Annotated in this window: 59 protein-coding genes, 6 tRNA genes, 1 other RNA gene and 1 riboswitch (2 of these 67 running past the window's edge); of the genes, 31 read left to right on the top strand and 35 right to left on the bottom strand. The window is 41.2% G+C overall.

Annotated features, from left to right (window positions below):
* The 5 genes from B9T26_RS05810 to sdsA form a co-directional block, all read right to left on the bottom strand.
* Positions 1–1,481, bottom strand: partial view of an efflux RND transporter permease subunit gene (locus B9T26_RS05810; protein ID WP_086198784.1) — the beginning only. It extends 1,702 nt beyond the left edge of the window; only the first 1,481 of its 3,183 coding nucleotides appear in the window; it begins with the start codon at positions 1,479–1,481; its stop codon lies off the left edge, out of view.
* Between the two features lie 12 nt (positions 1,482–1,493).
* A complete protein-coding gene (locus B9T26_RS05805) occupies positions 1,494–2,762 on the bottom strand; it encodes an efflux RND transporter periplasmic adaptor subunit (protein WP_086198783.1) in 1,269 nt (422 codons plus the stop codon).
* Between the two features lie 32 nt (positions 2,763–2,794).
* On the bottom strand, positions 2,795–3,400 hold the full coding sequence (locus tag B9T26_RS05800) for a phosphatase PAP2 family protein (RefSeq protein ID WP_086198782.1): 606 nt from the start codon (positions 3,398–3,400) through the stop codon (positions 2,795–2,797).
* 149 nt (positions 3,401–3,549) lie between these two features.
* Positions 3,550–5,604, bottom strand: coding sequence for a site-specific recombinase (locus B9T26_RS05795; protein WP_086198781.1), 2,055 nt, complete (start codon positions 5,602–5,604; stop codon positions 3,550–3,552).
* 33 nt (positions 5,605–5,637) lie between these two features.
* Positions 5,638–6,615, bottom strand: a complete 978-nt coding sequence (sdsA, locus tag B9T26_RS05790; RefSeq protein ID WP_086198780.1) for an All-trans-nonaprenyl-diphosphate synthase — start codon at positions 6,613–6,615, stop codon at positions 5,638–5,640.
* A gap of 427 nt (positions 6,616–7,042) precedes the next feature.
* Here sdsA and rplU point away from each other — a divergent pair, with 427 nt between their 5' ends.
* The 9 genes from rplU (at position 7,043) to B9T26_RS05745 (ending at position 15,564) form a co-directional block, all read left to right on the top strand.
* A complete protein-coding gene (rplU, locus tag B9T26_RS05785) occupies positions 7,043–7,354 on the top strand; it encodes a 50S ribosomal protein L21 (RefSeq protein WP_086198779.1) in 312 nt (103 codons plus the stop codon).
* Positions 7,355–7,373: 19 nt separating this feature from the next.
* Entirely contained in the window at positions 7,374–7,631 is a 258-nt protein-coding gene (gene rpmA, locus B9T26_RS05780; protein WP_086198778.1) for a 50S ribosomal protein L27, read from the top strand.
* Positions 7,632–7,852: 221 nt separating this feature from the next.
* A complete protein-coding gene (gene lolA / locus B9T26_RS05775) occupies positions 7,853–8,548 on the top strand; it encodes an outer membrane lipoprotein chaperone LolA (RefSeq protein WP_086176295.1) in 696 nt (231 codons plus the stop codon).
* Between the two features lie 620 nt (positions 8,549–9,168).
* Positions 9,169–10,665, top strand: coding sequence for a carotenoid oxygenase family protein (locus tag B9T26_RS05770; RefSeq protein ID WP_227518778.1), 1,497 nt, complete (start codon positions 9,169–9,171; stop codon positions 10,663–10,665).
* A 133-nt stretch (positions 10,666–10,798) separates the two neighbouring features.
* The gene (locus B9T26_RS05765; RefSeq protein WP_086198777.1) at positions 10,799–11,587 is read left to right on the top strand and encodes an RsiV family protein; all 789 of its coding nucleotides are present in this window, start codon (positions 10,799–10,801) and stop codon (positions 11,585–11,587) included.
* 119 nt (positions 11,588–11,706) lie between these two features.
* Positions 11,707–12,978, top strand: coding sequence for a serine--tRNA ligase (serS, locus tag B9T26_RS05760; RefSeq protein ID WP_086198776.1), 1,272 nt, complete (start codon positions 11,707–11,709; stop codon positions 12,976–12,978).
* Between the two features lie 90 nt (positions 12,979–13,068).
* Positions 13,069–14,445 (top strand): siroheme synthase CysG, encoded by a 1,377-nt coding sequence (gene cysG, locus B9T26_RS05755; RefSeq protein ID WP_086198775.1) that lies wholly within the window; start codon positions 13,069–13,071, stop codon positions 14,443–14,445.
* A gap of 37 nt (positions 14,446–14,482) precedes the next feature.
* The gene (locus tag B9T26_RS05750) at positions 14,483–14,962 is read left to right on the top strand and encodes a tRNA (cytidine(34)-2'-O)-methyltransferase (protein WP_086198774.1); all 480 of its coding nucleotides are present in this window, start codon (positions 14,483–14,485) and stop codon (positions 14,960–14,962) included.
* A 149-nt stretch (positions 14,963–15,111) separates the two neighbouring features.
* Complete coding sequence (locus B9T26_RS05745) at positions 15,112–15,564, top strand: hypothetical protein (protein WP_227518777.1); 453 nt, start codon at positions 15,112–15,114, stop codon at positions 15,562–15,564.
* Between the two features lie 218 nt (positions 15,565–15,782).
* Here the strand turns inward: B9T26_RS05745 and B9T26_RS05740 are convergent, their stop codons facing one another.
* Positions 15,783–17,201, bottom strand: coding sequence for an outer membrane protein transport protein (locus B9T26_RS05740; protein ID WP_086198773.1), 1,419 nt, complete (start codon positions 17,199–17,201; stop codon positions 15,783–15,785).
* Between the two features lie 534 nt (positions 17,202–17,735).
* Between B9T26_RS05740 and B9T26_RS05735 the strand changes: the two genes are divergently transcribed.
* Together B9T26_RS05735 and B9T26_RS05730 are read left to right on the top strand one after the other, a co-directional pair.
* Positions 17,736–18,536 (top strand): DUF6502 family protein, encoded by an 801-nt coding sequence (locus B9T26_RS05735; RefSeq protein WP_086198801.1) that lies wholly within the window; start codon positions 17,736–17,738, stop codon positions 18,534–18,536.
* Entirely contained in the window at positions 18,526–19,137 is a 612-nt protein-coding gene (locus B9T26_RS05730) for a hypothetical protein (RefSeq protein ID WP_086198772.1), read from the top strand. The genes B9T26_RS05735 and B9T26_RS05730 overlap by 11 nt, the downstream gene beginning before the upstream one ends.
* 66 nt (positions 19,138–19,203) lie before the next feature.
* Here B9T26_RS05730 and B9T26_RS05725 read toward each other — a convergent pair whose 3' ends face one another.
* The 6 genes from B9T26_RS05725 to rpoD form a co-directional block, all read right to left on the bottom strand.
* A complete protein-coding gene (locus tag B9T26_RS05725) occupies positions 19,204–20,598 on the bottom strand; it encodes an APC family permease (RefSeq protein WP_086198771.1) in 1,395 nt (464 codons plus the stop codon).
* 265 nt (positions 20,599–20,863) lie between these two features.
* Positions 20,864–22,048 carry an iron-containing alcohol dehydrogenase gene (locus B9T26_RS05720; RefSeq protein ID WP_086198770.1) on the bottom strand — a complete coding sequence of 395 codons (1,185 nt, stop codon included), beginning with the start codon at positions 22,046–22,048 and terminating at the stop codon, positions 20,864–20,866.
* Position 22,049: 1 nt separating this feature from the next.
* Positions 22,050–22,583 (bottom strand): hypothetical protein, encoded by a 534-nt coding sequence (locus tag B9T26_RS05715; RefSeq protein ID WP_086198769.1) that lies wholly within the window; start codon positions 22,581–22,583, stop codon positions 22,050–22,052.
* A 77-nt stretch (positions 22,584–22,660) separates the two neighbouring features.
* Positions 22,661–23,320 (bottom strand): lipoyl(octanoyl) transferase LipB, encoded by a 660-nt coding sequence (gene lipB / locus B9T26_RS05710; protein ID WP_086198768.1) that lies wholly within the window; start codon positions 23,318–23,320, stop codon positions 22,661–22,663.
* 166 nt (positions 23,321–23,486) lie between these two features.
* On the bottom strand, positions 23,487–23,774 hold the full coding sequence (locus B9T26_RS05705; RefSeq protein WP_086198800.1) for a YbeD family protein: 288 nt from the start codon (positions 23,772–23,774) through the stop codon (positions 23,487–23,489).
* A gap of 116 nt (positions 23,775–23,890) precedes the next feature.
* Positions 23,891–25,777, bottom strand: a complete 1,887-nt coding sequence (rpoD, locus tag B9T26_RS05700) for an RNA polymerase sigma factor RpoD (RefSeq protein WP_086198767.1) — start codon at positions 25,775–25,777, stop codon at positions 23,891–23,893.
* A gap of 373 nt (positions 25,778–26,150) precedes the next feature.
* Between rpoD and B9T26_RS05695 the strand changes: the two genes are divergently transcribed.
* Both B9T26_RS05695 and B9T26_RS05690 read left to right on the top strand, forming a co-directional pair.
* A complete protein-coding gene (locus tag B9T26_RS05695; protein ID WP_086176283.1) occupies positions 26,151–26,360 on the top strand; it encodes a PA3496 family putative envelope integrity protein in 210 nt (69 codons plus the stop codon).
* 69 nt (positions 26,361–26,429) lie between these two features.
* The gene (locus B9T26_RS05690) at positions 26,430–26,954 is read left to right on the top strand and encodes a YecA family protein (RefSeq protein ID WP_086198766.1); all 525 of its coding nucleotides are present in this window, start codon (positions 26,430–26,432) and stop codon (positions 26,952–26,954) included.
* Between the two features lie 146 nt (positions 26,955–27,100).
* Here B9T26_RS05690 and B9T26_RS05685 read toward each other — a convergent pair whose 3' ends face one another.
* From B9T26_RS05685 to B9T26_RS05670, 4 genes are all read right to left on the bottom strand, one after another.
* Complete coding sequence (locus B9T26_RS05685) at positions 27,101–27,514, bottom strand: ABZJ_00895 family protein (protein WP_086198765.1); 414 nt, start codon at positions 27,512–27,514, stop codon at positions 27,101–27,103.
* A gap of 53 nt (positions 27,515–27,567) precedes the next feature.
* On the bottom strand, positions 27,568–28,161 hold the full coding sequence (locus B9T26_RS05680; RefSeq protein ID WP_086198764.1) for a DedA family protein: 594 nt from the start codon (positions 28,159–28,161) through the stop codon (positions 27,568–27,570).
* A gap of 83 nt (positions 28,162–28,244) precedes the next feature.
* A complete protein-coding gene (locus B9T26_RS05675) occupies positions 28,245–28,529 on the bottom strand; it encodes an FUSC family protein (protein ID WP_086198763.1) in 285 nt (94 codons plus the stop codon).
* A gap of 194 nt (positions 28,530–28,723) precedes the next feature.
* Positions 28,724–29,656, bottom strand: coding sequence for a rhodanese-related sulfurtransferase (locus tag B9T26_RS05670; RefSeq protein WP_086176278.1), 933 nt, complete (start codon positions 29,654–29,656; stop codon positions 28,724–28,726).
* 205 nt (positions 29,657–29,861) lie between these two features.
* On the opposite strand from B9T26_RS05670, the gene B9T26_RS05665 reads away from it, so the two are divergent.
* Entirely contained in the window at positions 29,862–30,350 is a 489-nt protein-coding gene (locus tag B9T26_RS05665; RefSeq protein WP_086198762.1) for a DUF1289 domain-containing protein, read from the top strand.
* 58 nt (positions 30,351–30,408) lie between these two features.
* On the top strand, positions 30,409–31,020 hold the full coding sequence (locus B9T26_RS05660) for a LysE family translocator (protein WP_086198761.1): 612 nt from the start codon (positions 30,409–30,411) through the stop codon (positions 31,018–31,020).
* A gap of 78 nt (positions 31,021–31,098) precedes the next feature.
* On the opposite strand, the gene ribB is transcribed toward B9T26_RS05660, so the two are convergent.
* The 12 genes from ribB to B9T26_RS05600 all read right to left on the bottom strand — a co-directional run bounded on the left by ribB (position 31,099) and on the right by B9T26_RS05600 (position 38,291).
* Positions 31,099–31,758, bottom strand: coding sequence for a 3,4-dihydroxy-2-butanone-4-phosphate synthase (gene ribB, locus B9T26_RS05655; RefSeq protein WP_086198760.1), 660 nt, complete (start codon positions 31,756–31,758; stop codon positions 31,099–31,101).
* A 94-nt stretch (positions 31,759–31,852) separates the two neighbouring features.
* A riboswitch (FMN riboswitch) is annotated at positions 31,853–32,013 on the bottom strand.
* 150 nt (positions 32,014–32,163) lie between these two features.
* Positions 32,164–32,544, bottom strand: coding sequence for an aspartate 1-decarboxylase (panD, locus tag B9T26_RS05650; protein WP_086198759.1), 381 nt, complete (start codon positions 32,542–32,544; stop codon positions 32,164–32,166).
* Positions 32,545–32,687: 143 nt separating this feature from the next.
* Positions 32,688–33,269, bottom strand: a complete 582-nt coding sequence (pth, locus tag B9T26_RS05645; RefSeq protein WP_086198758.1) for an aminoacyl-tRNA hydrolase — start codon at positions 33,267–33,269, stop codon at positions 32,688–32,690.
* A 19-nt stretch (positions 33,270–33,288) separates the two neighbouring features.
* On the bottom strand, positions 33,289–33,582 hold the full coding sequence (gene rplY / locus B9T26_RS05640) for a 50S ribosomal protein L25 (protein ID WP_086198757.1): 294 nt from the start codon (positions 33,580–33,582) through the stop codon (positions 33,289–33,291).
* A 100-nt stretch (positions 33,583–33,682) separates the two neighbouring features.
* Entirely contained in the window at positions 33,683–34,636 is a 954-nt protein-coding gene (locus tag B9T26_RS05635; protein ID WP_086176272.1) for a ribose-phosphate pyrophosphokinase, read from the bottom strand.
* A 36-nt stretch (positions 34,637–34,672) separates the two neighbouring features.
* Positions 34,673–34,747 (bottom strand) — tRNA-Gln (locus B9T26_RS05630).
* A 91-nt stretch (positions 34,748–34,838) separates the two neighbouring features.
* Positions 34,839–34,913: transfer RNA gene (locus B9T26_RS05625), tRNA-Gln, on the bottom strand.
* A 42-nt stretch (positions 34,914–34,955) separates the two neighbouring features.
* Positions 34,956–35,030: transfer RNA gene (locus tag B9T26_RS05620), tRNA-Gln, on the bottom strand.
* Between the two features lie 27 nt (positions 35,031–35,057).
* Positions 35,058–35,132, bottom strand: a tRNA-Gln gene (locus B9T26_RS05615).
* A gap of 1 nt (position 35,133) precedes the next feature.
* Positions 35,134–35,964, bottom strand: a complete 831-nt coding sequence (gene ispE / locus B9T26_RS05610) for a 4-(cytidine 5'-diphospho)-2-C-methyl-D-erythritol kinase (protein WP_086198756.1) — start codon at positions 35,962–35,964, stop codon at positions 35,134–35,136.
* A gap of 24 nt (positions 35,965–35,988) precedes the next feature.
* The gene (lolB, locus tag B9T26_RS05605; RefSeq protein WP_086198755.1) at positions 35,989–36,570 is read right to left on the bottom strand and encodes a lipoprotein insertase outer membrane protein LolB; all 582 of its coding nucleotides are present in this window, start codon (positions 36,568–36,570) and stop codon (positions 35,989–35,991) included.
* A gap of 8 nt (positions 36,571–36,578) precedes the next feature.
* On the bottom strand, positions 36,579–38,291 hold the full coding sequence (locus B9T26_RS05600) for a tetratricopeptide repeat protein (protein WP_086198799.1): 1,713 nt from the start codon (positions 38,289–38,291) through the stop codon (positions 36,579–36,581).
* 78 nt (positions 38,292–38,369) lie between these two features.
* On the opposite strand from B9T26_RS05600, the gene hemA reads away from it, so the two are divergent.
* On the top strand, positions 38,370–39,659 hold the full coding sequence (gene hemA, locus B9T26_RS05595) for a glutamyl-tRNA reductase (RefSeq protein WP_086198754.1): 1,290 nt from the start codon (positions 38,370–38,372) through the stop codon (positions 39,657–39,659).
* Between the two features lie 22 nt (positions 39,660–39,681).
* On the opposite strand, the gene B9T26_RS05590 is transcribed toward hemA, so the two are convergent.
* Together B9T26_RS05590 and B9T26_RS05585 are read right to left on the bottom strand one after the other, a co-directional pair.
* Positions 39,682–41,589: a DNA primase gene (locus B9T26_RS05590; protein ID WP_086198753.1), complete on the bottom strand. Its 1,908-nt coding sequence runs from the start codon at positions 41,587–41,589 to the stop codon at positions 39,682–39,684.
* Between the two features lie 200 nt (positions 41,590–41,789).
* Positions 41,790–42,821: an outer membrane protein assembly factor BamD gene (locus B9T26_RS05585; protein ID WP_086198752.1), complete on the bottom strand. Its 1,032-nt coding sequence runs from the start codon at positions 42,819–42,821 to the stop codon at positions 41,790–41,792.
* Between the two features lie 71 nt (positions 42,822–42,892).
* Here B9T26_RS05585 and rluD point away from each other — a divergent pair, with 71 nt between their 5' ends.
* The 8 genes from rluD (at position 42,893) to B9T26_RS05545 (ending at position 48,855) form a co-directional block, all read left to right on the top strand.
* Positions 42,893–43,945: a 23S rRNA pseudouridine(1911/1915/1917) synthase RluD gene (gene rluD, locus B9T26_RS05580; protein ID WP_086198751.1), complete on the top strand. Its 1,053-nt coding sequence runs from the start codon at positions 42,893–42,895 to the stop codon at positions 43,943–43,945.
* Positions 43,946–43,996: 51 nt separating this feature from the next.
* Positions 43,997–44,737: a peptidoglycan editing factor PgeF gene (gene pgeF / locus B9T26_RS05575; RefSeq protein ID WP_086198750.1), complete on the top strand. Its 741-nt coding sequence runs from the start codon at positions 43,997–43,999 to the stop codon at positions 44,735–44,737.
* 39 nt (positions 44,738–44,776) lie between these two features.
* Positions 44,777–45,328: a flavodoxin family protein gene (locus B9T26_RS05570; protein ID WP_086198749.1), complete on the top strand. Its 552-nt coding sequence runs from the start codon at positions 44,777–44,779 to the stop codon at positions 45,326–45,328.
* 198 nt (positions 45,329–45,526) lie between these two features.
* The gene (locus B9T26_RS05565) at positions 45,527–46,591 is read left to right on the top strand and encodes a helix-turn-helix transcriptional regulator (protein ID WP_171262943.1); all 1,065 of its coding nucleotides are present in this window, start codon (positions 45,527–45,529) and stop codon (positions 46,589–46,591) included.
* Between the two features lie 11 nt (positions 46,592–46,602).
* A complete protein-coding gene (locus tag B9T26_RS05560) occupies positions 46,603–47,328 on the top strand; it encodes a hypothetical protein (RefSeq protein WP_086198747.1) in 726 nt (241 codons plus the stop codon).
* A 33-nt stretch (positions 47,329–47,361) separates the two neighbouring features.
* Positions 47,362–47,547 (top strand): hypothetical protein, encoded by a 186-nt coding sequence (locus tag B9T26_RS05555; RefSeq protein WP_086198746.1) that lies wholly within the window; start codon positions 47,362–47,364, stop codon positions 47,545–47,547.
* Positions 47,548–47,606: 59 nt separating this feature from the next.
* Positions 47,607–48,164: a PD-(D/E)XK nuclease family protein gene (locus tag B9T26_RS05550; protein WP_086198745.1), complete on the top strand. Its 558-nt coding sequence runs from the start codon at positions 47,607–47,609 to the stop codon at positions 48,162–48,164.
* 19 nt (positions 48,165–48,183) lie between these two features.
* On the top strand, positions 48,184–48,855 hold the full coding sequence (locus tag B9T26_RS05545; protein ID WP_086198744.1) for a hypothetical protein: 672 nt from the start codon (positions 48,184–48,186) through the stop codon (positions 48,853–48,855).
* 47 nt (positions 48,856–48,902) lie between these two features.
* Here the strand turns inward: B9T26_RS05545 and smpB are convergent, their stop codons facing one another.
* On the bottom strand, positions 48,903–49,382 hold the full coding sequence (gene smpB / locus B9T26_RS05540) for an SsrA-binding protein SmpB (protein WP_086198743.1): 480 nt from the start codon (positions 49,380–49,382) through the stop codon (positions 48,903–48,905).
* 140 nt (positions 49,383–49,522) lie between these two features.
* Here smpB and coaD point away from each other — a divergent pair, with 140 nt between their 5' ends.
* The 4 genes from coaD to B9T26_RS05520 all read left to right on the top strand — a co-directional run bounded on the left by coaD (position 49,523) and on the right by B9T26_RS05520 (position 50,839).
* Positions 49,523–50,014 carry a pantetheine-phosphate adenylyltransferase gene (gene coaD, locus B9T26_RS05535; protein ID WP_086198742.1) on the top strand — a complete coding sequence of 164 codons (492 nt, stop codon included), beginning with the start codon at positions 49,523–49,525 and terminating at the stop codon, positions 50,012–50,014.
* Position 50,015: 1 nt separating this feature from the next.
* Positions 50,016–50,279, top strand: a complete 264-nt coding sequence (locus B9T26_RS05530) for a YfhL family 4Fe-4S dicluster ferredoxin (protein ID WP_086176261.1) — start codon at positions 50,016–50,018, stop codon at positions 50,277–50,279.
* 26 nt (positions 50,280–50,305) lie between these two features.
* Positions 50,306–50,689: RNase P RNA component class A (rnpB, locus tag B9T26_RS05525), an RNA gene on the top strand.
* A 73-nt stretch (positions 50,690–50,762) separates the two neighbouring features.
* A tRNA-Met gene (locus B9T26_RS05520) sits at positions 50,763–50,839 on the top strand.
* Positions 50,840–50,903: 64 nt separating this feature from the next.
* Here B9T26_RS05520 and B9T26_RS05515 read toward each other — a convergent pair.
* Complete coding sequence (locus B9T26_RS05515) at positions 50,904–51,311, bottom strand: hypothetical protein (RefSeq protein WP_086198741.1); 408 nt, start codon at positions 51,309–51,311, stop codon at positions 50,904–50,906.
* A 177-nt stretch (positions 51,312–51,488) separates the two neighbouring features.
* Between B9T26_RS05515 and B9T26_RS05510 the strand changes: the two genes are divergently transcribed.
* Positions 51,489–51,565: transfer RNA gene (locus tag B9T26_RS05510), tRNA-Met, on the top strand.
* Positions 51,566–51,691: 126 nt separating this feature from the next.
* On the opposite strand, the gene B9T26_RS05505 is transcribed toward B9T26_RS05510, so the two are convergent.
* Together B9T26_RS05505 and B9T26_RS05500 are read right to left on the bottom strand one after the other, a co-directional pair.
* On the bottom strand, positions 51,692–52,717 hold the full coding sequence (locus B9T26_RS05505) for a hypothetical protein (RefSeq protein WP_227518776.1): 1,026 nt from the start codon (positions 52,715–52,717) through the stop codon (positions 51,692–51,694).
* Entirely contained in the window at positions 52,710–54,335 is a 1,626-nt protein-coding gene (locus B9T26_RS05500; protein WP_086198739.1) for an NAD+ synthase, read from the bottom strand. The genes B9T26_RS05505 and B9T26_RS05500 overlap by 8 nt, the downstream gene beginning before the upstream one ends.
* A gap of 263 nt (positions 54,336–54,598) precedes the next feature.
* Between B9T26_RS05500 and B9T26_RS05495 the strand changes: the two genes are divergently transcribed.
* The gene (locus tag B9T26_RS05495) at positions 54,599–55,072 is read left to right on the top strand and encodes a type IV secretion protein Rhs (protein ID WP_086198738.1); all 474 of its coding nucleotides are present in this window, start codon (positions 54,599–54,601) and stop codon (positions 55,070–55,072) included.
* A gap of 97 nt (positions 55,073–55,169) precedes the next feature.
* Here the strand turns inward: B9T26_RS05495 and gltA are convergent, their stop codons facing one another.
* Entirely contained in the window at positions 55,170–56,447 is a 1,278-nt protein-coding gene (gltA, locus tag B9T26_RS05490) for a citrate synthase (RefSeq protein WP_086198737.1), read from the bottom strand.
* A 1,016-nt stretch (positions 56,448–57,463) separates the two neighbouring features.
* On the opposite strand from gltA, the gene sdhC reads away from it, so the two are divergent.
* Positions 57,464–57,671, top strand: partial view of a succinate dehydrogenase, cytochrome b556 subunit gene (sdhC, locus tag B9T26_RS05480; RefSeq protein WP_143002188.1) — the 5' portion only. Its footprint extends 191 nt past the window's final position; only the first 208 of its 399 coding nucleotides appear in the window; the start codon lies at positions 57,464–57,466; the stop codon falls past the right edge of the window.

Here is a 57,671-nt window from a genome sequence, read left to right as displayed (position 1 = left end):
GCACAAAGGGCAGGGGTAAAAGTCAGGGCAATTGCCAATGACAAAATCATCGCGGTTACAAGCGTGATCGAGAACTGGCGATAAATTACACCGGTCGTCCCGCTAAAGAAGGCCATCGGTACGAATACCGCAGTCAATACTGTGGTAATCCCGACCAAGGCACCCGAAATCTGGCTCATCGACTTTTCAGTCGCACTCACCGGATCGAGATGTTCTTCGGCCATGACCCGTTCAACGTTTTCGACCACCACAATCGCATCATCCACCAGCAGACCAATGGCCAGTACCATGGCAAACATGGTGAGCGTGTTAATCGAGAAGCCAAACAGGTTGATGATGGCAAAAGTACCCAATACCACCACAGGAACTGCCATGGTTGGAATCAGGGTTGCACGCCAGTTCTGCAAGAACAGGAACATCACCAGGAATACCAGGATGATCGCTTCAACTAAAGTGTGAACCACACTTTCAATAGAGAGTTTGATAAATGGAGTAGTATCAAATGCCAGTTGGTCTTTCAGATCACTTGGATAGTTTTTGCGCAGTTGTTGCAAGCGTTCTTCGACAGCTGTTGCTGTGTCGAGTGCATTTGCACCGGTAGCCAACTTAATTGCTACACCACCTGCAGGTTTGCCGTTAAATTTAGAAGTGAACTGATAGTTGTCAGAACCCAATTCAACTTTAGCGACATCACCAACCGTCACTTTTGCACCGGAACCGACATTTTTCAAGAAAATAGAACGGAACTGTTCAGGTGTTTGTAACAGGCTTTGCGCGTTTACAGTCGCATTCAGTACTTGACCTTCAACAGCAGGTGCACCACCCAATTGACCTACGGCAACCTGTGCGTTTTGAGTACGCAGGGCAGCTACTACATCACTTGGAGTCAGTTGATAACTGCTGAGTTTTGCAGGATCCAACCAGATACGCATGGCATAAGAGCCACCAAACACCTGTACTTCACCCACACCTGCCACACGGCTCAGCGGTTCAGAAATATTGGAGTTTACATAGTCTTTAATGTCGGCGTCAGTCATTGAGCCATTCGGTGAATAGAATGCTAAAACTTGCAGGAAGCTGGCACCCGATTTAGTCACCTTGAGGCCCTGACGCTGTACATCTTCAGGCAGTAGCGCAGTTGCAGACTGCAATTTGTTTTGTACCTGAACTTGGGCAATATCGGGATCGATCCCTTGTTCAAAGTTCAAGGCAATCGATGCCTGACCGTTACCCGCACTATTTGAAGAAATATAGCGTAAACCGTCAAGACCGTTCATTTGCTGTTCAATAATTTGGGTCACTGTATTTTCTACAGTTTCAGCAGATGCACCTGGATAAGTCGCCGAAATGCTCACCGTTGGTGGCGCAATAGTCGGATATTGTGCAATGGGCATTTTGCTGAGGGTTAAAACACCCGCCAGCATAATCACCAAGGCAATCACCCATGCAAAGATCGGGCGATGAATAAAAAAGTGAGCCATTTAGTCTACCCCTTACGCATTTGAAGTAGCTTTTTGTTCAGTTTTAGGTTGTGCTTGACCGGCTGGCTGGCCTGCTTTATTTGCTTCTGCTGCAGGTTGACCTGCACCTTGAGGCGCAGCGGCTTGAGGCTGATAAGGCTTCGCAACCACAGTCGCACCTTCTTTCACCTTGGCAATACCATCAACAATCACTTTTTCACCAATTTGTAAGCCCTTGGTCACAATCCAGTCTTTAGCTTGAACGCCGGCAGTTTCTACAGGACGTGTTTCAACCACACCTTTGGCATTCACAACCATGGCAATGGCTTGACCTGTTGGTGTACGGGTAATCGCTGCCTGAGGAATCAGCATGGCATTCGGAATAACACCTTGCACGATTTGCGCAGTCGCATACATACCTGGAAGCAATAAATGATTCGGGTTCTGGAACACCGCGCGTAAAGTTACCGTACCGGTTTCCGGGTTTACACTGGCATCCGAGAATGCAAGACGGCCTTCAACCGGGTAATAGCTGCCATCTTCCAGTTTAAGCTTTACTTTAGTGTTGTTGCTGCTACCCAAGCTGCCTTGATTCAACTGCTGGCGCAAACGCAGTAATTCAGCACTCGACTGGTTAATGTCGACATAAATCGGGTCTAAACGCTGAATAGTCACCAATGGGTTTTCTTGGTTCATTGTTACCAAAGCGCCTGAAGTAACTGTTGAGCGGTTAGTCTGACCAGAAATCGGTGCACGTACAGTTGAGTAGCCCAAGTTGATTTCGGCATTTTTCAAGGTTGCACGGCTCGCATTCAAGGTTGCTTCAGCCAGTTTTACTTGCGCAGCGATATCGTCATATTCTTGTTTTGAAATGGCATTTGTACCGACCAATTGACGGTAACGGCCTTCTTTGACACGTAGAACATTCAGATTTGCTTCAGCGCTGGCAATAGAAGCACGGGCATTATCGACGTTCGCACGGTTTGTGCTGGAATCAATTTGATAAAGTGCCTGACCTTCACGTACATAGCTGCCTTCAGTGAATAGACGCTTAAGAATCACACCACTGGTTTGTGGACGGACTTCAGAAATTTCAAATGCCGTGGTGCGGCCTGAAAGTTCTACAGATTGCTCTACGCTTTGGGGTTGGGCAACAATGACACCAACTTCAGTAGGTGGCATTTTTTGGGCTGCTGCAGCTTGCTGCGCATCCTTAGGATCTTTGCTACAACCAACAAGTGCAATACTTGTTGCTAATGCGCAAGCGGTAAGGGCGGGCGCCCATAGCTTTGCAGACATCATTCTTCCACCTCGATTAGATTATTATCTAAAAACTAATTTGTTTTCGCCCTACTCAATTTGGCATACAGCAGATAAAGTAGTGTGATCCAAATAAAACTTATGCTCCAACCGGCTAAGACATCAGAGAAAAAATGCACGCCAAGGTAAACCCTGGAAATTCCCATAATCAACAACCACATAAAAGCAACAATAACAATGATGTGCTGTTTGGAATGTCGAAGGCTTAGATAAATTGCAAGACAACCCAAGCTAGCGGCATAAACACTATGAGCGCTGGGAAATGCAGCACCATAGCTGTTGACCAGATGATACATTTCGGGTGGGCGAGGTCTTGAAATTACATATTTGAGCAGCCAAACCGTGGCTATACTTCCTATCAGTCCTAAACTAATGAAAATAACATTTGCATATTTTTTATACCAGGCTTGGTGGAAACACCAGACTGTGGTTAAAAATAATACAAATGGCATACCGCCTATAGTCGAAAGTGTGATGAATATCCTATTTAAAGGCAGGCTACGATGCTGGCTCAGCCATTCCGTGATCACCCAGTCGAACTGGTTCAAGGATGGATTTACTAGCATTAAGATGCTGAAAATAAATAAGAAAAATCCTACACCAAGCAACAAGTAAGGCATGTAAGGAACCCGGGTTATGTTAGCCGATTGAAGTATGACTAATTCATGGTTAAAGTGTACTCATCAGTACACTTTATTTCAAGTGTGTGTAAATTATACTAATTTCTTTTTACCCATTTTTAACCAGGAAGTAAAACAAAAATAATAGATTACTTCTGTGAATATTTTTGTACCGGGCTAAGTTCATCGACTTCCAGTGGGGTCTTCGGTGGCCAGAAAAAGTCACTCGGACGGGTCAGGAAGTGCGTGAGTACCAGTTTGGCTAAGGGCTTCCATTGTTCAAAGCGAACACGCCGGGCACGTAATGCCACAATAATGGTCAGGCTAAAACTGACAAACAGGTTGGTGAGACCAATCAGCAGCACGCCTAAAAATGAAACAAAAATTAAACCAATTTCTGGGCTGCCATTCACACAGAGTGTGCCTTGGATAAAGTTGGCCGAAGCAAAGGCAATATGGCGAATATCTAAAGGCAGTCCTAAAATAAAACCAATGGTTCCCATGCTGCCGAGCATAATCCCAAACAAGAAATTCCCTGCCAAGGCACCTAAATTTCGTTCGATATAGGCAGAAAATCTGTTTAGGCGTTCTTGTCCCAACAGTTGCTTTAACTTGGCATGTGCTTTTAAACGTGGCCCAACTTTACGGTACACCGCCATATTGTCAAAGTAACCGGCGATCAGTCCAGAAAAGAACAAACATACACCGGCAATGGCAGCATGTGGAATGGCCAAGGATGTAAACGGATTCAGTGAATGTAAGGTCTTGGTGGCTTTGGCATAGCTTAAAAGAGGTTCATCCATGCCGTATTGCCAGAGCAGGGTAATCACTGCAGCAGTCGGAATGGCAATCGAGATATTGCCGAGAATGGCAATGAACTGGGTGCGGATAATATTAATAATCAGCGCTGCCAGTTCAGCAATCTGTGCATTTTTAGAACCTTTTTGATGCTGTACCGTGGCTGCCAGTGCCGCTGCCGTCATGGCAGGCTGTTTGGTGGCGACAGTGAAATGCAGGACATGAATTAACATGAAACCCAGCGAATAGTTCATGCTAAAGATAAATGCCTGCATCATCGGTGCCATGACCAGACGTGTAGCCAGAATTTTCAGGGTCGCCATGGTGGCAATAATCACACCCGCACCAGCGGCGGATTTGTACATCGACCAAAAGCCTTGCTTGTCGGTACTTACATAATGCTCACCGGTTTTACTGGCATTTTCGGTCACTTGCAAGGCAATTAATTCACTGTTATTTGCCAGTAAAGACCGCACACTCCGTTCACTATAAATGGCAGAGGTAATATCGACCAGCAAGGCACTGAGTGATTGATAACGAATTTGATCTTTTTCAACAATCAGGTTAATGAGCAGTTCGATCCGATCTAAACACTGTTCCAGCAATGACAATAAATAAGTCAGACTGATACTCACGCCAATCCGTTTGATGGCACGACGAATTTTTAACACTACATCACGACATTGCTCAATCATCACCAGCGCTTGTGAGGCATCGGGTAGGGCAATGATTGCCAGAGGATCGGTATTTTGATGCAGTAATTTATAATGCTGAATGAATTCATTAATTTCCCGGTTCTGAACCAGAAAAGGCGATTCATATTCGGTCAGATCAGGCTGTGCGTTAATAAATTCGGGATACAGCCCAATACCGCTAATCCGGTAAGATAAAACCGTAATGGCTTTAATCAGTTCACTTTTAATCTGCAACTTTTCTTGCTGATTGCTATGCCCCTGATTAATCAATGCAAAGAGTTTCTGCCAGTCTTCATCGGCAATACTGTCCAGCCAGTATTTGTCACTGCGTTGATAAAAAACCCGACGGACCAAATCTTGCAGCTGGTTTTCATCATTAATCAGGGGAAGAAAATGAGCACCCAGGCGCTGAGCGAGCTGATTCCAGAAACCATCCAGCGACAAAATACCGGTATCGGCATATAGACTGGTCTGTTTGTAGTGGCTGATTAATTTTAAGATGAAATTTTGCAGTGTGTTGACTGCATGGGGAGTAATTAATAAGGCTTGAATGAAAGCCTGAAATTTGCGGTTAATTTCTTCAACATCAGCCGGGTCATGAGGCCGAATACGGTTCACTAACTCAATCAGCAGTGAACCATCAAGCACAGCCTGATTGGACTCAAGCTGCTGCTGCATTTTTGAAAATAAATCATTAAAATTGATATGCATAGGCAAGGGGTAAATATCTTCTTTCTAATCCCGTCATTGAATTCGGTTTAAGGCCAGCTGGGTCAGGTTAATCAATGCCTGACGATATTCGCTATCAGGAAGTGCATCTAGTGCATTCAGCGCAAACTGGGTTTCTTCGGTTGCACGTTGGCGACAATAATCCAGAGCACCACAGGTTTGCACAATCTCGATCACGCGATCCAGCTGGTTAAGACCGCCGGTGGCAATACTTAAACGAACAATTTCATGTTCTTCATCAGTCGTTTTTTGCAAGGCAGAGATTAATGGCAAAGTCGGTTTGCCTTCCATTAAATCATCGCCAATATTTTTACCTAATGTTTCAGCATCGGAAGTATAGTCTAAAATATCATCAATAATTTGAAAGGCATTACCAAAGTGACCGGCAAAGACGCGCAAAGGTTCACGGTACTCTGGTGTACCCGATAAAATCGCAGCGCCTTCAGTGGCCAGTTCGAATAAACGTGAGGTTTTCCCGTGAATAATATCGAGATAAGTCTTTTCCGAGGTTTCTGGCTGATGCTGGGCTTGCAGCTGTAACACTTCACCTTCGGCAATTTCACAGGTGCCGGTAGAAAAGTCTTTCAGTAAGGTCATGTCGTTCAAGTCGACCAGCAAATCGAAAGCACGGGAAATCAGGAAATCACCCACCAGAACTGCGGTCTGGTTATTCCAGGTCGCATTGGCAGTAGGACGACCACGTCGCAAGCCTGATTCATCGACCACATCATCATGCACCAGTGTTGCGGTATGCAGCATTTCAATAATGGCAGCCAGTTTACGCTGACGCTCGATATTGTCTGCACCGCAGGCTTTTGCCGCCAATAAGCACATGATGGGGCGCATACGTTTGCCGCCAGCTTCAACCACGTGTTTACTCACGGCCATCACTAAGGCAACTTTTGAAGTGATCCCTTCATTAATGAAAGTGTCCATCGCAGCAAAGTCTGAAGCAACAGGAGCGAGAATGTCTTGCTTAAAGTCGATGGCCATATGAAGAGAAACCTCTAAAAATTGAATTGCTTATTATAGTGTAACAACTATAGTGGATATAAAGCTAAGATCTTAATATAGTTGTTTAAATCCTGACTAGGCAAATGGTTTTAAATTTGACTGGATTCTACTATTACACCAGATATGTGATCAAACTGGCATTGGGTGTTTTATAGTAGCGAATTGATTTTAAAAATCTATTACATTTTATAAAATGTCAGCTTCAAATCTTCATGGTTATTTTTAATCAGTCTTAATCGTTTATAAAATCAGCAACAGCTAGGTGCAAAAAAACGCTGAAATGGCTTGTTGTTTGATTTATTATCACTTAATATGTTTGCCCTTAGATATCCCCCCAGTGGCGTTCGTATTAAGATCGGTATATTCCTTTATCGGCACGACGACACGGGCATGTTTGGAGTACATTATGTACGCAGTAATCCAAAGCGGTGGTAAACAACACCGTGTTGTTGAGGGTGAAACCCTTAAAGTAGAATTGTTGAAAGCTGAAACTGGCTCAACCGTTACTTTTGATGACGTGTTGATGCTTGTAAACGGCGAAAGCATTCAAATTGGTGCTCCAGTTGTTGCTGGTGCTACAGTAACTGCTGAAGTAGTTAGCCACGGTCGTCACGACAAAATCCGTATTATTAAAATGCGTCGTCGTAAACATTACCGTAAACAACAAGGTCACCGTCAATGGTTTACCGAGTTGAAAATTACTGCTATTTCAGGCTAATTACGAGGAGTAAATAGACATGGCAACTAAAAAAGCCGGTGGTTCGACACGTAACGGTCGTGACTCAAACCCTAAAATGTTAGGTGTTAAAATGTACGGTGGTCAAGCTGTGACTGCTGGTAACATTATTGTTCGTCAACGTGGTACAGAATTCCACGCTGGTGTAAACGTAGGTATGGGCCGTGACCATACTTTATTTGCTACCGCTGATGGCGTGATCAAATTTGAAGTGAAAGGTCAATTTGGCCGTCGCTATGTATCTGTTGAAACTGCATAAGTTTTAATAATACGAAAAAGACCCACAGTTTCTGTGGGTTTTTTTATGGCTATAAATTAAACCGGAAAAGATTTAAGTTCTTCATCATGATGTAGAAATGGCTACATTGACTATTAATAACAATACAAATCTTCTTATTTTCTCTAATTTTAGCCACATTATTTGGTTTAAGATGGGAACATTGAAAAAATTGCGATACTGCAAATAAAAAAGGTGATGATATGAAAATGCTTCGTAAAACCCTGTGTGCGATGACCTTGGGTGCTGCAACGCTTGCACCGGTAATGAGTACAACTGTTTTTGCTGCACCTGTAGCAGCATCGGAGCAGCAAGCAACGAACAATCTGGTTAAGCAGTTAAGTAATATTCGGACGTTGTCAGCAAATTTTGAACAAACCACAAAAGCAACTTCGGGTAAAGCCCCACAGAAAAAAGGCTTGACCGGACAACACATGAATCAAACCTTTAAAGGGGCAATGAAAGTCGCTCGTCCGGGAAAATTCTTCTGGGAAACCACTAGTCCTTCAAAACAGACCATTGTGACTTCAGGTAAAACCGTATGGATTTACGATCCTGATTTACAACAGGCAGTCCGTCAAAGTCTAGATGAGCAAGTGGCTAATACCCCTGCATTATTATTGTCGGGTAATACCAGCCAGATTATGAAGTCTTATCGGGTGACTCAGCCGGATAAAGGCAAGACCTATTACACCTTGTATCCAAAAGTTAAAGATAGTGCATTTCAAAGTCTGACTATTAGTTTTGGCGCGAACAAGGCACCAAGTTTGATGATTTTGCAGGATTCATTGGGTCAAACCACCTATGTGCGCTTTAACAATGTGAAATTGAATCCGTCTATTGCTTCATCAACCTTTAATTTCGCACCGCCGAAAGGCACCGATATTATTGATCAATAATAAATTGATTGATCACTATTGAATTAAGTACTTATGTCATTTAAAAAGCAGTCCTAGGTGGCTAATGCCAGTCAGTTAAGAAATTGACTGGTATTTTCTTTTTTAAATTCATGACTGTAGTTGATATGTGGAAAAGTCATCCGCAACTGTTTGAGGCAGGACTACATTAAAAAATGATTGTTTCTGCGATAAATTTGCTAGTTGATAGTGGCTGACGAGTTTTGCGGTGAGGAGTATTACTCCGCAAGATGCCTTTCTTGCGAAGCTGTGCTTCTCATTTGGGCGAAACCAAAGTAACAAATGAGCTGCAAGACTTTGATTTAAAACGGTAAGACTCCGTCGTAAACTGCTAAAAAGCTAAAGAGTCTATTTCGAAACTCCTTAACTGATCAGCATTACCTCATGGGGTGGTTTTTTAAATTTTATTGGCTAAAAAATACGAGGCATTTCGGGTAAAGCCTAATTATGCAAAAAGTTATGCAAAAATAAACACAAGATGCCTGGTTAATATAGCCATATAGCTTATATAAAGATCAGTAGATAGGAATAAGCAGCAAAGGGCAAAATACAAAAAATAATTGTGACCTAAAACAAAGACAGAAGCTCAGAAGGAATAAAAAGTGGAAAATAACAATACAGGTGCCTCAGTCTTGGATTACCCCCGTTTCACCAAATTAAAATCTAAGTTCAATAGCTATCGTCAAAAAGTCATGGGGTTGGGCGTGACCTGGCTGCAAAGAAGATCAAAAAAATCAGTTCAAAACTCATCTAAAGCTAGGGGAGAAAATCCTTATCTGCATGGCATATTTGGCCCGGTAGAGGAGATAGAAAAGCATAAATTTCAGGTGATTGGTGAAATTCCACAGTACTTAACCGGACTGTTATTAAGAATAGGCCCTAATCCGACTCATGTGGAAAATCAAGATGCCTATCACTGGTTTACTGGTGATGGCATGCTGCACGCTTTAAAAATTGAACAGGGTCAAGCCACGTGGTTTAAGAGCCGCTATATCGCCACGGATTCTATTCAAAAGCAAAAGCACCAGCCTGTTAAAGCCGGTTTTCGCCGTGGTCCGGGAGATGTCGTGAATACCAATGCCTTTTATCATGCCAATAAAATCTGGGCCAGTGTAGAAGCGGGTACTTTGCCGGCACGGTTGGACTTAAATTTAAATACGGAAGAACACCGTCTTTTTAATACCGATGCAGACCTGCCTTTTAGCGCCCATCCGCATAAAGACAATAACACCGGGCATTTGCACGCTATCTGCTATGATGCGATGGATATTAAGCATGCTTATTATGAAGTGATTGATGAGCAGGGGCATTTAGTGCATTGGACTAAAATTCCGGTGCAGCATGGCCCCATGATTCATGACTGTGCCATTACAGCTCAAGATATCTTAATTTTTGATTTGCCGGTCACCTTCTCTTTGAAGCAACTCATCAAAGGAAATCCATTGCCTTATGAATGGAATGAAAAGCATGCGGCACGAATTGGCATTTTGCCTAAATATGGCCGTGCCGATGAAGTACAGTGGATTGCTATAGAACCGTGTTTTATTTTTCATGCCGCAAATGCTTATCGCAATGAGCAACAGATCATTATTCTGGATGTAGTCGTTCATCGCTCCATGTTTAAAAAGTCCCATCAAGGTCCGTTTGAGCAGCAAAATACCCAATTGGAACGCTGGACCATTGATCCGAAGAAACACATCGTAGATCGACAGGTATCAGATACACAGGCGCAGGAATTTCCACGAATCGATGAACGCTATACGGGTGAGCAGCATCGTTATATTTATAGTGTCAGTTTTGATCCTTTAAACATGACCAAAGCCAATCATTTGATTTGCCATGATATGCATACACAGGAAAAAACCACGTATGCCTATGGAGAACAATGGGTGACGGGAGAGGTGGTATTTATTCCAGAATCAGTTGATACGGCAGAAGGTGAGGGCTACCTGTTATCTTATGTGCATCATGTCGATAAAGAATCATCCAAAGTGGTGATTCTAAAAGCGCAAGGTTTAATGCTTCAGCCTCAAGCTGAAATTATCCTGGGTGTACATGTGCCCTTGGGCTTTCATGGCAATTGGGTAGATTTGTCTTAGCTCAAGCGAATTTCATCTTTGTATGTCTATCTCAGTCTATCTTTTTTGAAGATACATATTTTAAATTTCATTTAGTTACTGAGCTTTGTATAGTGAAGCCGCATGATAAAAGGCACTAGGTTGTTAAAATAAGATGAAAATACGCACGAATCAACAATGGCTCTGGGTTGTTCCAGTTTCTTTGGCTGTACTGGGCATGGCGGGTTGTCAGGAGCGACCAGCTCCAAAAACAGAACAGGTAAGTACTACAAAACAGGAAAACGTTCAGACAATTCCATTAATTCAAGCCAAGGTTGTTCCTGTGAAACTGAGCAAACCGGAAGCATGTGATGCAGAAGGATGTACCCAGTATGAAATTCAGACGGTAAAGAGCAACCTGAAATGGGTAGATGACTATTTTATCGATCGGGTTAAAAAGGCCGATCCGATTGCGTTTTCTACAGCTCCCAATCAAAAGGTCAATACCGCCGAAGGGGCCACACCCAATCTAAGTCAAAGCTCGACTTATATCCGCTTTGTCAGTCAGCAGTATGACCGGGCAACTTTTGCCATTCAGACTTATACCTATTCATCCGGTGCAGCACATGGCATGTATCATCAGGAATTTGTGAATTTTGATTTGAAAGACAAAAAGCGTCTGGCACTGCAAGATATTATGCTGAAGGGCACAGAACAGCAGTTGCTGAATGCCTTATATGATTCAAACAGCATCTGGCTGGAGCAGCACAGTATAGAAAGAGCAAAACTGAAATTAAGTGATAATTTTTATTATGGTGCCAATGGCATTGTATTTGTTTATCCCTTGTATGAGCTGGCTTCCTATGCAGAAGGCATGACTGAGCTGACCTTGCCTTATGTGGCCCTCAGTAAACTGATTAAAGCTGAATATCTGCCAAGTTTGCCCAAGTATCCAACCTCATAATTTCAGCTTAATTCGGGTAAATTTGCTCTAATAAGCCACAGCTGTCCGCTCGATCACTGTCTTTTTTAGTGTTTAGCGCTTACACTATAGCCAGTTTTTTTCTTTGTAAAAGATTGGCTATGATCGACCCGAAATTAATCAGAAATAATATTGAGGCTGTAAATTTAGCCTTAGCAAAACGTGGTGTACAGCTGAATGTAGAAGAGTGGGCTTCACTTGAAGCTCGCCGTAAAGAGCTTCAGTCGAATACAGAAGCTTTACAAGCAGAGCGTAATTCGGGTGCTAAACAAGTTGGCCAAATTAAAAAATCTGGTGGCGATGCATCTGAAATCATGGCGCGTATGTCAGCGATTGGTGATGAAATTAAAGCGGCTGAAGTTGCACTTGCAGAATTGCAAACTGAAATTGAAACCAAGTCTTTAACTATTCCAAACATGCCGCATGAATCTGTACCTGAAGGTAAAGATGAAGATGACAACGTAGAAATTTTAAAATGGGGCACACCACGTCAATTTGATTTTGAAATTAAAGATCATACTGACCTGGGTGAATGGATGGGCGGTTTGGAGTTCGAAACTGCGACCAAATTAACTGGTACGCGTTTTAGTGTTCTTAAAGGTCCGTTGGCGCGTTTACAACGTGCATTAACCCAGTTCATGCTGGATACGCATACGCTTAAAAATGGTTATACAGAAGCCTATGTACCGTATTTGGTCAATGCAGACTCTTTACGCGGTACGGGTCAATTACCTAAATTTGAAGAAGATTTATTCAAATTACAGGGTGAAAAAGAATATTACCTGATTCCGACAGCAGAAGTGCCAGTGACCAATTTCGTGCGTGATGAAATTGTTGATCCAGACCGTTTACCACTGAAATATGCCGCGCATACACCATGTTTCCGTAGTGAAGCAGGTTCCTATGGCCGTGATACTCGTGGCTTAATCCGTCAACATCAATTCGACAAAGTTGAGATGGTGCAGATTGTTAAACCTGAAGATTCTATGCAGGCTTTAGAAGAATTGACTGGCCATGCTGAAGGTATTTTGCAGGCGCTCGGTTTGCCATATCGTAAAATCATTCTGTGTGGTGGCGATATGGGCTTTGGTGCCATCAAGACTTACGATTTGGAAGTTTGGGTGCCAAGCCAAAATACTTATCGTGAAATTTCAAGCTGCTCATGCATGGGTGATTTCCAGGCACGCCGTATGAAAGCGCGTTACCGTGTAGACCAGAAGAAAACTGAATTTGTGCATACTTTGAATGGTTCAGGTTTGGCAGTCGGTCGTACCTTGCTTGCCGTGATGGAAAATTACCAGCGTGCAGACGGATCTATTGAAGTACCTGAAGCACTTCGTTCATATATGGGTGGTGCAGAATTTATTGATTAATCTTCGGATTGATCAATAAATCGATAAATGGCACAGTTTTGTGCATGAAAATTGCTTAAGACAATCAGATCTAAAATACTGAGGTAGTTCGTGGATATCTTTCCAATCTCTTTAAAGTTGCAACAGCAACCTTGTCTGATTGTCGGTGGTGGACATATTGCCTACCGGAAGGCAGTCCTTTTGGCAAAAGCAGGCGCAGTTATTCACGTGATTGCACCTGAAATTGAAAGTAATTTACTTGAGATTGTTGAATCAAGCCAAGGGCAATATGTCCAAGCCCCTTTTAGCCCAGATATTCCATTAGGCAATTACCGTTTGGTGATTGCGGCAACCAATGACAAAGCGACCAATATCCAAGTTTTTGAAGCTTGCGAAGCTGAAAAAATTCTGGTGAACAGTGTCGATGATCCACCGCATTGTCGTTTTATGGTTCCTGCGATTATTGACCGTTCACCCTTGGTGGTTTCGATTGCCACCAATGGCACATCACCTGTTTTATCACGTCAAATCCGAACCCAGCTGGAAGCTGCTATTCCTCATGGCATGGGCAAGCTGGCGGATTTTTCTGGAAAATGGCGTGCTGCGGTGAAGGCAAAAATTGAAAATCCAGATGAGCGCCGTATTTTTTGGGAAGACTTATATGCCAGTCCACTCAAAGAACAGGTGTTTAATGACAACATTGCGGAAGCGGATCGTTTAATTGAACAAGCTTTAATGGAATGGAAAGCGCCTAAAGGTGAAGTCTATTTGGTGGGTGCAGGTCCGGGTGATCCTGAGTTATTGACCTTAAAAGCACTGCGTTTGATGCAACAGGCGGATGTGATTATTTATGATCGTTTAGTTTCTCCTGCGATTATGGACTTATGCCGCCGTGATGCAGAAAAAATCTATGTGGGTAAAGCTCGTTCCAACCATAGTGTTCCTCAAGAAGGGATTAATGCATTGCTAGTGGAATATGCTGCCCAAGGTAAACGTGTCTGCCGTTTAAAAGGCGGTGATCCATTTATCTTTGGTCGTGGCGGTGAAGAAATTCAAGAGCTTTTCGCTGCCGGTGTGGCTTTTCAGGTCGTACCAGGCATTACCGCTGCTTCAGGCTGTTCAGCCTATGCTGGAATTCCTTTAACGCATCGTGATTATGCTCAAAGTGTGCGTTTTCTTACCGGGCATTTGAAGGAAGGTTCGCCTGAATTGCCTTGGAATGAACTGGTTTATGAAAACCAGACTTTGGTGCTGTATATGGGTCTGGTTGGATTGGAAAAAATATGTGCCAAGCTGATTGCACATGGCCAGCGTCCAGATATGCCGGTAGCATTGATTTCTAAAGGTACTACACCAGAGCAAAAAGTGGTGGTGGGAACTTTAGCCGATATCGCATCGAAAGTGACAGAACATCACATTCAAGCGCCGACCCTCACCATTATTGGTGAAGTGGTGAAATTGCGCGAACAATTACAGTGGCAAGGCTAATTCAGGCCTTGTTGCGTTGAAAGAGTAGAGAAATCCTGTGATTCATGTTGTTTTGTATGAGCCTGAAATTCCTGCAAATACTGGGAATATCATCCGTTTATGTGCCAATACCGGTGCACAGTTGCATCTGGTAAAACCGCTTGGTTTTGAGCTTGATGACAAGAAGCTCAGACGTGCGGGTCTGGACTATCATGAATGGGCGCATATGAAAGTTTGGGAAAATTTTGCAGATTGTCTGGCTCATTTAAAAGAGCAGGGTATTGATAATGATGCAATTTACCCTTTAACCACCAAGGGTTTTGAAACACCGCATACTTCAAATTTAAACCGTCCGGTTGCCTTGTTAATGGGGCCGGAAACCCGAGGTTTGCCTGAAGATGTGCGCATGATGTTCCCGAAAGAACACTGGATTCGTTTACCGATGGCAGCAAATTCGCGCAGTTTGAACTTATCCAATGCTACAGCAGTTATTTTGTATGAAGCTTGGCGTCAACAAGGCTTTCAAGAATTAAAATAAAGATTGAACTGATCATTAAAAACCACCTGAGGGTGGTTTTTTTATGTAAGTGTGACTCATTTTATCTTCTCCATTTCATCAATTTTAGTTATAAAAAGAGAATAAATAAGAACTAAAGTGAGTACACATTGAACTTGATATTGAATTGGATGAAGAAATATACATTTTTTATTACTGGGTTGGCTGCTCTTGCATTCGTTACAGCTATTATGCCGGTACCTTCTTTTGCAGAATCTCCAGCTGCTCATCAGGCAGCAACGGAAACAGTCAAACCCATTACTCAAGCCGAAATTCAGCAAGGCTTAAAAGACATGCAGCAACGGATGAATCAGCAAATTGAAGCATGGGGCAAGACTTTAACGAGTGATGATTTTGAATGGAGTTGGACAGGGCGGCAGCTTAAAAAAGAAAAACGTCAGCAAGTGTGCGGTATCTATCAAAATATCATTAATGACATCTATAGGCTGGCTGTTGAAAATAAAGCACGTTTGAGCGAGCCAGACCAAAAACTGTTGCAGGACCGGAATGCCTTTATTCAGGCGCTGGGCTATCGGGACAATCTGGTAGATAGCAGGATGGGATTTAATTGCCGGATTAAATAGCCGTTCAAGAGCTTAAAATATAAAAAAACCCACTCAAGGAAATAAGTGGGAAAAAAGAAAGATCGCGCTTATACATTTATATATTTTTAGAAATAGATGAAATAGAGCAATCCTCTATTTCCATATAAATGTATAAGAGATTAAATGGAGTAAGAAACCATGTTCATGATTCTTAAATCGCGATACTTTCAAACTGTTTTAAGCAGCAGATTCATGAATTAAAATTTATAACCAATTTTCATGCTATAACCCATAGCTGTGTTTTTTGTAAAGTCGGCATCGTAGCGTTCTGTTCCAAACCAGCTTGCAGACTGTGCTTTTGCGTCACCGAACCAGAAGTGACGTGCTCCAGCTTGAATGAAGGTAGATGGTGTCGGGCTAAATTGTGCACCGATTCCCGCACTCCAATAACCATCAATAGGACCTAAAGTTGATGCAAGTTCACCAGTGCCTGAATCCCAACCACCAATTAGCGAAATCGCCCATTGATCATTAAATTTTCGTGCAACACCGAAAGTTGCCGAGATTTGATCTTTATCATAAGAGATTAAGTCAAAACCACGAGGTGTACCTGCAACCTTTTGAGTAAGGGCGGAAGATAATTCACCAAATTTTTGTGGGCGAATGCTGAATTTAGACCAATCTACCCACCGTACATTCACATAAGCAATGGTGTTTTCCATAATACCAGATTGAAAATCAAGGTTTAAAGATTGTGGGGTTGTAATCTTGGTTTTGCCCTCTTTATATACATAATCCTTACCGAGTATTGGTAATCCTCCTAATGGAACAATAGAGAGGAGTGCTAAATTAGCATACGACATGTTCTCTTCAACATCGACTTTATAATCGATCTCTGAGCGATAAGTTAGAGATGTTTTTAAGGCAATTTTGGGAATCTGAAAAGCTAAGCCGGCTAAATAGCCAAATTCAAATTTTTCAGGAATAGAGGCATTATAACCATTGCTAATATTGCCAGTATCTAAATCTTTCATTTCGCTACAAATCGGGCGACCCACTGCTATGGTACAGATACCACCACCTAGAGGGCCATAGACGCTACCACGGAGTTGTACATCACCTTTTACGCTTTGATAAACAGGGCCACCGTAGATATTCCAATTTTCATTAGGTTGATAACCGACAATAAATGAAAGACTTTGACTGTCTACGGATACTTCAGTTGACTCGCCATTTCTGTGAAATGTGCCAGAATTTTCAAATGTTGTATCTCCAAGGCCAACACTACCTACAGCTGTCGGATGAATTTTATCTTGGTTTGAGTATTTTGCTTTAGCACCAAAAGGTTGATCATAAATAAGGCCGAGAGAAATATGTTGGTTGGCTTGATATTTAAGTGCAAAGCTTGGAATTAGAAAACTTTCTGCCATATCACCAAGGCTGGTGTTCGACATATCAGCTCCAGATTTAAATTGATCTGTTGATGGAACATTCCAGTTATCTCTCATATTTCCAGAAATATTGGCATCAAGTACAGAAACTCCTGCTTCAAAATAATTATTTGGTTGCAAGAATGCAGATATAGATTGTCCCGAACGATCCATTGCAGCTGCAAAAGCTCCAGAGCTTGATAGACCCATTAATAAAATGGCAGTTGTAAGAGTGTTTAATTTCATTTCCAGTCCTTTACTTTTTATTTATTAACACGAATCAATGTGTATAAAATGCGTAAATTTCGCATTTATTTTGCGCACAATAGCATAACCAAATTAAAAAGGGGAAGAGTTTAAAATTTAAATATGAAAAATTTCATGTTTTATAAAGTAAGATAATTAAAAAATAACTATTAAAAACAGTTGATTATAGATTTTAAATTAATATTAATTTTTTCTAAAAATAATTATTAATTCAGAGAAAAGGAACGTATTTGGGGATCTTTCGAAATTATTTTTTCTCGTCTTTTGAAAAAGAAAAATTTAAAAAATATCTAAATTTTTTTGAGAGTGAGAAAAGTACAAAAGTAATTATTGCTCCAATATTAAGAAGTCTGGTGCATGTAAGTTCTACTTAAAGGGGTGTGGCTAAGAATAAATTTTATAGATTTAAAATCTTATTTTCTTGTTAGAGGTTGAAAAGATTGAATGTAAATGGAGAAAGTTGTAGATTAATGCGAAAATTTCACTTTTATGTGTTGGGAAAATATTAGAAATATGAGTAATTTGCCAACCAACGATGCAGAATTTAACTTACAACAAGTTCTATTATTGATGAACCATTTAACTCAATGGCTTGTGCGTTCAGGGGTGGGCTATATGGAGTTTTCTGCTGCGTTAAAACCAATATTTTACCAACAAGCATTAACTGAACTTGAACGATTAGATCAAAAAACTACAGTCTCAGCCATTAGCTTATTGGCAGGTCTGCATCGTAAAGATGTAAGTGCCTATAAGGAGACTTCTGCTGCAGGAAAACCATTGACTGAGGCAACTGTGGCTGAACCCATTAGTGTGCCTGCACGGGTCATTGGCTTATGGATTGCTGAAGATTGTCCACCACGACTGCCTTTTAGTGATTCTGAACAGCCTAGTTTTGAGTTTTTAGTGAAAAAAATTTCATCTGAGAGACATCCGAGATCCGTACTGAATGAGTTAATTCGTTTGGGAATTGTGGATGAAGATTTGGGTGAAGTGGTTTTAAAGAAGGGAAGCTTTATTCCGGATCAATTACATCAAGAATCGCGAAAATTATTAAGTCATAATTTACAAAGTCATCTTGAAGCCGGACTGCATAATTTATTTGAAACGGATCAAATTACTCACTTAGAAGAAGCTGTACGTGCAGATGAGTTGACTGCTGAATCAGTGCAGCTTTTAACACAATATTCGATTGAATTATGGGAAGATTATTCAAAACAGCTTATGGAATACGCTGTTAAATGCTGTGCCTTGGATGAAGGAAAAGCAGAAGCCATACATACGTTTTGTTTAGGGATATATCAAAATGACACATAAAAACAGATTTTTATTTTATTTTACCTGTATGGCATTCCTTTCAGGATGTGGCGAAGAATTAAGTACCGGGGTGACCAAAGGTGGAACCGGGAATGGTGGAGATGGTAAACCTATAAACGTGGTAAATGGTCAAAAGTTAAATGATCATTACCAAATATGGTTATCTAAACCTGTTAGTGATTATTGTCATGGGGTCAAGCGGACCTTAAGTTTTATTCATCCTCTCAATTCTGAAATCGTTGCAGAAGATCAATTGATAAAGATTGGACCAAAAGATGAGCTTGATCAGCAAATTATTTTACAAGTTCGTTGGGAAAATCAGTCTGATCAAGCAAAAACTGTGGTTCGGTCAGCTTGTTCAGATTTAGTGAATATTGATGAGTTCTGGCGAAATGCATCCACGCCTGATGCTCGCTGTGATGTTAAGACGGTGACTTTAAATAAAAATGATGTGTATATAGCAGAGGAATATCCGTTTAATTTTAAATACACTGCTACTGGCATATTAAGCCACAATAAAAAGGTGCAATTCTTACCAGAAGAAACCGATATACCTGGCTGTAATATGCTAGAAATTCAATATGTACTACAAAATGAATAAAATCAAAAAGTAGACAATAATAAAAAAGACGCATTCAGCGTCTTTTTTATGCATGGAATCAATCCATTAATGCGTATTATCAAACTCGTTGTGTTGCGGCGCCGGGTGTTTGAAGCCTTTGGTTTTATAGCCCAGGTACAAAATACCGAACATTGCCCACCATAGACCGAATTTTAATGCGGTATCTTCAATCTCTAGCCACATCGCAAAAATGCTTAAGAAGCCCAGTAAAGGAATCACCACAAAGCTGATAATGTCTTTAATGTTTTTGGTGCGACCATCTCGTAGTGCATAACGTGAAATTACGGATAGATTTACAAAAGTAAATGCAGTTAAGGCACCAAAGCTGATCATCGAAATCACGATGTCCAAATCCATGAAACCAGCAGTTAAAGCCACCGCACCTACAATCAGAATGTTGTAAACCGGAGTGTAGCTTTTTGGACTGATATGACCAAAGATCTTTTTATTGATCACGCCATCACGACCCATCACATACATTAGGCGTGATACACCTGCATGCGCAGAAATACCTGATGCCATCACTGTGACAATTGCAAAGTAAAGCACTACAGTTTTGAACGCTACCCCGCCTACCGCTAAAAGAATATCTGGCTGGGTTGCAGCGACATCTTCAAAGTAAGTCTTTGGATCATTCGGAAAGTAGATTTGCATGAAATAGGTGCTGATAATGAAGATAATACCTGCAAGCAGTGCCGTAAGGAAAATCGCTTTAGGTAAGGTTTTTTCAGTATCTTTAGTTTCTTCTGCCAGTGAGCTGAGTGAGTCAAAACCGGTAAAAGAGAAACACAGTAATGTTGCACCGGTAATTAACGGACCTAAAGCCGTCATTTCATTCCAGAAGGGTTCAAGGCTCCACAACTGGTACTTGGCATTTGCTAATGTACCATCGGCATTGACCCCGCCTGCAAGCAGCGTGTAAACCATCCAGGTGAAGTAAGCGATGACTGCCAGCTGAACCAATACAATCAGACCGTTGAAGTTGGCAACAAATCTGGCACCACGTAAGTTTACCCCAGTCATAAATGCAGTCAGTACAACCACCCAAACCCAATGGTTAACTTCAGGGAAAAGTGCTTCCAGATAAATGACTGCCAAAATGATGTTGACCATTGGAGACAACAGGTAATCTAGCCATGATGACCAGCCCACCATAAAACCGACATTGGGATGAATCGATTTTTGCGCATAAGTATAGGCCGACCCAGATGACGGGTAACGGCGGATCATATGTCCGTAACTGATAGACGTAAACAGAATTGCAATTAAGGCAATAATGTACGAAGTTGGTACGTGATAATGGCTTTCTTCAGAAACCAGACCGAACGTATCAAATAATGTCATTGGTTGAATATAGGCTAAACCAATAATAATAATGTGCCAGAGTCCAAGCGTTTTTTGCAGTTTAGCTGCCGGTTGAGTCCCAGAGATATTTGTCAACGGCGTTATCCTCTTAATCGTTGATCAAGGATCAGTCATGATTACAAGGATCGTTTGAGACGAACGACCCCCCCTAAATGAATAAAACAAAAGTGCGCCAATCTACTCCAGTTTGGACCCTTTTGCCAATATCTTTATGATTTTTTAATGCAGAAAATATGCCATTTGATATAAAAAATTAGCTTTAATTTTCCACAAAGCAAAAGCCTGATGCTTAAAAAAACATCAGGCTAATTTTTAGCTATATTCGCTTAATTTTCAATATTTACCAAGCTTTTTCCAAAATCGCTTTTAAATCGCTCAAGGTAGCTTCTTTAGGATTATAAATAATGGAACCATCATTTAATGCTTTGTCTGCCACTTCATCCAGTTGTGCTTCTGAAACCTTACCGGTTTCACGTAAAGTACGTGGCAACTTGGTTAAGGCATATAAGCGATCGCGCATGGTCAGAATGGTGGCAATCGCTTTGTCGGCCCGTAAATGTGCAGGAGTCTGCGCATAAATGTCTGGTCCAGCTAAAGGTAGTAACAATTCGGCAATTTTGTCACCATTCACTTCCTTGTTGTACTCAAGTACATAAGGCAGGAACAGGTTCATGCATAGACCATGGGGCAAATGAGCCACCGCACCTAAGGCATGTCCTAATGAATGCACTAAACCAACCATTGAATTGGAAAATGCAATCCCGGCCATAGTCGAAGCTTGTGCCAGTTCCAGGCGCCCAAACTCATCTGTTGGGTTATCCAGAACATTGAACAGGCTGTTGCTGACTTTTTTAATGGCAGCCGTTGCATAGGCATCACTGATTGGATTTGCTGCCATACAGGTATAGGCTTCAACCGCATGAGTAAGGGCATCCATGGCAGTCATGGCGGTCAAATGCGGTGGCAAGGTCTGCGTCATGCGAGGATCAAGAATTGCAGCATGCGGCATCAGGTAATACGATGCAAACGGCATTTTGACATTTTTTTCAAGATCAGAAACCACAGCAACCATAGTCACTTCTGAACCTGTACCTGATGTAGTCGGAATAACGAAGAATGGTTTTAATGGTTTTGGCAGGTTATGCGCGCCTGAATATTTATGCAGGTCATCACCACCTTCAGTCACCAAAATGTTGGTTGCCTTGGAGGTATCAATCACTGAACCGCCACCTACGGCAATAATCGCATCACAACCATTGTCGCGGTAGGCTTGTGCTGCCTTACGTACGGTTTCTACGCTTGAATCGGGTGGTACATCATCAAAAATAGCACCAATCACCGCCTCTGTAGATTCAAAAGCAGCTTCAATCGGTGCAAGCAGGTTATTGCTGCGTACACCTTTATCGGTAATGATGAGCGGGCGTTTGGCACCTAAAGTAGCAAGTTCAAACGGAATATGTTCTAATGCGGCATGACCTGCGATAACTTTTACTGGACAGAAAAATTCGTAATAAGGCTTAGCCATGTTATGCACTCCGTTTAAAATAGGATTGAGCTAGTTTCAAATAAATATTTGCAGCTCCAGTCAGTTTTTCTTTTAGGCTCAATTCAGTTGGATATTGTTTTACAGCAAGCTCGGCCAAAAGTTTAGGTAAAATCAGCGCTTCCATTTTATTTAAGCAACGCACCAGGCGAATCGCGAAAGAAATATCCCCATCGGCAATCATACGGTCGTGAGCAAAAGCCTGTGCAGTACTTTCCTGGAAAGAAAAGACTAAAAAAGCATGACTTAAGTGCTTAAAGGTAATGGTTAGATCAGGCTTGATATCTACAGATTGAAGTAATTGTAATTGATGGTCTTCCGTGACTTTTGCAATAAAAGCAGGACCATTGGGAAATACTTTCATCGATAGAACGAAACCCACAGGGAATTTTGCAACTTCCTGTTTGACTTCGGTGTCGACTTGACTCGCCATTACCAGACCTCTGCCAATCACATCCATCATGAGTTTGACATAGATCAGTTGTAAAGCGGGCTTAACGGATTTGGTTGAAATCACTCGTGTATCCCTTATCTAAAAAATATTTTATTAGTTTAGAGTAAATACTCTAATTTATTTTTATGTCAAAAGCAAAGTTATTGTTGCATGACTTTAACTTCATTAAAGTAACCGCTGTTGTGTAAAGTTTCAATGATATCGACGCATAAGTTCTCGAATTTAGGATAGTTCTGGACTAAATCCTGAATACGGACCATTTCCAGACCGGCATAACCACATGGGTTAATGGTATGGAAACCAAACAGGTCACAATCAATATTCAGTGCCAAACCGTGATAGCTGCGCCCTTTACGGATTTTAAAGCCCAATGAGCCAATTTTGCGATCGGCTACATAAACGCCAGGTGCATCCGGTTTGGCATAGGCTTCAATGCCGTATTTCTTAAGCAAACCAATCATTAAATTTTCGGCATAGGACACTAAAGTACGTACATTCCAGCCCAGACGGTTTAAATCAAGCATAAAGTAGGCCACCAGCTGACCTGGGCCATGCCATGTCACTTGTCCACCACGATCCGTTTGAACGACTGGAATATTACTCGGCAGCAGAATGTGTTCCGGTTTACCTGCCTGTCCTTGGGTCAGCACATCATGATGCTGCAAAATCCACAGTTCATCGGGCGTGTTTTCATCGCGGTTTTCAGTCAGATTTTTCATGTCCTGAAAACGCTCGAGATAAGGCGTAAGCTGGTTAAATTGGCGAATAATCAGTGTTGGTTTTAGAACAGCATCAGTCACGTGAAGTGCGTCCTTAAAAGTTTAAATGGAATGTAAGGATTATAAAGAAATCGTCAGGAGATGGGGCAGTCCGAGCATAGGATTTGCAGTTTTCTTTGGAAAAGCCAATTTTGTTGGTCTAAACAAGGCTTAAATAAAAAACACGCAGATCGCGTGTTTTTTAGGATTAAAGGGCTGTCTTAATCAGTGGGCAGGCCGCCAAGTCAGCATATAATGCATGAACCTGTTCCAGTTCCACAAAGACAATCTGAGCAGTCAAAGAATGATATTTTCCAGTACGTGAAGGTTGTACCTTAATGCTGGTACCATCGAAGTCTGGAAAATGTTTTACCAGGATTTCTACAACGGCAATATGTAATTCTGTGCTGGCTTCACCAATCAGTTTAATTGGATAATCCATTGGGAAAACCCAAAGATGCTCTTGAAGTTCGCGAGATGGCGTACGGTCTAACATGGTCATAGTAGTCCCCCTTATATCAAACGCCTGCGTAAATGCAGGCGTTATGTGTTACTGAATACTAAATGGGGTTATTGAAATTTTTTTCAACTCCCCAGCAGTATCACTATGGCTTAGTCATTTTCCAAGAATGAACGTAAGTGTTCAGAGCGGGAAGGGTGACGTAATTTGCGTAATGCTTTGGCTTCAATCTGACGGATACGTTCACGTGTTACGTCAAACTGTTTCCCGACTTCTTCCAAAGTATGGTCGGTTGGCATATCAATACCAAAACGCATTTTCAAGACTTTCGCTTCACGTTCAGTCAAGTTTTCAAGCACTTCGCGAGTCGCTTCTTTCAGACCTTCTGAAGTTGCTGCATCTACCGGAGAGGTGATGTTGCCATCTTCAATAAAGTCACCAAGATGCGAATCTTCATCATCACCAATTGGCGTTTCCATAGAAATCGGTTCTTTGGCAATTTTAAGTACTTTACGTACTTTGACTTCATCCATTTCCAGACGTTCGCCTAATTCTTCAGGAGTCGGTTCACGCCCCATTTCTTGAAGCAATTGACGTGATACACGGTTGATCTTGTTAATGGTTTCGATCATGTGTACTGGAATACGAATGGTACGTGCCTGATCCGCGATTGAACGGGTAATCGCCTGGCGAATCCACCAAGTTGCATAGGTCGAGAATTTATAACCACGACGGTATTCAAATTTGTCCACGGCTTTCATCAAGCCGATGTTACCTTCTTGAATCAAGTCAAGGAATTGCAAACCACGGTTGGTGTATTTTTTCGCAATCGAAATTACCAGACGCAAGTTGGCTTCAACCATTTCTTTTTTCGCACGACGGGCTTTGGCTTCACCAATCGACATACGTTTAGAAATGTCTTTAATGTCCTTAACATTCAAGCCCAATTCTTTTTCGATGTCGGCAATCTTTTGCTGGAATGCCAGTACATCTGGACGTACTTTTTCTAAATAAGCTTTTTGCTCGGCAGGTGCCTTGGCAATTTGCTCATCTAACCAGGCTGGATTCGACTCCTGACCCGGGAAAGAAGTACGGAACTGGGTACGGTCCATACGGCCACGACGTACCGCATAACGCATCACTTCACGTTCAGAAGTACGAATCTGTTCATGGGTGCCACGAATCATTTCAGAAATAATGTCAAATAAACGCGGGGTAAATTTGAACATCATAAACACGGTTGCCAATGCTTCAAGCGCTTCTTCTGCCTGCTTGCTATTGCGGCCATGCTTTTCAATCGCAGCTTTAGTTAGTTTCCATGCATCTTCCAATTCGGTGAAACGAATACGGGCAATTTCTGGATCAGGACCTGATTCGCCTTCAGAATCGTCATCACTTTCAGACTCTTCTTCGTCATCATCGTCCAGTTTTACATCTTTGGTTGTTTTAGAACTTGCTTCTTCATCTTCATCGATTTCAGCTTCCTCTTCTAAAACTTCTGGAATTTCTTCATCAGATTCCGGGTCTAAATAACCCGATAAAATATCAGCAAGACGACGTTCACCTTCAGTGACATCGTTATATTCTTTTAATACAACTTCAACTGCATTTGGCCAATACGCAATAGAGTGAAGAACGTCACGAATACCTTCTTCAATGCGTTTAGCAATGCTGATTTCGCCTTCACGCGTTAATAGTTCAACCGTTCCCATTTCACGCATGTACATACGTACTGGATCGGTCGTGCGACCAGGTTCGCTTTCAACTGACGCAAGAACAGCGGCCGCTTCTTCTTCAGCAACTTCATCGGTTGTTTCAGTATTCGAGCCATCGAACATGGTGTCATCAGATTCAGGCGCACGTTCATGTACAGGAATGCCGACGTCTTGAAGCATTTGAATAATGTCTTCAATCTGTTCGCTTTCCGTGATCGAGTCCGGGAGATGATCGTTAACCTCAGCGTAAGTTAAGTAACCTTGCTCTTTGCCTCGGCTAATCAGAGCCGCTACTTGCGAAGTAGGGGAAGTCATATCGCTCATCTTTGCTTACTCTTCGTTGAATCTGTGGCAGTGAAAAACCGTGCATGATAGCACAATTCGATTAAAATTGTTTTGAATATTGATTGCTCAAGTCTCATTTAAAAAATATGAATTTGATTTAACAATTGTTTTCAATATGGGGCTGAAATTTTTTTTTTCAAGGCCGGGTAAGGGATCGCCTACAAAATATTTTGAGTTTGCTTTATCCGGCGTAATAAAATTCTCGGTGTTCATAAATACACAATTTTAGAGGTAAAAAACAAGATAAAATGGTGTTTCTGAGATAAAAAAATAAAAATACTTGACAAAATTACATAAGCACGATAAATAGCGCCTAGACCCATTCACTTTTTTTCACCATGAGGTAGTTTTAGTGTCTTCTACAGATTTTGAACTAGATGATAGCTACAGTGATGATGATGTTAGTTTTGATGAAGTATCAAGCAAAATTAGTGCTAAAGAGTCGTTAGAAAAACGTCGTCTCATTGATGACCTTCTCGCACAACGTCGTTTAGAGCGTGAACTGAAAGATTTTGATTATGATCTTGATGACGACGACGATTTTGATGATGAAGAAGACTAAAATAGGATTCTGCACAGCCGGCTAAAATGCTATGCTATGCCGTAGTTATTTTACAAACCTGGATTTTAAATGAGTGCTTTAGATTTAGACCTTTTGAGCGATTATCTAGATGGCGACCAAAATGAATATGGTCTGGATTTTGCGGCAACTCATGGTTTTCTGTGTGCAATTGCAGTTGGCCCTGCTTTTGATAAGTGGCTAGATGAACTCTTTGACAACAATCAAAAGAAAGTTCCCAGTGAAATTATTGCACAAGTAAAAGCCTGGTTAGAATCGATTCGTCAAAACTTGGCGAACGAAGAAGGAATTGAATTTCCTTTTGAAATTGAAGAAGCAGATGTGGATTCGAGTTTAGGCGACTGGAGCGTTGGTTTTGTCGATGCCATGTTCTTAAACGAAGATGCTTGGTTTACGCCAGAACATGAAGAGCAACTGGTAGATTTAACTTTACCGATGATGGTCTTCAGTGGTGTAGATGAAGAAGATCCACAAATGGAATCTTTCCGCCGCAATGGTCAGCTCATGGATGAAATTGCTGAAGAAATTCCCGAGAACTTAAATGAAATTTATTTAATGTACCACACGCCAGCGTGATGTTACATCTTGCGCCGCTACAATCGCGGCTCATGTATCACACACCAAACTAATTCAGACAAGTTTTAAAAAAGCACCTTGGGGTGCTTTTTTTATTTAACGAATTTCCATTTTTATAGTGGATAGAGAAAATTCCTCAGCAAAAGCTATTTATATTTATTCAAAGTGTATCGGGCATAACCATTATAAGCGATATGAAAGATCAGCCCATGTAGGGCAATGGCAGCTGCGACCAGCAATGAATTTCGGGCTCTCCTCGCATAACCCATAGTCATCAGAATTTCCTCAGCACGTGGATGCATAAAAATCAGTATAGACATCACGATAAAGCCCATGGTCATGGCGATGATTGTTGATCCCCAGACCAGAGTGTTTTTTTCTTTAGGATTCGGTAAGCGCTGTTCTTTTTTGACAAAATGTCTGGCGCTCAGAAAAGCACAAGCGATCAAGCCAGGCAGCAGGGTGATGACACCGAGCTTTAGCGCATAAATCAAGATGCTGACCAACAGGATTAAGGCAATACTATAAACGGCTGCAAAATATTTAAGATAATGCGACATCGTTTTAGTCTCTCTCGGCTAACCTTCATTCAGGATGGGCGATTTTTACGCTGCTATCTACGGTATACAATCCAGCCAATAATGAGCACTACAAAGACAATAATCACATCACTGACTTTACTGAAAATTTGCTGCATGAGCTGCTGATTTTCGCCAAAATAAAATCCGACACAGGCCAGAAAAGTGGTCCAGATGATGGTTCCCAAACTGCTATAAAACATAAATTTCCAAAAGGGCATGTGGCTCATGCCTGCGGGAATACTAATCAGGGAACGTACGGCGGGAATCATGCGGCCAAAGAATACGATGCGATGTCCATAATGCTCAAACCAGCCCAGTGACTTTTTCACATCTTCAGATTTGATAAACAGATATTTGCCATAACGGTCTATAAATCGAAAAATGCCTTCATGCTTGAACTGATAGCCAATCCAATACAGAAAAGCTGCAGCGAGCAGTGAGCCGAAACAGCCTGCGATAATGACTCCAAGGAGGGTGAGCTGACCTTGTGAGGCTGAGTAACCTGCGGAAGGCATAATAATTTCAGAAGGAATCGGAGGAAATACATTGTCGAGAAACATGAGCAGGGCAATACCGAGGTAGCCCAGTTGTTCCATAATGGAAATAATCCACTCAGTCAGATTCATATGGTTGTAAAAATAATAATGATATTTCAACCATCCTAAATATTATTCAGCTCAGGGTAAAGTATCCTTCTAAATACAGCAGATTATTCTTGGCTATGGATTAAGGTATGGATATAAACTTTTCTTAAACTATAGGCGAGTGCAAAAGGAATCGCACTGAGTAGGGCGTATTCTATAAAGTTAGGGGTAAGGTGATAGGCAATGAATATAGACAAGATACTGCCGATCATGGCACCTAATACCACAATAAAAAGATGTGATTCTTGCTCTAAAATCTGTTTTTGTTGTTCTATTTTTAGGTGATTTTTTTCTCGAACCTGGTGAAAACGACGGGTATAATCAATTGAACGGCTAATTGCTCTAGGCATAATTTTTATCCTTTTCACGTTAAATATGAATAAGTTAGCTCTTATTGTGTGTTGCAGTTCTCAGATTAACAGATTGTTGATGATTAGATATATATTATTTGTGTGTCTTGGTATCTTTTTTTATCTTTTGTTTTTTTTAGTAAATAAAAAAGCCCTCTACAGAGGACTTTTTGAGAAGATTTTCTTGGCCTGAATTACAGACGTTTACGTTTGGCCGCAGCAATCTGCGATTGACGCATACGGAATCCGGCTTTCTGTTGTTCTGTCGTTTTGTCGATGCAGTATTTGCATGATACGCCATGTTCATAACTTGGAAGTTCAACTTCTTGAGGAAGTAGCGGCCAGCCACAAGCATGGCACTTAACGTTCTGGCCTTCTTCTACACCGTGGGTAACAGCGGTACGGCCATCAAATACGAAACATTCACCTTCCCACAGACTTTCTTCAGCAGGGGTTTCTTCCAGGTATTTTAAGATACCGCCTTTTAAATGATAGACCTCATTGAAGCCTTCTTGCAGCAATAATGAAGTTGATTTTTCACAGCGAATACCACCGGTACAGAACATGGCAATTTTCTTGTCTTTGTGCTGTTCAAGGTTCTGTTTAACGTATTCCGGAAATTCACGGAAGGTTTCAGTTTTAGGATCAACCGCGCCTTTGAACGTACCGGCTTTGTATTCGTAGTCGTTACGCGTATCAATCAAGATCACGTCGTCACGTGCAATCAGTTCATTCCATTCTTTAGGATCAAGATAGTGACCGACTAAGTCGCGCGGTTTTACTTCTACGCCTAAAGTCACAATTTCAGTTTTTAGTTTAATTTTCATTTTACGGAATGGCTTGTCAGAGCTGTGAGACTCTTTGTATTCCATTGCGTTAAAACCTTCATTCAGCAGAAATTGATGGATGGTATCAATCGCCGCACGGTCGCCCGCTACAGTTCCGTTAATGCCTTCACCAGCCACAATTAGAGTTCCACAAAGATTGATGGTTTTTACCAAATCAAGTAGGCGTTGTTGAAGATCGGCAGGATCTTGAACTTCTTTGAATTGATAAAGTGCTGCAACAACCCATTCAGTGGTCGCTTGCTGTTCTACAGGTGCAAGCTGTTCTACAGTAGCGTTCATGGAAAACTCCAAATGTATTTAAGATTGGACAAAATTTAAGGCGCATATTCTAACGTGAATTGTCTAAATTAGCGAGAAAACCATGTACGAAATATGGTTTTTAATTTGCTGTTTGGAGATGTATGATGCCTGTGCAAATTGAATGTTAAATATAAAGTGGTCTTCATCTGTCAGACCTGAATGTTATTGAATTTCGGAGTTTATTTTGAATACTGATCGTCGAATTGCCTCTTTGACTCCATGTGCAGGGCGCTGCTCTACGGTGTTTGGCGATTCGGTATGTCGTGGTTGCCGTCGTTTTAATCATGAAGTGATTAAATGGAATACCTATACAGCAGAACAGCATACAGCTGTCTGGAAACGTCTTGATGCCCAGTTGGATCAAATTTTAGTGCCGATGTTGCCATTTGCCGATATTCGGCATGTGGAGGGCTTTGTATTATCTAAACGGGTTCGTTTACGTGATGATGCCTCGAAAGGTCGTAAGCTGTATCACGCTTTAAAAATCTGTGAAAAGAATCGACATTTTACTGATGATAGTGGTTTAGGCATTCATTACAAAGATGTACGTCCTTTGTGGCAGGAATTTGAGCGTCGTGTACTGGCTTTAGCAACTGCCAGTTATGATTTTGCCTTTTTGCGTGCTGACGGTATTAGTCACCATTTATTACGTGAAGTGGAAGAGGATGACTAAGTCCTCTTTTTTATGTGGGTTTAAAAATAATAAAAGATTAAATCAAGCGAGTTAGCCTGTGAATATTGGAGAATTCCTGCTGTATGTAGTTGCAGTCATTATTATGATTGCAACCCCAGGGCCGGTAATGTTACTGGTAGCAAGTGCTGGACTAAAAGGCGGCTATCGCAAAGCATTAAAAACCATTTTTGGAACCAATTTCGCTTCATTGATCCTGATCACTATTTCTATTTTAATATTAAAAGGTTTTCTGGAGCTTAATCAGCAATGGTTGAACAGCATTAAAATTTTAGGCTGTATTTATATTGCTTATCTGGGTTTTCAGATTTTAACAGAAGCCTTCTCAAGCTCAATAAAAGGTCATTCAGCCCAATTAAAAACAGTGGATGGCGGTTTTAAACAGGGTTTTCTAGTGGGTATCTCCAACCCTAAAGATATTATTTTCTTTGCATCCTTTTTTCCGCAGTTTATCAATATCACTGCCGATCTGGATTTCAGTTTAATGCTTTTAACACTGAGCTGGATTATTTTGGATTTCACTACATTATCGGTTATCTATTTGGCTTTTAACCGTTTAGCTCGGTCGAAAATCTATCATCACTTACTGGCAGGATGTGGAGCGATTCTCGTATTGGTCGCAGTCTATGGAATTTATTCCGTATTATTTTAAAAATAAGAATGACTTAAATTCTGAGATGAAGTAGTAAAAAAGCCCCAGATAGCGGGGCTTTTTTATTTTTATCGTGAATTAGACATTATGCGCCAATCGGTATTGCACCAGTTCTTCAATGGTAATCACAGTTAAATGGTGGGTTTGCGCATAGGACAATACCTGGATGCCTGATGCCATAGTGCCATCCGGATTGGTCAATTCACATAAAACACCAGCAGGTTTTAAGCCGGCCAAACGTGCCAAATCAATTGTACCTTCGGTATGACCGCGACGGGTGAGTACACCACCTTCACGAGCACGCAAGGGGAATACATGGCCCGGGCGGTTGAGGTCGCTGGCTACGGCACCATCTTTAATTGCTGTTTTAATGGTCGTGGTGCGGTCTTTGGCGGAAACACCAGTAGTTACACCTATCGCAGCTTCAATCGTCACCGTAAAGGCAGTTTTAAACTGGCTAGAGTTATCAGCCACCATCGGAGGTAGTTCTAGATGATTAGCCAATTCATCGGTTAGACATAGGCAGACAATACCTGAACCGTCACGAATCATGCGTGCCATGGTTTCTACAGTTAGGGTATCTGCAGCAACGATGAGATCGGCTTCATTTTCTCGGTCAAAGTCATCCATGACCAAAACAGGGTTGCCTTGGCGGATGTCTTCTAATGCTTTTTGAATACGTTGTTCAGCTGGGGGAAGGGCTGAAAAGAAAATTTCGGGTTGAATTAAACTAGACATTGAAACGCTCTCGTAAAATAAACATACGGTTGAACATTTCAGGACTGATGCAGAAATGGGGTCGCAGCGATATATCAAATATAAATATCCGTTACGTCGTCTTCTTTCATCCGGACTATACCGTCGGCTTTGGTTTTTCACCAAATCTGCGAGTAAACCATTTTTAGTTTACAGGCTCGTGGGCTGATTAAATGCTATAAAAATATAGTTTTAATTTACCACCGGTGGGGAATTACACCCCGCCCTGAAGCGATGTGCAATAAGTATAGACCTGTTTTGCAAGGATGACTTAAGTTTCTATAGATGAATCAGTCATATGTTTAGTCAAACTAGGCATAAATTAAAATGTGAAAAGTCGCGCATAAAAAAGCCCGCATGATTGCGGGCTTTTTATATCTTTAAATCTTAAGCCACTTGAACAGGAATACAGTTCGCAGTGTGATTTACAGTATTATTCGGGTTGGCATAAACAAGGCGTGGTTTATGGGCATTTGCTTCAGCTTCGGTGAAATCACCAAATGTAGCAATGATCATCAGATCACCCACATCAGCTTGCAGGGCTGCACCACCATTCACAGAAATGATGCCTGAATTGTCTTCACCACGGATGGCATAAGTGGTAAAACGCTTACCATTAGTCACGTTCCACATATGAATTTCTTCATATTCGCGGATACCAGCTAAATCCATTAACACGCCGTCAATTGCACAAGAACCTTCATAATGTAATTCTGCTTGTGTAACGACACAACGGTGAATTTTAGCTTTTAATAAACGAGAAAGCATGGCTAGCGTCTCCTTAGTTGACCTAAGATTTTGTCTTAGTTAAATCAAATCACTTCTTACTGGATCAGTAATCCGCAGAAAGCGCATTTTGCTCCGAAAAAAGCAACATGGCAAGAAGGAAAATTCAATTATTTGTAGAATGATCAGTTCGGTTTGTGGGCATTAATTTGATTCATGGCTTGCTGTATGTCACCGTTTACCAGCAATTTAATGCGAGATAAAGCGTGGGTAATGGCATCATCCATTAAATCTTGTTCGCTGCTCGGTGCTTTGCTGAGTACATGACCCGATACCCGCTCTTTGGAACCAGGATGACCAATACCGATACGCAAGCGATGGAAATTAGGGCCTGTATGCGGAACGATATCGCGTAAACCGTTATGTCCACCGTGACCACCGCCAGTTTTCAGGCGGATGACACCCGGATTCATATCCAGTTCATCATGTGCGATCAGCATTGCTTCGGGAGCAACTTGATAGAATTTGGCGAAGGGAACAACACTTTTGCCTGAGGCATTCATAAAGGTTGTGGGTAACAGCAGACGGACGTCTTGACCTTCAATATTACCTCGACCACTGATTCCGTAGAATTTAGGATCGGCTTTGAGAGAAATGCCATATTGTTCTGCAAGGCGTTCAACGAACCAGAAGCCTGCATTATGGCGGGTTTGGGCGTATTCCTTACCAGGATTGCCCAAACCAACAATTAGCGAAAGTTTTGACACTAATTTACACCATCAACACTTATGCGCGTTTGAAGTCAGCGTGCATTGGAGTGTTTTTAGCTGGGTGACGTTGTAAAGCTTGGATTTTAACGCTTTCAACTTTACCGTCGATGTTGATTTCAACAACTTCTTCAAAGAAAGCATTGTTTTCTAAAGCTTTAACAAGCTGGCGAAGTTCAATAGTTACAGCTACAGGTTCACCTGAACCGTAGATGATTGCTGGAACTTTGTTTTGAAGACGAAGGCGGCGGCTCGAACCTTTCCCTTGTACTGCTTCTTCACGTGCTACTGCATTTAATACGAAGTTTGCCATGATAGACATTCCTAATTTAAGTTTAATTGACTAGGCCTTCGACCAGCCTAGTGATAGAAAACCCTGCCACAGGGCAGGGTTTTGAAAATTCAGCGCTATATTATAGATAAGAATCGAACATTGCGCTAATAGATTCTTCGTTGTTAATACGACGAATTGTTTCAGCAACCATGCTAGCTACTGAAACTTGGCGAATCTTACCAAGTTCTTGGGCTTCTTGAGAAAGCGGAATAGTATCTGTTACCACAAGTTCGTCGATTACAGAGTTTTTCAAGTTCTCAATAGCTTTACCAGAAAGTACTGGGTGAGTTGCATAAGCAACAACGCGGCGAGCACCAAATTGTTTGAGTGCATCAGCTGCTTTACACAAAGTACCTGCAGTATCCACCATGTCATCTACGATGACGCAGTCACGATCTTTCACATCGCCAATCAAATGCATCACTTGTGATTCATTTGCTTTTTGACGACGTTTGTCGATGATTGCAAGATCGATATCACCCATTTGTTTCGCTACAGCACGGGCACGAACTACACCACCTACGTCTGGAGAAACAACCATAAGGTTATGGTGTTGCTGTTGACGAAGGTCAGCAAGTAATGCAGGAGTACCGTAGATGTTGTCTACAGGGATATCGAAGAAACCTTGAATCTGGTCGGCATGAAGGTCGATCATTACAACGCGGTCAATACCTACAGTAGTGAGCATGTCTGCTACAACTTTTGCAGTGATTGGCACACGGCTTGAACGAGGACGACGGTCTTGACGAGCATATCCGAAGTAAGGAATAACAGCGGTAATACGACCTGCACTTGCACGACGTAAAGCGTCAGCCATAACAAGGACTTCCATCAGGTTGTCATTGGTTGGCGCACAAGTAGGCTGTACAACGAATACGTCTTTACCACGAACATTTTCAGTAATTTCGACAGCGATTTCACCGTCAGAAAATTGACCTACAGATGCTGCACCTAAAGGAATGTGCAGGTGGCTTACGACTTTTTGGGCGAATTGTGGATGTGCAGTTCCACTAAAAACGACAAGATTGGGCATGAAGCACCCTTGGCGGTTGGAATGTTTGAAAATAGATGGCAGGGGCGGCTGGATTCGAACCAACGGATGCCGAGATCAAAACCCGGTGCCTTACCACTTGGCGACGCCCCTAATGCGGCAGAACTTTAATATTTTTGCTGGTCTATGTCAAGGTGAATTAACAAATGAACAAGCAAATACTGTACTGTCTTTTTTGAGAAAATGGCAGGGGCGGCTGGATTCGAACCAACGGATGCCGAGATCAAAACCCGGTGCCTTACCACTTGGCGACGCCCCTAAATTCGATCACTGTAATATTAATTTAAACGACTGGTTTAAATGGCAGGGGCGGCTGGATTCGAACCAACGGATGCCGAGATCAAAACCCGGTGCCTTACCACTTGGCGACGCCCCTAATACAGTAATCTACAGATGAAAATGATGGCAGGGGCGGCTGGATTCGAACCAACGGATGCCGAGATCAAAACCCGGTGCCTTACCACTTGGCGACGCCCCTATCATATAACCTTGAAATGACGTAATGGCGATTCTTTTAAACTATTAACCAAGTAAGCTTTACAAGGTGAATGAGCTAAAATCTCATCAATATTCATATCGGCAGTTACTTCAGTAAAAACACAAGCACCTGTACCTGTAAGTTTTGCAATACCGAACTGGTCTAAATACTGCATCGCTTCATTGACTTCTGGATACAAGCTTCTTGCCAATGGCTCAAAGTTATTTCCGAAGTTAAATGGCTTTAACTGATAGGCGCAAAATTTAGTAGGCTTCGTGTCTCTTGTCAACGTTTTTTGTGAAAAAAGCAGTTGAGTGCTGATAAAACAGTCAGGTTTTAACACGATGTATTGTTTTTGATCTAAGTCTATGAATGTTAAGTGTTCACCAATGCCTTCTGCCCAAGCATTACGGCCATGAACAAAAATCGGAACATCGGCACCAAGTTTTAGACCTAACTCAGCCAATTGCTCAATACTTAAGCCACATTGCCATAACTGGTTAACCACAATCAGGGTAGTAGCCGCATTTGAGGAGCCCCCGCCCAGTCCTGCACCCATGGGAATGTTTTTTTCAATGCTGATATTTAAGCCCGAATACGTTTTCGCATGCGGTTTTAAAATCTGCGTGGCCTTGAAAATAAGGTTTTGTTCCAAATCGACGCTGCTTAATCCATCAATACTAATTTCAGGACTGACTGTTTGGTTGAATTCTAGCCAGTCACACAAGTCAATCAGCTGAAAAATGCTTTGCAATTCGTGATAGCCGTTGTCACGGCGACCGGTGATATGTAAAAAAAGATTGAGCTTGGCAGGAGAGGGAACACGAATCATAGAATTTTGAACTTTTAAATAGACTTAACGATTTTGAATGACCATTGTAATACGGTTTTCCTGACCGGACTCAAGTGTCTGTTTCAAAATCAGCTTGTTCGGTAACTGGGCTTGCGCGTTATAACTCAGGTCAACAGTCCAGCCATCTTCCAAGAACTGAATGGGACGGTTTTGTTCATCTTTACTGATTTTTGCCTGTGTGGTTGCCGGTCGGGCTTGCACCCAGTCGACCAAATGTGTGATTGGCGCTTGCCAGCCAGTGGCACGTTCCAGTAATTCTTCAGGCGTACCCGCTTGAATCAGACCTGTTTTTGCACTGTTGAGGCTGACATTACCCGGTTGACCTGAAATCTGGGTTTTACCGACGCCCAAAATTCCGCTTAACTCGATGTCAAATTCATCCTGCTCTTGTACCCAGGTGAAAAAAGCACTCCCTGATTGTCCGGGTGTTTTTACCCCAATTTTACCTTGCAGATTGAAATGATTGGCGGCTACCGGAGGTTGCGAAACGCCGGGTGCCTGAGGCTGGGTATATTGCTGGCAACCGCTTAGGATCAAGGTGCTGGTGGCAATCAGGCTTAAGCTCAATTTTGAAAAAATGTGCATACAGATAATTAACTCTTTTTCATTTGTTGCGGTAACAGTAACGATTTCAATTGTTCTAATTGCGGATCATTCGGATGATTTTTTTGTAATTGTTGTAACACTTTACTAAATTTTGTCAGATCACCTTGCATGTACAGCGATTTTGCATAGCGCACCCCAATTTTCACACTTTGACTCAATTGATAAGCCTGTTCTAACACCTGAGCCGAGGTTTTAAAGTCGTTTTGTAAAAAGGTGATATAGCCTAGGGTATCTAAAATAGACGCTTGTTCTGGAGCAAATTCCAAGGCATGTTCGACATACTTGCGGGCTTCATCCAGACGCCGGTTTTGCAGCGCAAGGGTGTAGGCATAGGCATTCAGATAGGTTGGGCTATTAGGCTCAATTTCCAGCAATTTTTGTAATAATTTATCAAGTTTGTCCCGATCTTGATAAGGATCGAGTAATAGCACTTCTGAGTAAATCAGTTCCGGATCATCAGGGACATTTTTGATGGCTTCATCGAGCAGGCGTATGGCTGCCTTTTTATTGTCCATACGTTTTAAAATATCGGCCTGCGCCTGATATAAAAAACTGGCATATTGCGGATAATTGACCCGTTCTTGGGTCAAGAAACGCAGGGCATCGGCCAGCTGATTTTGGGCAGAAAAAATATTAATCATGTTGCGGCGTGAAACCGTGTACAGGCTACCATCTACCAGCCGGTAATAGGCTTTTGCCGTTTCAAAATGCTGCTTTCTTTCGGCATTGACGGCCAGATAGTAATAGGCTTCATTCTGGTATTGGTTGGAAGAACGCAGTTCTACCAAATATTTTTCAGCATGCTCATATTCTTTTAAGTCAATACTGGTCAAGCCGGCAATAAACAGCGCTTCTTCTTCATGGGGCCATTTTTTTAGCAGGCTTTGCAGTTTAGTGAGTGCTTTTTCCGACTGATTGAGTTTAATCAGATATTTAATTTCGGCCAAACGCACTTCTAAATTGTTCTTATGTTTACGGCTGGCTTTGTCATACCATTTTAAGGTTTCTTCTTCATTTCCTAGGGCACTGAGTAAATTGGCCTTCATTAAAATGAAGGCTGTGACATTAGAACGCTTTTTTAATGCGTGATTAATGGTGGTAAGTGCCTGTTCCAGCTGTCCGTTTTGTGCTTCTAGACCTGCAACCAGCACCAGTATAGAAGGATTGTCCCGTTCTTTGCTTTTACGCAAAGCTTCAATCAACACTTCACGATCTTCTGGCTGTTCCGGGGCAATACCCACCAGAATCTTTTCCAGGTCTGCATCTGGGTCGATGTTTAAAATCTTGTCCAGCGTGTCCGCAGCCAGTTCATACTCATGTGATTTCAGTGCAATATGTGAAAGATAAAATAAAGCTGGAACGTCGGTTGGTTCTTGAACCACCCAATGGGTGGCAATATCCAGTGCCGCCTTCAAGTCATTTTGCTCTAAAGCAATATTTAATGCGCGCTGTTTAACCGTGCTTGAATTGCTTTTAATTGCGAGCACGGTGTAGTTATGTAATGCTGTGGGAATGTCATGATAGGTCAATGCAAATTCAGCAATCATGCTTTGTTTTATGGCATTATAGTTTGAATTGGCATGATAAATTTCTCCAGATGCTCTAATATGAGCACTGGAAGCCATGCTACCCACAAGTAAGAATGTGGTAGAATATTGCTTAATTGTCATGCCGTTGATCCGGCTATTTGTTTGACGCAATTTTTCTTGATCCAAGTAATGCTTTTTATGACACCAATACCGCACAATAGCATAAATTTAGCGAAATGATGATCTGATATGTCTTTCTTTGCATTGGGTGTCAACCATCAAACCGCTTCTGTAGAACTGCGTGAGCAGATTGCATTTAATCCTGAAAAATTAATGCAATTGCTTAGCCTACAAAGCCAAAAACATGACCTGAACGATATGGTCGTGGTGTCTACCTGTAACCGTACCGAAGTTTATGCCATGTCTGAAAACGCAGACATGGTAATGAATTGGCTCGCCCAAGCAAATGGCATAGATGCTAAACAATTGTTTAATCATGTATATCGCTATGAAAATGCACAGGCTGTAACGCATCTGATGCGGGTGGCCAGTGGACTTGATTCCTTGATGCTGGGTGAACCGCAAATTTTAGGACAAGTAAAGTCTGCACTTTCTCTGGCTAAAGATGCAAATACTGTTTCTGCAAACTTGAACGGTATTTTTGAATATGCCTTTTATGCAGCGAAACGTGTGCGCTCGGAAACTGCTGTGGGTAGTCATGCGGTTTCTATGGGCTACGCGGTTGCCCAGTTGGCCTTGCAGGTATTTAGCAAACCTGAAAAACTGACCGTGATGGTGGTGGCTGCAGGCGAGATGAATAGTCTGGTGGCGAAACATCTGGCGGAAATGGGCGTGGCTAAAGTTTTGATTTGCAATCGTACCCGTGCTCGTGCTGAAACATTGGCACAAGAAATTGCGCATCGTGTAGATGTAGAAATTATTGAATTTTCTGCACTGGCTGCCAATTTGCACCGCGCAGACGTCATTTCAAGCTGTACCGGAAGTTTGCATCAGGTCATTTCATATCCAGATGTCAAGACGGCTTTAAAAAAACGTCGCTATCAACAAATGCTGTTGGTCGATTTGGCTGTTCCTCGCGATATCGATCCTAAAGTTGAATCCTTGGATGGCGTTTATCTTTATGGCGTCGATGATTTACAGAGCGTAATTGATAACAATTTAGCTCAGCGTCGCCAAGCTGCGGTTGAAGCCGAGGTAATGGTCAATCAGTTAGCCACAGAGTTGCTCACTCAGCAAAAAATCAAAAAAGCTGGCAGTACTATTCAGGCTTACCGTGAACAGGGTGAAGCGCTCAGACAAGAAGAACTGGCTTTGGCGATGTCTCGTATGGCTAGTGGTGACAATCCGGAGCAGGTTTTACAGGAATTGTCGTATCGCCTGACACAAAAATTACTGCATCCGACTTCTATCTTATTACGACAAGCAGCCAAGGCTGAAGATCCGGGTTATTTTGAATCGCTGCGTGATCAATTAGAAGATGTATTTGCCAAACGGCGTAACACCAAGCATGGATCATAAGCCGTAAATGACTACTGCTCGCTTATTCTTCAAGCAGGGTCAGCGAGCGTTTTTTATCAATCTCATAAATTTTCTGTTTCAGATTGCGCATTTCGGCAATGCTGGAAAATTTTTTCGATTTAAGTTTTTGTTGCAGACATTGGTATTGCAGTTTGGTGGAAAAATCTTCCGCCAGCTTATCGGCCTGCTCAGGTGAAGAGGTGTAATCGCTGATATTGGCTTGCAGTAAAATATGTTGTAAGTCATGGTGATAAGCTGCGCATGCCCCTAATACGTAATACTGTGACAGCTCGATATCATCAGGTAAATCATCAAAAATAATATTGAAGATATTTAAAATTTTAAACAGCAATTGATCGTGCGAAATCAAGGCGCGTAGCGGTTCAAAATGAATGTACAGATAGGGATGATTCATTAAAATCGCAATCACATATTCTTCAGCATCAATTTTGGTACTAAAGCTTAAAGATGCGTCATTGTTGACTTGTGGTTGCCATTTGCGGCTATAACCGAGCTTTTCACGGAAATATTGCTGTAGTAAATAACGATAAGAGCCGTGTTTGGGTAGCAGTTCAGTGAGCTGTTTTAACTCACCCATGACCTGACTTTTACCTTCAGGTGATGTGCTGTTATGATTTTGAGTTAAATGCGCAAAAACAAACTCGGACAATAACGGCGCCTGCTGTAACAGGCGGTGAAAGCTTTCTAAGCCTTCACGACGAATCAACGAGTCTGGATCGTGATCATTGGGCAGCACAAAAAACTTCAGCTCACGGCCATCATTCAGCAGCGGCAGGGCAATTTCGAGTGTACGACGGGCAGCTTTTTGTCCGGCAGCATCGCCATCAAAAGCAATCGTGATACGGTTATTCTGCTTGAATAAAATATTCAGGTGTTCGGTGTTACTTGCAGTACCGAGTGTTGCGACAGCTCCAGCAATACCATATTGCTGCAAGGCAATCACATCCATATAGCCTTCAACCATCAGCCAGTCTTGGGCTTTCTGTTTGCGGCCTTCATATAAACCATAGAGTAACTGGTTTTTATGAAACACTTCAGAGTCTGGTGAGTTGATGTACTTGGGCTTAATTTCGTCATTTAAGGCCCGACCACCAAAACCGACCACACGGCCTTTAGCATCACGGATCGGGAAAATTACCCGGTCACGCAGCAGGTCAAAATCACGGCCATTGTCACTGGTACGAATCAGACCAAGCAGTTTTAAACCTTCGAGATCTTGTGGAAAGGCCTTTTCAAGGTGTTGCCAATCTTCTGGGGCATAGCCTAAGCGCCAATAGTCAATGGTCTCTGCGCTTAAGCCACGCTGCTTAAAATACTGCTGTGCACTGGCACTTTGCGGTAATTGACGTTGGTAATATTGGGCAATATTTTCCAGCAGATCAAACAGGTTGCCGTCTTGTGCTGTTTCCTGCATAGGCATCTGTTCAAAGGATGCAAACGGGTCGCCATAGTATTCGGTTTCTTGGGCCTGAAATTCTGCAAAAGGATCAAAATGTGCTACAGGTGCTGCATTTACTGTTTGATCGGGGCTGCCTTTCGGCTTCTCTTGCACCGGTGCTGTGGGAGCAGGTTTTACTGCTTCACGTTTATATTTGATTTTATTGCTATCGTTATTGTCTTTCGGCAGTTCAATACCGGTGCGGCTCGACAGGTCCTTCATCACGTCGATAAAGTTACGACCGTCAATGTCCATTAAAAAGCGGATGGCGTTGCCGTTGGCCTGGCAGCCAAAACAATGAAAATATTGCTTGTCACGATAGACATGGAAAGATGGCGATTTTTCCTGATGAAAAGGGCAGCAACCTGAATAGGTGCGACCAGTTTTCTTGAGTTTCACGCGCTGACCAATCAGATCGACAATATCGGTGCGATCCAGGATTTGATCAATCGTGTGTTGAGGAATAGCCATAGGTATGCAATCGGGTTGTGATCTATCTATAAATGACTGACAGATAAGCTGTCAGAATTTACGCAAGTTAAAATTGTGTGATTCGGTTAAAAGTTAATTTGTATACCTTTTGCCCAAAATGATCAATATGATGCATTGAAATAACAAAAGGGCAAGTATGATAACTTGCCCTTCATGAAAATGCGAACAATAAGCCGAGCTTATTCTGAGGCTGGTGCTTCTGTCGGTGTTTCTGGTTGAGGCTGTTGTTCTGGTGCAGGAGGAATGCTGCTTTCAGTTTTAGGACGATCCAGCAAGCCAAAACTTAAACGATTGGTGAGACTGCGCTTTTCAGACTGTTCTGAAATTTGCTGTTGTTCTGCCTCGGTAGAGCTTTGCGCTTCACGACCAAAAATACCTAAAGTAGCGCGGTTAAACCAGCTACCTTCACCATGCGCGGCACGCATATTCACGCTACCATCTGCTTTAACCAGATGAGGATAATTCAGCTTTAACACTTCAATGTATTGCTGTGAAGTTTGCGTATCGCCTAACTTGTCATAGCCATAAGCCATGGTCGCTAAAGCTTCAGGAACTTGAGGGGTTTGTGGATAGTGTTCGACTACCCATTGTGAGCGTTCAATAGCCGCTAGCCATGCTTTACGTTTAATATTAAAACGTGCTGCATTCATTTCACTTTCAGCCAGCTCGTTACCAATAAACTTCATACGCTGTGCTGCATCTACCGCATAGGTGCTGGAAGGGTAGCGGCGAATGAAATCGACAAAGTTCTGATAAGCCACTTTTAAATAGCTGACATCGCGATGTGCCTGCTTTAATGAGGTATAACGCAATAAACCATCATAGTTCTGTTCCATATTCGCCACGCCACGAACATAGTAGGCATAGTCCACATTTGGATGTTGCGGATTTAAACGAATGAAACGGTCGGCAAGGGCAATTGCACCTTCATAATCTTTTTGTTGAAATTTAACGTACAACAATTCTAATTGTGCTTGTTGCGCATAGTCACCTGTAGGGTAATAGGTGTCTATGGCTTCTAAATGTTTGGCCGCGTCAGTATATTGACCACGTTCAAGGGCTTTTTCAGCTTTTTGAATATAAACTTGCTCGCTAGACTGCGGTCCTGTGTCCACCACATCTTTCTTTGGATTACTGCTACAGCCCACTATTGCCGACGCAACGCCTAAAGATAAAGCAAGCATTGTCATTTTATAACGTGGTAACGACATAAAAATTCCTCTGTTAATACGGGCAATGAGCTACAATTGCACTATTAAACCACTTTTGTCTGAATGAGCAAATGAGTCAAGCACAATCTTCTAATTCTAATGTCCCTGAAACTGATTTCAATTTACTTGAAGATTCTGAGGATGCAGATAACCATACTTCAGACTCAACTGCAACACGTTTATCGTTGCAATTTCAATTGGATGAAAGCTATTTGGGGCAACGTATCGATCAGGTTGCAGCGTTAATCTGGAATGATTTTTCCCGTGAAAAATTAAAGCAGTGGCTGAAAGATGGTCATTTGTTGGTAAATGGTAACACCGTTAAACCCAAGTATAAATGTGAAGGCAATGAGCTGTTAACGCTCGATGTAGAGCTGGAAGTTCAAACCACAAGCCAGCCGGAAAATATTCCCTTAAATGTGGTGTATGAAGATGACGATATTATTGTCATTAACAAACCGGTCGGCATGGTGGTTCATCCGGGGGCTGGAAACAGCTCGGGTACCTTGGTCAATGCCTTGCTTTATCATTATCCAAAATCTGCCGAATTGTCCCGCGCAGGTTTGGTACACCGTATTGATAAAGACACCAGCGGTTTGCTGGTAGTAGCAAAAAATCTGGAAGCGCAATTTTCTTTAAGTAAGCAATTGGCGAAGAAATCAGTTTACCGGGTTTATGACCTGATTGTTTACGGCAATATCATTGCTGGCGGTACCATTGATGAGCCAATCAAACGCCATCCGGTAGATCGCGTGAAAATGGCAGTATTGCCCGGTGGTCGAGATGCGGTTACCCATTACAACGTCAAAGAGCGTTTCCAGCATTTCACCCGTGTGCAGGCGCGACTGGAAACCGGTCGTACCCATCAGATTCGTGTGCATTTTAGTTATCTGGGCTTTGGTCTGGTCGGCGATCAGGTTTATATGAATCGTGTTCGTGTACCGGCAGGTGCTTCAGAATTGCTAGGTGATACTTTACGTAACTTTAGACGTCAGGCCTTGCATGCAGCAAAACTTGGGCTGATTCACCCACGTAGCGGTGAAGAAATGATGTTTGAAGCACCATGGTCAGATGACTTCGCGCAACTGGTTGAGGTATTGCGCAGTGAAAATAAAGCCTACTAAGCTGTTTTAAGGCTGGGTATGAATCATAGGGAAAAGCACAAGGAAATAGACATGCAATTTGTTCAAGGGCTTCCACAAGGTGTATATGTTGGGCAGACCCGCGTGCATCATGAAAAAACGCTGGTCTCAGCTCAACCTGAACTTGCAGGATTTAACCTGGCATTGCATGTCCATGATGATGCAAAACGTGTACAACAGCACCGTATGGCATTGTTGCAACAGTTTGCCGAGTTTGGGGTCGATAAAGTCACCTGGATGACGCAAACGCACAGTACCATCTGCCATAGCATCAATGACGATATTCCATTTCTGGCTTTGGAAGGGGATGGTCTGGTCACACAGCGTAAAGCACATGCTTTAATGATGATGACGGCCGACTGTTTGCCTGTCGTGCTTGGCAATGCAGATGGCACGGAAATCGCGAATCTGCATGCCGGCTGGCGTGGTCTGGCGGGTGGTATAGTTGAAAATACTATTGCGGCCATGCAAACTCAGCCGACGTGGGCATGGTTAGGCGCTGCGATCAGTCAGCCTTGTTTTGAGATTGGAGAAGAAGTTAAAACGGCTTTTTGCTCCAAATATCCTGAACTGGACAGTGCTTTTAAAGCCGGTGAAAAAGCGGGCAAGTTTTATGCAGACTTATACGCCATTGCACGGTTTATCTTAAAGCAACACGGTGTTGGGCTTGTGCTGGGAGGCGATCAATGCAGCTATCAGCAGGCAGACGAATATTTTTCCTATCGCCGTGAAGCCAAAACAGGACGCATGGCGACATTCGTGTTTATGGCTTGAAACTGTTAAACTTGATTAAAATTTATTGTTTTTATTGATATGCCTTTATCTTCTAAATCTCTTGCCATCGTTTATCACAGCCCATATGGACATACCGCAAAGGTTGCTTCTTTTATTACACAAGGTGCCAAGCAAGCGGGTATTCATGTGCACTGCATGAACATTGAACAGGTGGATTGGGATGTGCTGGATCAGGCCGATGCGATCATGTTGGGTTGTCCTACCTATATGGGCAGCATTACCTCTGGCTTGAAACAGTTTATGGAGCAATCTTCTAAACGCTGGTTGGCACGCACCTGGCAAGGCAAGATCGCGGCCGGTTTTACCAATGGTGGCGGTTTAAGCGGAGATAAGCTGGCAGTATTACAACAGATAAACCTGTTTGCCATGCAGCATGGCATGTTGTGGACAGGTTTACCGTTGATGCCGACTGGACGTGGTTCGCAGGATCTAAACCGAATGTCGGGCTTTTTGGGACTCATGACCCAGTCCGATAATGCACCGGTTGAAGTGACTCCTCCACAAGGCGACCTGGATACGGCAATCTGGTTTGGTGAATACATTGCCTTGTTGTTGAATAGACTGAAATAATTTAAGGCTACTCGCTAACTCAATTTGGTACTAGATCAGCATAAAATTCATATAAATTGAAATAATGTTCATTAAAAGCAGTTAAGCAATCAAGAAAAACTTTCGCTTAAATTGTTATTTAAAATATTTTTGTTGGACATCAATTGTCCAGCAAACTTGATATGCTGATACATATTGATAAAGAATATGGATAGCATAATGAACAATACACAAGCCAACTTGATCAGGAGGTTATTGACTTTATATAAGGCCTTGCCTCGTTCACCTAAATCTCCAATATCAATAGTAGAATTAAAAGAAAGTGTCCGAAGTAATTATTCAGAATGCATTGATGAACAGTCTTTAATAAAAGCTATTCGAAGGGATTTAGAATTATTGCCAGAACTTCTTATTTCCGGTGAATTAACATCTATCGAAGGAAAAGGTAATAAACCAAGGAAATACCAATTAAGTCAGGATGCTTGGATGGAGGCATTGAGTGCAGAATTAGCGCTTGTATTGGTTATGGCGAATGAATATTTAAATCAACATCTACCTGATGAAATTTATTCTAAAGTAGAAGGATTTTTTAGATCCGCAGAATTACAGCTTCAATCCAACACTAAACTTAAGGATTGGAATTATAGATTTCGATTTGTACCTGACGGGTATGCACAAATTCAAAAAACACAACATCATGCCGAAATTCAAAAGCTCATTTATAAAGCCCTATTAAATGGAAATGTTTGGCTTCAAGGAAAATATCGTAAAGAAGGTACACAGAACATCACAAGTTATCTTTTAAAGCCTCAAGGTGTTATCCAATATGGGCAAAAGCCTTACTTGATTGCAAGTAAAATAATAGCAAATAAAAGTATATTAAGAACTTTTAATATCCTTCATTTTGAAGAACTTAAGATTATTCCAGAGAAAATTACAATTGATGTTGAGGCTTATGATTTAGAAGATTTGGTTGAAAATAGAGAATTTGAGTACGCATTTTTTAATCGAGAAAAGCTGGATGTTTTTTTTGTTTTTGAAGAGGAATTGTTGGATGAGTTAACAAGCAATCCGATTGGAGATTTTCAAACGATTAAAAAAATCGACGAAGGATATTATGAACTACGGGCATCTTGTATGCTTACAAATAGCCGTATGAATTGGTTAACTGAGAAGGCTGAATATTTACAAATTGTAGCGCCAGATTGCTTATTCGAAGAAATTCAATGCCGTATAACAAAAGCAGGTGAAAAATACCAAATTTTCAATGAATTTAATTCTTAGGAATTATAAAAATGCGTAAAAATATGAGTGTACATAGAGCTTTAGAGCATTTACCGCTTTTAGTAAAAACATGCAATTTGATTGAAGATGTGTTAAGTGAAGAACTTTATCAGGCTATTGAACAACTAATCCGAAACAGTCAAAGTGAGCTAACTCCTGATTTGAGATGGCAAACTGTAAGATGGGATGTATGTGCAAATTTTGAATATAAAGAAATTTGGTTTGCACCATCTATATGGAATATTAATCAAACAGATAGTTCACATTTGAATATCGAGCAATGTTATGCGTATTTTAAGTTGACTATACAAAATCACAATGAAAGAGCAATTTCTATAGATGATGATTTTGCAAATAACGGAAATCGTTTGCCAACAGTTAATTTTTTTAATCATGCGAATGGCTTTGTTAGTATTCAATTTCATTTAAATAAAAGCATGATCAAAAATATTGGAGATAAAGAAACGCACTATTCAGTATTAAGTAATTGGGGTAAGCGAAGAAATCAGTTAATCCAACAGTATAATGAGTTGGCATATCACGGTTTTAAATTGTCGGAAATGGGAAGCTTTTGGTATTTACCTATTCCTGTCTTAGATGGCTGCCAAGTGGCTAGTGATTTTGATAGAAAATATTTTGATCAGTCACTCGATCCTATAAGGGATGCTTTGAAAACAATATATCCTGTTTTAGATATATTTGATTTAATTCAAAAACAAGCAAAATTATATAAATAATTTAAAAATGAGACATAACTAAGGGGGATGTAAGTGAATTTAGGAAATACAGATGATAATTTATCTTCTCTGCTTTATGAATTTTTTCATCAATGGCAAAACTTGAATGAGAGCGAAAGTAATGCAGGATCAGAGCTTAATTTTACGGGTCAGTTAGCTCAATTTTTTAAATCTTGGGCCGACTTATCCATTGCAGAACTTGAACCAGAAAAAAGCTGATTGTTGATTCGGAGCGCTTAAGTGTATTTTTTGAGTCTTTTCAACCTGCCACAGAGCCAATGCGAAAAGCGAAAGCAAATGGTTTGATGCTTAATGTTTGGAAAACTGCAAGTTTAAAAACAGATGAAGTTCGAAATAGCAAGGTTTTAAAATGGTTTCTTGATTGTTATGGTGATCATGGGCAGAAAAATGCGATTTTATTAAAGTTTTTGCAGTTGCTTCCCGAGCCGTTTAGTAAATTTCAGTCCGAAAATTATAAAACAATAGAAGAATGTTGCCCTCTGGGTGGTCAGGAAAGCCGGGTCGATATTGAAATTGATTCACGGGAATTTTTAATTTTTATTGAAATAAAAATTAATGCTATGGAAGGGCAGAATCAGTTGCAGCGATATATAGATATTGCAAGAGCAAAAGCTGGCAATAGACAATGGCTAATTGTATATCTGACAAAAGATGGAAAACTACCTCAGCGGTATCAAAATAACGAAGGATTATTTGGTCTTTCTTGGTCTATAGTTGCGAAACAATTTAAGAGTCATACAAAATCAGCAGATATGAATAATCGTGGGATATGGCTATTAAGCCAGTTTGCAGATCATATTAAAAGTTTTAAATAATTATCAAAGGGGGAAAGTCATGAGTAACAAACAGGCAGCATGTTTAATTGTTGAAAATATTCAATACTTAGAACAGGCAAAAAAATTATTAGAAGGTGAAATTACTGAAAATTTGCATAATGCTGTTGATACTAAAATACGTGATTATATAGAGGGTGTTGACAACCAATGGAGTGGAGTATTTAATTTTTACGAAGAAAATAATACTCAGTTTGCACCGGAAAGTTGGCGGGCGAAAGATGGGACGGAATTTAAACATCAATATTTTTACGCTCGATACTTTTTAGGATGTGAAAGCGATGCAATTGGTGGTGATGGTACTGAGTGGTGGTTAAGTACTTTTTTAAAGAATGATGTAGATCATATGGTTTTTAATTTTTATCCATGGATTGATAATTATCTAAAATGTACGAAAAAAGACTGGAAAATTTTTGCAAATGAAAAAAATCAGATACATCCAGAAATAGAGCAATTAGGTTTTAAATATAATGCTACAGAAGGGGCATGGTATTTAATTATTGAAGGAATTGACCCAGTAGTTTTTATTGAAAATTATGAAAATGATAGTTTGGAAGATGCCCTAGCTCCAATTATAGATGCCTTAAATAAGTTAGAAAAAGTTCATCCATTCTTTAATGAAATTGTTCAGAAAGCAATTACAAAATTTGGACGTATTGAAAACGAAGAATAGTGATTCTATTTTTCTATAAAAATGCTCGGAAGAATCCGAGCATTCTTTTATTTATGCATAATGCGGGCCTTATCGCGCTGCCAGTCCCGATCTTTTTCAGTCGCACGCTTGTCGTGTAACTGTTTACCTTTCACCAAGGCAATTTCCAGCTTGGCATTTGGACCCTTCCAATAACATGCCAATGGCACACATGAATAACCTTTCTGGTTAATCGCACCCATCAGCTTTTCAATTTCACGGCGGTTCAGCAATAGTTTACGGGTACGTGTTGCTTCAGGAAAGACATGTGTGGATGCGCTCAGCAAAGGCTGAACTTGCGCACCAAACAGGAAGGCCTCACCATTTTTAAAGGTAATATAGCTTTCTACGATGGTCATGCGACCTGCACGCATTGATTTGACTTCCCAACCTTGTAAAGAAAGCCCTGCTTCAAATTTTTCTTCAATAAAATAATCGTGGCGTGCACGTTTGTTAAGTGCAATCGTGCCGCCGTTATTTTTTTTAACTACAATACTTGCTTTCGCCATAATCTGATACTTCCAAACTTACTGCTATTGTACCGCAACTCGAACCAAGATGAAGTTTTTTAAATTTATGAGGATTATTCACTAAAAAAACAAGTTTTTGTTAAAATAAGCATCTACACAATAAACTAGAGTACAAATGGATGTCTAAAACTCGCGTTATTTATCCGGGCACCTTCGATCCAATCACCAACGGTCATATTGACCTTGTGACACGTGCATCAAAAATGTTTGATGAAGTCGTGGTTGCGATTGCCATTGGTCATCATAAAAACCCGGTGTTTAGTTTGGAAGAACGCGTAGAGTTGGCAAAAGTATCGCTTAGCCATTTGGACAATGTTGAATTTGTAGGCTTTGATGGTTTGTTGGTCAATTTCTTTAATGAACAAAAAGCCACTGCGGTGCTACGTGGTTTGCGCGCCGTCTCTGACTTTGAGTACGAATTTCAATTGGCTAACATGAACCGTCGACTGGATTCAAATTTTGAAGCGGTGTTTTTAACCCCTTCAGAACAATATTCATTTATTTCATCTACATTAGTACGTGAAATTGCACGTTTAAATGGTGATGTGACCCAGTTTGTACCGCAGGCTGTAGTCGAAGCTTTTAAACGGAAACAACAGCAAGGTTGGTAGCGTGTCTTTATATATTACCGATGAATGCATCAATTGTGATGTCTGTGAGCCGGTGTGCCCGAATGAGGCAATATTTATGGGTGAAGTCATTTATGAAATTCACCCTGATTTATGTACCGAATGTGTCGGGCATCATGATCAACCGCAGTGTCAATTATTTTGTCCAGTCGACTGTATTCCGCTTGATCCCCAGCATGTGGAATCGCAAGATGAGCTGATGGAAAAATATAAAAAGCTGATTGCACAAAAAAGCACCAGTAATTAGTGCTGAAATTTGTTAGCATACGCCCCGAAGTGAGCCAGACGATCGCTGCTGTGGAGATCTCCGTGATTGAAGCAGGGGAGGAAAGTCCGGGCTTCGTAGGGCAGGGTGCCAGGTAACACCTGGGCGGTGAAAGCCGACGGCAAGTGCAGCAGAGAGTAGACCGCCATCTTTGCAATCTCCTTTCGAGGAGACCAAGAGAGATGGTAAGGGTGAAAGGGTGCGGTAAGAGCGCACCGCGTGTCTGGTAACAGTTCACGGCAAGGTAAACCCCACCAGAAGCAAGACCAAATAGGAATCCTTCAGGCACGGCCCGTGCTGGATTCGGGTAGGTCGCTTGAGCGTACGAGTGATTGTGCGCCTAGAGGAATGATCGTTCACGACAGAACCCGGCTTATCGGCTCACTTCACCAGATTTTTTTACAATTATTGCGTGATATTTCTTGACATAAGATTGCTTGAAATAGATAATATGCGCACAGTTTTGGCTATGTAGCTCAGTTGGTTAGAGCACCGCACTCATAATGCGGGGGTCACAGGTTCAAGTCCCGTCATAGCCACCATTTTCATAGACCACGTTTCTAAAAGCGTGGTCTTTTTTTATGTCTAAAATTTATCTTAAAAACATTATTCACATTGAATTGCACTGGCATCGAGTTTTACTTTAGGAAATTCTTGCTCATATTTTTCCAGAATCTGTTGCTTTTTATCTTTCCCGAATACGATCAGTTGCAGTTGATTTATTTTATGTTCTGAAACATGAAGCTGGGCGCAATGTAAGGCAATCTGGTTTTGCGTGGTAATGGCTAATTTCTGATCTTGTGGAATCTGTTCGATTCGATAAAGTTTTTGGTGTGCTTTACTTAACTGGGCAAGACTACGTTTTTGTTGCATGCTCAGGAGTTGTTGGTTGTTAATCCAGTGTGCTACATCCATGCGTACCCCATTGTAGTTCACAAACAAGGGTGAAATCAGTTGGCAGGCTGTGGTAGTCAGGGCAATTAAACTGATAGCGATGAATTTGAATTGAGGCATTTTTATCTCGGTTTTTAAATGCTTTATTGAAGAGGTTAAAGATAAAATAGCATGAATAAATGGGGGTTTTGTTTAAATATTAACTGAAAAGAAATAAAGTGCTTAAACTCTGAACACTTGTGGGATAAAGGGCTTGACGCTAATCGCTGAAATTTAGATAATGCGCGCACAGTTTACGGCTATGTAGCTCAGTTGGTTAGAGCACCGCACTCATAATGCGGGGGTCACAAGTTCAAGTCTCGTCATAGCCACCATTTTTATAGACCATGCTCTCAGCATGGTCTCTTTTTTTGTGGGTCAAAAAAGTCAAACTGAGTCTCAGAAGCAAAAAAGTCTGTTGACCATCCATTTATGAAATGCCAACAGACCTGTATAAGAAATTAAAACTTTTCTTGAAGATATTGATCAATGAATTGATGGGTAGTTTCGCTGGCATAAAAAGGTGAAATCAGTGCCTGAATAATCCCGTCTAGCAATCCTTGTTGTTCTAACGCTTGAAGGGTATAGGGTAGGAAGCGATGTGCTTCTTGATGTAAATCCTCTTCATCTAGTCCTACCGATTGTAATAATTCTTGCAGGTTGTAGTCGGCAAAATAATCATAAAAACCGGCAACCACGTCCAAAACCACCTGTTGCAAGTATTCAGACTGCCTTAACTGACGCCAGGTTTCGTAAACTAGAATAAAAAAGTCTTCAAAGTCGATCGCCTGGAACTGTGAGAAGGTTTCTTTAAGTGTTCTTTGCTTTACATCTTCCCACAAATGCAGCGCAATATCAGCAAGTTCTTCATTAGGAAGCAAGATGATATGACCAAGTTGTTTGACCAGTGCCTGAGCCAGTTGCTGCTCCAGTTTAAGTTCAATATGCTGCTGCTGGTCTTGAATGAAACTCAGAATTTTTGAACCCACTCCGTGTTCATGTGTATTGAGCTTGCGTAGATGATCCAGCCATGGGGTATTGCTTTCAAGAATCTGGTTTGCTAGCTGTAAACTGACATGTTTGACTTGCGGATTGTGCTGCAAGTTGTCATGGATGTAATGACGCAATTGATTCAGTTCGAGGATTTTATACATCCATAATTCAAAAGATTCATCCGACAACAGCTGATTAACTTGAGTATGGCTGTTGATGGCAAGATGATGAATTCTTTGAGCAATAACACCAATAAATTCTAAAATTTCCGCGCCTAAATTTAATTCAAACGCATATTTTTGAACCACATCCTGTAATGATTCAAGTTGAATAAATTGTTTTAATAGAATTTGATCGGAATGGCTATAAAGATGATGAACAAATTTTTCGATGTATGGATTATTTTGTTCTGCTAATAATTGTTTTTTTATAAAACGGGTTTGCTCAAGCATAAGTGCTTGAGCAAACTGTTGAGCTAGGTCATGCTTAGACACCTGGTGCCCATCCATTCATGATTGGATAGCGGCGTTCGCGGCCAAATGTACGTGGACTAATACGTGGACCAATCGCAGCTTGACGGCGTTTATATTCGTTACGATCTACCAAGCGAATCACTTTCTTCACGACTTCTGCATCAAAACCTTTGGCAATGATGTCATCCTGACTAATGTCTTCTTCAATATAAGCATAAAGAATGGCATCAAGCACTTCATAAGCCGGTAAAGAATCCTGGTCTTTCTGGTCAGGACGAAGTTCTGCTGAAGGTGGACGGGTAATCACACGTTCCGGAATGACTGGTGCATCGGCAATGCTGTTACGGTATTTGGCCAGTTCAAACACAATAGTTTTATACACATCTTTAAGAACTGCATAACCACCGACCATATCGCCATACAGGGTGCAGTAACCGACAGAAAGTTCAGATTTGTTGCCAGTAGACAGTACCATATTGCCAAACTTGTTCGACAAGCCCATCAACAAAGTGCCACGCGCGCGCGCTTGAAGGTTTTCTTCAGTTGCATCAGCAGGGCTGTTGCCAAAGAATGGATACAGGGTTTGCATGAAGCTGTTCACAATCGGATTGATTTCGGCAATACCAAAAGTCACACCCATAGTTTTGGCCTGTGCTGCTGCATCTTCCACACTGATTTGCGCAGTATAGGTATAAGGCATCATTACCGCTTGGACTTTATCTGCACCAATGGCATCTACGGCAATCGCCAAGGTTAATGCAGAGTCGATCCCACCGGATAAGCCGAGAATAACCCCAGGAAAACCAGAGCGTTGAACATAATCACGTGTTGCCAAAACCAGACCTTGATAGATTTCAGCCATGGTATCCAGCACAGGTGTAACTTGTCCGACCTTAAAGGCTTTTTGTTCAGCTTCGTATTCTGCGTAATAAAGATCTTCTTTAAAGCTTGGTGCCTGTAAAGCGATGCTGCCATCTTTATTGATCACGAAACTGGTACCGTCAAAGATCAGGTCATCTTGACCGCCAACCTGGTTGGTATAAACCAGATTAATGTTCAATTGTTTAGCTAGCTCACTCATGGTGCTCAGACGGTGCTGAGGTTTGCCGACTTCATAAGGTGAAGCATTTAACACTAAAGCAGTTTCAACATTGAGCTGAGACAATTGATGTACGGTGTTGAGTGACCAGATATCTTCACAAATCAGCACACCAAACTTATGACCTAGGTATTCAAATACCAGGTGTTGATGTCCTTCATTAAAATAGCGTTTTTCATCAAATACACTGTAGTTTGGCAAGTTTTGCTTGTTATAGATTCCAAGAACTTGACCATCTTTCATTACGGCAGCCGCATTATAGCGCTGACCATCTTCAGTTTGATTAACGAAACCAAACACCATCACAATATCTTTGACTTGGCTTAATTGTTCAAATGCTTTCTGCGTACGTTTCACCAAACTAGGGCGAAGTAACAAGTCTTCTGCAGGGTAGCCTAATGTTGAAAGCTCTGGGAAGATAATTAAATCAGCTTTTTGTTTTTTGGCTTCATTTACCTGTTCAAGCATTTTTTGAGCATTTGCTTCGATATTGCCAATATGCGGAGAGAATTGTGCAAGGGCAATTTTAAAACTTTTCATTCCAACTTAATCCTAAACCTATAGGGATGTATACACAGACTGATGATTGTTTATGGTTGTTGATTCAACGCTGTGTATGTGATGACAAACAAAACAAAAAGAAGAATTAATCAATAATTAGCAATCCGATACTATATACGAATTGAGTCATTTGTAGAGAAAAAAACAAAAAAAAATCCGAATTTAGACAAAAAGCTACAGCGATCATGAGAAAATGAACAAGCGGTTCATTTGTATTGGTGACGAGGCACAATGACATTTTTATGAAAGCTATTTTGCAAACATTTAATCGCTTGTTTGAAATTAAAAGCCGAAAGCTGAGCGCAGGTGAGAGAAGGCTTGCGGAATCTGTTTTTGGACATCATTTGCAGCTAGATGTCATTCGCATCGTGTCACATCGGGCTGTTTTGAAGAATTATGCAATAAGCCCGAACGGGCATATTTATTTCAATCCGAAGAACTGGTGTGAAGATTTTTCCAAAATGCCGCTGGGGAAACAATCCTGGTTTATTCATGAGTTAACCCATGTTTGGCAAATTCAGCAAGGTTTGGCGGTGGTGCGTAAAGCGCTATTTGACCGTAAATATCATTATGTTTTGGAGCAGGGTAAGCAGTTTTTGCAATATGGGGTAGAGCAGCAGGCGCAGATGGTGCAGGACTATTTTATTAAAAAAACGCGTGGCGAAGAGTGCAGTGCATATGAAGCCTGTATTCCATTTTTGATGCAAAAAGCCTGATTTTTATCTGGTTTATCAAATACTTTAAATTATTTTATTTCAGGCATTAAAAAACCACCCGAAAGGGTGGTTTTTTAAATCATCAATTCTTGAAGAATTAACGACCTTGGATGTCACGTTGAACTTCACCAGTGTAAAGCTGACGTGGACGACCGATTTTGTAAGGGCCGCTATGCATTTCTAACCAGTGGCTGATCCAGCCAACAGTACGTGCAAGAGCGAAGATTACAGTAAACATTTCAGTCGGGATACCAATCGCTTTAAGGATGATACCTGAGTAGAAGTCTACGTTAGGGTATAAGTTACGTTTGATGAAGTATTCGTCAGAAAGCGCGATACGTTCAAGTTCCATAGCCAAAGCAAGTTGTGGATCGTTGATGCCAAGAGCAGCAAGAACTTCATCACAAGTTTCTTTCATTACTTTCGCACGTGGATCGAAGTTTTTATAAACTCGGTGACCGAAGCCCATAAGTTTAACTTCTTTAGTTTTCACTTTTTCCATGAAGCCAGCAACGTTTTCTACAGTGCCGATTTCATCAAGCATCTTAAGAACAGCTTCGTTCGCGCCACCGTGAGCAGGACCCCAAAGTGCAGAAATACCTGCAGCGATACATGCATAAGGGTTAGCGCCAGTAGAACCAGCTAAACGTACTGTAGAAGTAGACGCGTTTTGTTCGTGGTCAGCATGAAGCGTAAAGATACGGTCCATTGCTTTAGCAAGAATAGGGTCAACTTTGTAATCACGGTCTGCAGGAGTAGCAAACATCATGTACAAGAAGTTTTCAGCGTAGCTCAAGTCGTTACGTGGGTAAACGAACGGTTGACCAACTGTGTATTTGTAGCTCCAAGCTGCAAGCGTAGGAACTTTCGCAATCAAGCGGATTGCTGTAATTTCACGGTGATCAACATTTTCGATGTCTAAGTTGTTGTGATAGAACGCAGAAAGCGCACCAACTACACCAACCATAATAGCCATCGGGTGAGCATCACGACGGAAACCATTGAAGAAACGGCTAACTTGATCGTGAACCATAGTGTGGTTACGAACTTTAGCGTCAAATTCTACTTTTTGTTCAGCGTTTGGAAGTTCGCCATTTAACAGTAAGTAGCAAGTTTCTAGGTAGTCTGCTTTAGTCGCTAACTGGTCGATAGGGTAGCCACGGTGTAAAAGAACACCTTTACCACCATCGATGAATGTGATTTTAGATTCACATGCAGCTGTTGCCATAAAACCAGGATCAAAAGTAAAGTGACCTGAGGCCAACACATCTTTAACGTCGATTACATCTGGGCCCAATGTGCCGCTGTAAATTGGTAATTCAATTTCTTTGCCATCAAGCTGTAAAACGGCTTTTTTGCCAGTTGCTTCAGACATTCAATAGATCTCCTGTCCTGGTGAATGTTTTATCTGACTCGTAGTACTAATCTTTTAATGCGCGAATCAGATGGATCAAAAATTTGCTATAAGATTAGTGAGTACTGAAATTTTGTCAATTATACTTATGGATAAAAAGAGACGCTCTCACAGGGATTTGGTCAAAAATAATCCAGCAGCCATAAGGAAAATATCAGTATCGACGCAGTATAATATGTCAAATGAAAATAAGTTGCAGAAAAAAATATGCATGCTGTTTGAATTGTAAGCAATTTTTAATTCTTAAAAACTCTGATTAATCCCAGTTGTTTATTGGACTTAATATTCTAAATGATTAGAATTTTCGTAACTTACATCTTTTTGGTGTTTTTGTTGCTGTTTTCTTAGTCATAATTAAAAGCGATAAGTGAAGCGTAAAATAAAGTTTGTTTGGCTAAAAAATAGCTGCTGAATATGTGCTGAAAAGCTGCTTATTTGTTCAAAAGATGAAAAATATCCCATAATTTTGCTGAATAATTAAGCGTGATTTTGCTATGTAGGGAAGTTATGCACAGACTAAGTAGTTATTTCGGTTCATGATGTTTTATGAATATAATTTTAGTAAATGCTATATATTTATATTAAAAATAAAAGCTATTATAGAGAATGTAAATATAGCTAAGAGTATTGTAAAATATAACAATTGCTCGTTCATCTTTAGTCTAAATAAATTATTTAAATTATTAAAGTAAAAAACGATCAGTAAATTTAAACTTTAATTAATAAAAACCAACTATATAGGTCAATTTTGTTAGATTTATTTTGTCTGCATATATTGAACAATTAATGTTAATGATTCTTATTTAAAGGTTTTTTATGGAAAAGCTAAATGTGACTGTTTGTGTTTTGATAGTTCACGTTTTATAATTCAGTGTCGTTTTAAATTTAGGTATTGCTAGATATAGTAATAGCCTAAAAATGCTAGCTTTCCTTCGAATTAATTCCAACAAACTCCGGATGGAGTTTTTACTTACAGGATGCCCGCTGTGAAAAGCAACAGACCTGTCAATTTGTCCATGGGTCAAGTTTTAGAAGTAAACTTAAAATCCCCTGTGGCTATTGCATCAATTCTACACCGTCTTTCTGGTGTCATCGTATTTTTACTTGTACCGGTACTTTTGTGGCTTTTAGACAAATCATTGTCTTCTGCTGAAGGTTTTGCTGAAGTTCAGGCAATCTTTGGCG

Origin of the sequence: Acinetobacter sp. ANC 4169, from assembly GCF_002135355.1 — a bacterium.
GTDB lineage: Bacteria > Pseudomonadota > Gammaproteobacteria > Pseudomonadales > Moraxellaceae > Acinetobacter.
Note: the sequence above shows the minus strand (reverse complement) of the source record. Positions and strands in the feature narration are given on the sequence as shown.

Excerpts from the sequence above, each read along its gene's own strand:
- coaD (WP_086198742.1), top strand. The coding sequence starts at position 49,523 with ATGTCTAAAACTCGCGTTATTTATCCGGGCACCTTCGATCCAATCACC.
- rpmA (WP_086198778.1), top strand. The coding sequence starts at position 7,374 with ATGGCAACTAAAAAAGCCGGTGGTTCGACACGTAACGGTCGTGACTCA.
- B9T26_RS05795 (WP_086198781.1), bottom strand. The coding sequence starts at position 5,604 with ATGCATATCAATTTTAATGATTTATTTTCAAAAATGCAGCAGCAGCTT.
- hemA (WP_086198754.1), top strand. The coding sequence starts at position 38,370 with ATGTCTTTCTTTGCATTGGGTGTCAACCATCAAACCGCTTCTGTAGAA.
- B9T26_RS05680 (WP_086198764.1), bottom strand. The coding sequence starts at position 28,161 with ATGAATCTGACTGAGTGGATTATTTCCATTATGGAACAACTGGGCTAC.
- B9T26_RS05730 (WP_086198772.1), top strand. The coding sequence starts at position 18,526 with ATGACACATAAAAACAGATTTTTATTTTATTTTACCTGTATGGCATTC.
- B9T26_RS05560 (WP_086198747.1), top strand. The coding sequence starts at position 46,603 with ATGCGTAAAAATATGAGTGTACATAGAGCTTTAGAGCATTTACCGCTT.
- B9T26_RS05570 (WP_086198749.1), top strand. The coding sequence starts at position 44,777 with ATGCCTTTATCTTCTAAATCTCTTGCCATCGTTTATCACAGCCCATAT.
- panD (WP_086198759.1), bottom strand. The coding sequence starts at position 32,544 with ATGCTTTCTCGTTTATTAAAAGCTAAAATTCACCGTTGTGTCGTTACA.
- lolA (WP_086176295.1), top strand. The coding sequence starts at position 7,853 with ATGAAAATGCTTCGTAAAACCCTGTGTGCGATGACCTTGGGTGCTGCA.
- B9T26_RS05495 (WP_086198738.1), top strand. The coding sequence starts at position 54,599 with ATGAAAGCTATTTTGCAAACATTTAATCGCTTGTTTGAAATTAAAAGC.
- serS (WP_086198776.1), top strand. The coding sequence starts at position 11,707 with ATGATCGACCCGAAATTAATCAGAAATAATATTGAGGCTGTAAATTTA.
- B9T26_RS05735 (WP_086198801.1), top strand. The coding sequence starts at position 17,736 with ATGAGTAATTTGCCAACCAACGATGCAGAATTTAACTTACAACAAGTT.
- B9T26_RS05545 (WP_086198744.1), top strand. The coding sequence starts at position 48,184 with ATGAGTAACAAACAGGCAGCATGTTTAATTGTTGAAAATATTCAATAC.
- B9T26_RS05745 (WP_227518777.1), top strand. The coding sequence starts at position 15,112 with ATGAAGAAATATACATTTTTTATTACTGGGTTGGCTGCTCTTGCATTC.
- B9T26_RS05670 (WP_086176278.1), bottom strand. The coding sequence starts at position 29,656 with ATGAACGCTACTGTAGAACAGCTTGCACCTGTAGAACAGCAAGCGACC.
- B9T26_RS05800 (WP_086198782.1), bottom strand. The coding sequence starts at position 3,400 with ATGCCTTACTTGTTGCTTGGTGTAGGATTTTTCTTATTTATTTTCAGC.
- ribB (WP_086198760.1), bottom strand. The coding sequence starts at position 31,758 with ATGTCTAGTTTAATTCAACCCGAAATTTTCTTTTCAGCCCTTCCCCCA.
- B9T26_RS05635 (WP_086176272.1), bottom strand. The coding sequence starts at position 34,636 with ATGCCCAATCTTGTCGTTTTTAGTGGAACTGCACATCCACAATTCGCC.
- pgeF (WP_086198750.1), top strand. The coding sequence starts at position 43,997 with ATGCAATTTGTTCAAGGGCTTCCACAAGGTGTATATGTTGGGCAGACC.
- rplY (WP_086198757.1), bottom strand. The coding sequence starts at position 33,582 with ATGGCAAACTTCGTATTAAATGCAGTAGCACGTGAAGAAGCAGTACAA.
- lolB (WP_086198755.1), bottom strand. The coding sequence starts at position 36,570 with ATGCACATTTTTTCAAAATTGAGCTTAAGCCTGATTGCCACCAGCACC.
- B9T26_RS05690 (WP_086198766.1), top strand. The coding sequence starts at position 26,430 with ATGAGTGCTTTAGATTTAGACCTTTTGAGCGATTATCTAGATGGCGAC.
- rplU (WP_086198779.1), top strand. The coding sequence starts at position 7,043 with ATGTACGCAGTAATCCAAAGCGGTGGTAAACAACACCGTGTTGTTGAG.
- B9T26_RS05740 (WP_086198773.1), bottom strand. The coding sequence starts at position 17,201 with ATGAAATTAAACACTCTTACAACTGCCATTTTATTAATGGGTCTATCA.
- B9T26_RS05685 (WP_086198765.1), bottom strand. The coding sequence starts at position 27,514 with ATGTCGCATTATCTTAAATATTTTGCAGCCGTTTATAGTATTGCCTTA.
- B9T26_RS05720 (WP_086198770.1), bottom strand. The coding sequence starts at position 22,048 with ATGGCTAAGCCTTATTACGAATTTTTCTGTCCAGTAAAAGTTATCGCA.
- smpB (WP_086198743.1), bottom strand. The coding sequence starts at position 49,382 with ATGGCGAAAGCAAGTATTGTAGTTAAAAAAAATAACGGCGGCACGATT.
- B9T26_RS05500 (WP_086198739.1), bottom strand. The coding sequence starts at position 54,335 with ATGAAAAGTTTTAAAATTGCCCTTGCACAATTCTCTCCGCATATTGGC.
- rluD (WP_086198751.1), top strand. The coding sequence starts at position 42,893 with ATGAGTCAAGCACAATCTTCTAATTCTAATGTCCCTGAAACTGATTTC.
- rpoD (WP_086198767.1), bottom strand. The coding sequence starts at position 25,777 with ATGAGCGATATGACTTCCCCTACTTCGCAAGTAGCGGCTCTGATTAGC.
- gltA (WP_086198737.1), bottom strand. The coding sequence starts at position 56,447 with ATGTCTGAAGCAACTGGCAAAAAAGCCGTTTTACAGCTTGATGGCAAA.
- B9T26_RS05585 (WP_086198752.1), bottom strand. The coding sequence starts at position 42,821 with ATGTCGTTACCACGTTATAAAATGACAATGCTTGCTTTATCTTTAGGC.
- B9T26_RS05675 (WP_086198763.1), bottom strand. The coding sequence starts at position 28,529 with ATGCCTAGAGCAATTAGCCGTTCAATTGATTATACCCGTCGTTTTCAC.
- B9T26_RS05590 (WP_086198753.1), bottom strand. The coding sequence starts at position 41,589 with ATGGCTATTCCTCAACACACGATTGATCAAATCCTGGATCGCACCGAT.
- sdsA (WP_086198780.1), bottom strand. The coding sequence starts at position 6,615 with ATGGCCATCGACTTTAAGCAAGACATTCTCGCTCCTGTTGCTTCAGAC.
- B9T26_RS05805 (WP_086198783.1), bottom strand. The coding sequence starts at position 2,762 with ATGATGTCTGCAAAGCTATGGGCGCCCGCCCTTACCGCTTGCGCATTA.
- B9T26_RS05765 (WP_086198777.1), top strand. The coding sequence starts at position 10,799 with ATGAAAATACGCACGAATCAACAATGGCTCTGGGTTGTTCCAGTTTCT.
- ispE (WP_086198756.1), bottom strand. The coding sequence starts at position 35,964 with ATGATTCGTGTTCCCTCTCCTGCCAAGCTCAATCTTTTTTTACATATC.
- B9T26_RS05515 (WP_086198741.1), bottom strand. The coding sequence starts at position 51,311 with ATGCCTCAATTCAAATTCATCGCTATCAGTTTAATTGCCCTGACTACC.
- B9T26_RS05550 (WP_086198745.1), top strand. The coding sequence starts at position 47,607 with ATGCGAAAAGCGAAAGCAAATGGTTTGATGCTTAATGTTTGGAAAACT.
- B9T26_RS05705 (WP_086198800.1), bottom strand. The coding sequence starts at position 23,774 with ATGTTAGACCGTACGCCATCTCGCGAACTTCAAGAGCATCTTTGGGTT.
- B9T26_RS05565 (WP_171262943.1), top strand. The coding sequence starts at position 45,527 with ATGAACAATACACAAGCCAACTTGATCAGGAGGTTATTGACTTTATAT.